Source organism: Nocardia sp. NPDC019395 (assembly GCF_040632335.1).
GTDB lineage: Bacteria > Actinomycetota > Actinomycetes > Mycobacteriales > Mycobacteriaceae > Nocardia.
This window is the reverse complement of record NZ_JBEYBT010000003.1, coordinates 459,864-502,616: the sequence shown is the minus strand read 5'-3', so window position 1 is coordinate 502,616 and position 42,753 is coordinate 459,864. Positions and strand designations below refer to the sequence as shown.

45 protein-coding genes are annotated in these 42,753 nt (G+C 67.8%); 20 read left to right on the top strand and 25 right to left on the bottom strand.

Annotation, left to right across the window (positions count from 1 at the left end; all coding sequences use genetic code 11):
• Window positions 1–421: 421 nt before the first annotated feature.
• Window positions 422–1,711: a tyrosine--tRNA ligase gene (tyrS, locus tag ABZ827_RS13330; RefSeq protein WP_357236611.1), complete on the bottom strand. Its 1,290-nt coding sequence runs from the start codon at window positions 1,709–1,711 to the stop codon at window positions 422–424.
• Between the two features lie 110 nt (window positions 1,712–1,821).
• A complete protein-coding gene (locus ABZ827_RS13325; protein ID WP_357236610.1) occupies window positions 1,822–2,442 on the bottom strand; it encodes a DNA-3-methyladenine glycosylase in 621 nt (206 codons plus the stop codon).
• A gap of 183 nt (window positions 2,443–2,625) precedes the next feature.
• On the opposite strand from ABZ827_RS13325, the gene ABZ827_RS13320 reads away from it, so the two are divergent.
• Genes ABZ827_RS13320 through ABZ827_RS13310 form a run of 3 tightly spaced genes read left to right on the top strand, consistent with a single transcriptional unit; the run spans window position 2,626 to window position 4,825 of the window.
• Entirely contained in the window at window positions 2,626–3,357 is a 732-nt protein-coding gene (locus tag ABZ827_RS13320; protein WP_357236674.1) for an ABC transporter ATP-binding protein, read from the top strand.
• Window positions 3,354–4,190 carry an ABC transporter permease gene (locus tag ABZ827_RS13315; RefSeq protein ID WP_357236608.1) on the top strand — a complete coding sequence of 279 codons (837 nt, stop codon included), beginning with the start codon at window positions 3,354–3,356 and terminating at the stop codon, window positions 4,188–4,190. Before ABZ827_RS13320 ends, ABZ827_RS13315 begins: the two co-directional genes overlap by 4 nt.
• Window positions 4,187–4,825 (top strand): TetR family transcriptional regulator, encoded by a 639-nt coding sequence (locus ABZ827_RS13310; RefSeq protein WP_357236606.1) that lies wholly within the window; start codon window positions 4,187–4,189, stop codon window positions 4,823–4,825. Before ABZ827_RS13315 ends, ABZ827_RS13310 begins: the two co-directional genes overlap by 4 nt.
• A 7-nt stretch (window positions 4,826–4,832) precedes the next feature.
• Here the strand turns inward: ABZ827_RS13310 and ABZ827_RS13305 are convergent, their stop codons facing one another.
• Genes ABZ827_RS13305 through ABZ827_RS13295 form a run of 3 tightly spaced genes read right to left on the bottom strand, consistent with a single transcriptional unit; the run spans window position 4,833 to window position 7,830 of the window.
• A complete protein-coding gene (locus ABZ827_RS13305; protein WP_357236604.1) occupies window positions 4,833–5,063 on the bottom strand; it encodes a Trm112 family protein in 231 nt (76 codons plus the stop codon).
• 5 nt (window positions 5,064–5,068) lie between these two features.
• Window positions 5,069–5,626 (bottom strand): GtrA family protein, encoded by a 558-nt coding sequence (locus tag ABZ827_RS13300; protein WP_357236603.1) that lies wholly within the window; start codon window positions 5,624–5,626, stop codon window positions 5,069–5,071.
• Window positions 5,623–7,830, bottom strand: coding sequence for a hypothetical protein (locus ABZ827_RS13295; protein ID WP_357236672.1), 2,208 nt, complete (start codon window positions 7,828–7,830; stop codon window positions 5,623–5,625). Before ABZ827_RS13295 ends, ABZ827_RS13300 begins: the two co-directional genes overlap by 4 nt.
• Before the next feature lie 339 nt (window positions 7,831–8,169).
• Between ABZ827_RS13295 and ABZ827_RS13290 the strand changes: the two genes are divergently transcribed.
• Both ABZ827_RS13290 and rffA read left to right on the top strand, forming a co-directional pair.
• Window positions 8,170–9,183: a glycosyltransferase gene (locus ABZ827_RS13290; RefSeq protein ID WP_357236670.1), complete on the top strand. Its 1,014-nt coding sequence runs from the start codon at window positions 8,170–8,172 to the stop codon at window positions 9,181–9,183.
• Complete coding sequence (gene rffA, locus ABZ827_RS13285) at window positions 9,180–10,343, top strand: dTDP-4-amino-4,6-dideoxygalactose transaminase (protein ID WP_357236601.1); 1,164 nt, start codon at window positions 9,180–9,182, stop codon at window positions 10,341–10,343. The genes ABZ827_RS13290 and rffA overlap by 4 nt, the downstream gene beginning before the upstream one ends.
• A gap of 38 nt (window positions 10,344–10,381) precedes the next feature.
• Here rffA and ABZ827_RS13280 read toward each other — a convergent pair whose 3' ends face one another.
• The gene (locus tag ABZ827_RS13280) at window positions 10,382–13,324 is read right to left on the bottom strand and encodes an AMP-binding protein (protein ID WP_357236600.1); all 2,943 of its coding nucleotides are present in this window, start codon (window positions 13,322–13,324) and stop codon (window positions 10,382–10,384) included.
• Window positions 13,325–13,486: 162 nt separating this feature from the next.
• On the opposite strand from ABZ827_RS13280, the gene idi reads away from it, so the two are divergent.
• A complete protein-coding gene (gene idi, locus ABZ827_RS13275) occupies window positions 13,487–14,071 on the top strand; it encodes an isopentenyl-diphosphate Delta-isomerase (RefSeq protein ID WP_357236599.1) in 585 nt (194 codons plus the stop codon).
• Between the two features lie 177 nt (window positions 14,072–14,248).
• Here idi and argH read toward each other — a convergent pair whose 3' ends face one another.
• Together argH and ABZ827_RS13265 are read right to left on the bottom strand one after the other, a co-directional pair.
• Window positions 14,249–15,670: an argininosuccinate lyase gene (gene argH, locus ABZ827_RS13270; protein WP_357236598.1), complete on the bottom strand. Its 1,422-nt coding sequence runs from the start codon at window positions 15,668–15,670 to the stop codon at window positions 14,249–14,251.
• Between the two features lie 293 nt (window positions 15,671–15,963).
• The gene (locus tag ABZ827_RS13265) at window positions 15,964–17,166 is read right to left on the bottom strand and encodes an argininosuccinate synthase (protein ID WP_357236597.1); all 1,203 of its coding nucleotides are present in this window, start codon (window positions 17,164–17,166) and stop codon (window positions 15,964–15,966) included.
• Window positions 17,167–17,439: 273 nt separating this feature from the next.
• On the opposite strand from ABZ827_RS13265, the gene ABZ827_RS13260 reads away from it, so the two are divergent.
• The 3 genes from ABZ827_RS13260 to ABZ827_RS13250 all read left to right on the top strand — a co-directional run bounded on the left by ABZ827_RS13260 (window position 17,440) and on the right by ABZ827_RS13250 (window position 19,468).
• Window positions 17,440–17,610, top strand: a complete 171-nt coding sequence (locus ABZ827_RS13260; protein ID WP_357236595.1) for a hypothetical protein — start codon at window positions 17,440–17,442, stop codon at window positions 17,608–17,610.
• Window positions 17,611–17,717: 107 nt separating this feature from the next.
• On the top strand, window positions 17,718–17,855 hold the full coding sequence (locus ABZ827_RS13255) for a hypothetical protein (RefSeq protein WP_357236593.1): 138 nt from the start codon (window positions 17,718–17,720) through the stop codon (window positions 17,853–17,855).
• On the top strand, window positions 17,852–19,468 hold the full coding sequence (locus tag ABZ827_RS13250; protein ID WP_357236591.1) for an amidase: 1,617 nt from the start codon (window positions 17,852–17,854) through the stop codon (window positions 19,466–19,468). Before ABZ827_RS13255 ends, ABZ827_RS13250 begins: the two co-directional genes overlap by 4 nt.
• Window positions 19,469–19,531: 63 nt before the next feature.
• On the opposite strand, the gene ABZ827_RS13245 is transcribed toward ABZ827_RS13250, so the two are convergent.
• From ABZ827_RS13245 to ABZ827_RS13215, 7 genes are read right to left on the bottom strand one after another with little or no spacing between them, the layout of a single operon-like run.
• The gene (locus ABZ827_RS13245) at window positions 19,532–20,041 is read right to left on the bottom strand and encodes an arginine repressor (protein WP_357236589.1); all 510 of its coding nucleotides are present in this window, start codon (window positions 20,039–20,041) and stop codon (window positions 19,532–19,534) included.
• Window positions 20,038–21,003 carry an ornithine carbamoyltransferase gene (argF, locus tag ABZ827_RS13240; protein WP_357236587.1) on the bottom strand — a complete coding sequence of 322 codons (966 nt, stop codon included), beginning with the start codon at window positions 21,001–21,003 and terminating at the stop codon, window positions 20,038–20,040. Before argF ends, ABZ827_RS13245 begins: the two co-directional genes overlap by 4 nt.
• On the bottom strand, window positions 21,000–22,199 hold the full coding sequence (locus ABZ827_RS13235; protein ID WP_357236586.1) for an acetylornithine transaminase: 1,200 nt from the start codon (window positions 22,197–22,199) through the stop codon (window positions 21,000–21,002). The genes argF and ABZ827_RS13235 overlap by 4 nt, the downstream gene beginning before the upstream one ends.
• Window positions 22,196–23,110, bottom strand: coding sequence for an acetylglutamate kinase (argB, locus tag ABZ827_RS13230; RefSeq protein WP_357236585.1), 915 nt, complete (start codon window positions 23,108–23,110; stop codon window positions 22,196–22,198). The genes ABZ827_RS13235 and argB overlap by 4 nt, the downstream gene beginning before the upstream one ends.
• A complete protein-coding gene (gene argJ, locus ABZ827_RS13225) occupies window positions 23,107–24,312 on the bottom strand; it encodes a bifunctional glutamate N-acetyltransferase/amino-acid acetyltransferase ArgJ (protein WP_357236583.1) in 1,206 nt (401 codons plus the stop codon). The genes argB and argJ overlap by 4 nt, the downstream gene beginning before the upstream one ends.
• On the bottom strand, window positions 24,309–25,361 hold the full coding sequence (gene argC / locus ABZ827_RS13220) for an N-acetyl-gamma-glutamyl-phosphate reductase (protein ID WP_357236668.1): 1,053 nt from the start codon (window positions 25,359–25,361) through the stop codon (window positions 24,309–24,311). The genes argJ and argC overlap by 4 nt, the downstream gene beginning before the upstream one ends.
• A gap of 45 nt (window positions 25,362–25,406) precedes the next feature.
• Window positions 25,407–26,105 (bottom strand): GntR family transcriptional regulator, encoded by a 699-nt coding sequence (locus ABZ827_RS13215; protein ID WP_357236582.1) that lies wholly within the window; start codon window positions 26,103–26,105, stop codon window positions 25,407–25,409.
• Between the two features lie 144 nt (window positions 26,106–26,249).
• Here ABZ827_RS13215 and ABZ827_RS13210 point away from each other — a divergent pair, with 144 nt between their 5' ends.
• A complete protein-coding gene (locus tag ABZ827_RS13210) occupies window positions 26,250–26,762 on the top strand; it encodes an SRPBCC family protein (RefSeq protein WP_357236580.1) in 513 nt (170 codons plus the stop codon).
• Window positions 26,763–27,179: 417 nt separating this feature from the next.
• A complete protein-coding gene (locus tag ABZ827_RS13205) occupies window positions 27,180–27,980 on the top strand; it encodes a crotonase/enoyl-CoA hydratase family protein (protein WP_357236667.1) in 801 nt (266 codons plus the stop codon).
• 132 nt (window positions 27,981–28,112) lie between these two features.
• On the opposite strand, the gene ABZ827_RS13200 is transcribed toward ABZ827_RS13205, so the two are convergent.
• On the bottom strand, window positions 28,113–28,592 hold the full coding sequence (locus tag ABZ827_RS13200; protein WP_357236578.1) for a nuclear transport factor 2 family protein: 480 nt from the start codon (window positions 28,590–28,592) through the stop codon (window positions 28,113–28,115).
• Window positions 28,593–28,694: 102 nt separating this feature from the next.
• Here ABZ827_RS13200 and ABZ827_RS13195 point away from each other — a divergent pair, with 102 nt between their 5' ends.
• Window positions 28,695–29,237 (top strand): helix-turn-helix domain-containing protein, encoded by a 543-nt coding sequence (locus tag ABZ827_RS13195; protein ID WP_357236576.1) that lies wholly within the window; start codon window positions 28,695–28,697, stop codon window positions 29,235–29,237.
• A 155-nt stretch (window positions 29,238–29,392) separates the two neighbouring features.
• Here ABZ827_RS13195 and ABZ827_RS13190 read toward each other — a convergent pair whose 3' ends face one another.
• The gene (locus ABZ827_RS13190; protein WP_357236574.1) at window positions 29,393–30,148 is read right to left on the bottom strand and encodes a class I SAM-dependent methyltransferase; all 756 of its coding nucleotides are present in this window, start codon (window positions 30,146–30,148) and stop codon (window positions 29,393–29,395) included.
• 167 nt (window positions 30,149–30,315) lie between these two features.
• Between ABZ827_RS13190 and ABZ827_RS13185 the strand changes: the two genes are divergently transcribed.
• On the top strand, window positions 30,316–30,564 hold the full coding sequence (locus tag ABZ827_RS13185; RefSeq protein ID WP_357236572.1) for a DUF1330 domain-containing protein: 249 nt from the start codon (window positions 30,316–30,318) through the stop codon (window positions 30,562–30,564).
• A 127-nt stretch (window positions 30,565–30,691) separates the two neighbouring features.
• Here the strand turns inward: ABZ827_RS13185 and ABZ827_RS13180 are convergent, their stop codons facing one another.
• Window positions 30,692–31,318: a TetR/AcrR family transcriptional regulator gene (locus ABZ827_RS13180; protein ID WP_357236570.1), complete on the bottom strand. Its 627-nt coding sequence runs from the start codon at window positions 31,316–31,318 to the stop codon at window positions 30,692–30,694.
• A gap of 52 nt (window positions 31,319–31,370) precedes the next feature.
• Here ABZ827_RS13180 and ABZ827_RS13175 point away from each other — a divergent pair, with 52 nt between their 5' ends.
• Window positions 31,371–32,282 (top strand): alpha/beta hydrolase, encoded by a 912-nt coding sequence (locus ABZ827_RS13175; protein WP_357236568.1) that lies wholly within the window; start codon window positions 31,371–31,373, stop codon window positions 32,280–32,282.
• 87 nt (window positions 32,283–32,369) lie between these two features.
• Here ABZ827_RS13175 and ABZ827_RS13170 read toward each other — a convergent pair whose 3' ends face one another.
• Together ABZ827_RS13170 and ABZ827_RS13165 are read right to left on the bottom strand one after the other, a co-directional pair.
• On the bottom strand, window positions 32,370–32,573 hold the full coding sequence (locus tag ABZ827_RS13170) for a DUF397 domain-containing protein (protein ID WP_357236566.1): 204 nt from the start codon (window positions 32,571–32,573) through the stop codon (window positions 32,370–32,372).
• A 2-nt stretch (window positions 32,574–32,575) separates the two neighbouring features.
• Window positions 32,576–33,457: a helix-turn-helix transcriptional regulator gene (locus tag ABZ827_RS13165; RefSeq protein ID WP_357236564.1), complete on the bottom strand. Its 882-nt coding sequence runs from the start codon at window positions 33,455–33,457 to the stop codon at window positions 32,576–32,578.
• Window positions 33,458–33,786: 329 nt separating this feature from the next.
• On the opposite strand from ABZ827_RS13165, the gene ABZ827_RS13160 reads away from it, so the two are divergent.
• The 3 genes from ABZ827_RS13160 to ABZ827_RS13150 all read left to right on the top strand — a co-directional run bounded on the left by ABZ827_RS13160 (window position 33,787) and on the right by ABZ827_RS13150 (window position 34,390).
• Window positions 33,787–33,933, top strand: coding sequence for a hypothetical protein (locus ABZ827_RS13160; RefSeq protein ID WP_357236562.1), 147 nt, complete (start codon window positions 33,787–33,789; stop codon window positions 33,931–33,933).
• Window positions 33,926–34,168, top strand: coding sequence for a hypothetical protein (locus ABZ827_RS13155; protein WP_357236560.1), 243 nt, complete (start codon window positions 33,926–33,928; stop codon window positions 34,166–34,168). The genes ABZ827_RS13160 and ABZ827_RS13155 overlap by 8 nt, the downstream gene beginning before the upstream one ends.
• Window positions 34,169–34,234: 66 nt before the next feature.
• Window positions 34,235–34,390: a hypothetical protein gene (locus ABZ827_RS13150; RefSeq protein WP_357236559.1), complete on the top strand. Its 156-nt coding sequence runs from the start codon at window positions 34,235–34,237 to the stop codon at window positions 34,388–34,390.
• A gap of 312 nt (window positions 34,391–34,702) precedes the next feature.
• Here the strand turns inward: ABZ827_RS13150 and ABZ827_RS13145 are convergent, their stop codons facing one another.
• The gene (locus tag ABZ827_RS13145; RefSeq protein ID WP_357236665.1) at window positions 34,703–35,284 is read right to left on the bottom strand and encodes an XRE family transcriptional regulator; all 582 of its coding nucleotides are present in this window, start codon (window positions 35,282–35,284) and stop codon (window positions 34,703–34,705) included.
• Between the two features lie 67 nt (window positions 35,285–35,351).
• Here ABZ827_RS13145 and ABZ827_RS13140 point away from each other — a divergent pair, with 67 nt between their 5' ends.
• The 3 genes from ABZ827_RS13140 to ABZ827_RS13130 are packed head-to-tail and all read left to right on the top strand — an operon-like array spanning window position 35,352 to window position 37,476.
• Entirely contained in the window at window positions 35,352–36,032 is a 681-nt protein-coding gene (locus tag ABZ827_RS13140) for an AzlC family ABC transporter permease (protein WP_357236557.1), read from the top strand.
• Between the two features lie 11 nt (window positions 36,033–36,043).
• A complete protein-coding gene (locus ABZ827_RS13135; protein ID WP_357236663.1) occupies window positions 36,044–36,367 on the top strand; it encodes an AzlD domain-containing protein in 324 nt (107 codons plus the stop codon).
• A 44-nt stretch (window positions 36,368–36,411) separates the two neighbouring features.
• Window positions 36,412–37,476, top strand: a complete 1,065-nt coding sequence (locus ABZ827_RS13130; RefSeq protein WP_357236555.1) for a DMT family transporter — start codon at window positions 36,412–36,414, stop codon at window positions 37,474–37,476.
• 46 nt (window positions 37,477–37,522) lie between these two features.
• On the opposite strand, the gene ABZ827_RS13125 is transcribed toward ABZ827_RS13130, so the two are convergent.
• The 4 genes from ABZ827_RS13125 to ABZ827_RS13110 all read right to left on the bottom strand — a co-directional run bounded on the left by ABZ827_RS13125 (window position 37,523) and on the right by ABZ827_RS13110 (window position 42,560).
• The gene (locus ABZ827_RS13125; protein WP_357236553.1) at window positions 37,523–38,014 is read right to left on the bottom strand and encodes a pyridoxamine 5'-phosphate oxidase family protein; all 492 of its coding nucleotides are present in this window, start codon (window positions 38,012–38,014) and stop codon (window positions 37,523–37,525) included.
• 114 nt (window positions 38,015–38,128) lie between these two features.
• On the bottom strand, window positions 38,129–40,996 hold the full coding sequence (ppc, locus tag ABZ827_RS13120) for a phosphoenolpyruvate carboxylase (protein ID WP_357236551.1): 2,868 nt from the start codon (window positions 40,994–40,996) through the stop codon (window positions 38,129–38,131).
• 130 nt (window positions 40,997–41,126) lie between these two features.
• A complete protein-coding gene (locus tag ABZ827_RS13115) occupies window positions 41,127–41,807 on the bottom strand; it encodes a hypothetical protein (RefSeq protein ID WP_357236549.1) in 681 nt (226 codons plus the stop codon).
• 171 nt (window positions 41,808–41,978) lie between these two features.
• The gene (locus ABZ827_RS13110) at window positions 41,979–42,560 is read right to left on the bottom strand and encodes a GNAT family N-acetyltransferase (protein ID WP_357236547.1); all 582 of its coding nucleotides are present in this window, start codon (window positions 42,558–42,560) and stop codon (window positions 41,979–41,981) included.
• Between the last annotated feature and the right edge of the window lie 193 nt (window positions 42,561–42,753).

The following is a 42,753-nucleotide window of genomic DNA, read 5'->3' as shown; positions in this document are numbered from 1 at the left end:
CCACACGGGGGTATGAAGAACCGAAACCAAATAAAATATTTGGCACTGACATTCATCAACACACTATTGAGTTCTCAAAGAACACACGCACACACTTCAGTGTCTGGTCAAAACCAGATCTTCAGTGGGGCAGGTTTTCCAGCTTAACCGGCCAGTGGCTCAGAGTCAAACTCCGCATCTTCGGCCGGTCGCGCCAGGCGCTCCCCGTACAACCTCGTTGTCCCTGGTCCCTCCGGCTCGGCGTTTCCGCCTCGCTCCGGGCCCCTGGTCGGTGTCCGTGTCGCTCTGACGTTGAATAAGTTACGCGGCGGGGAACGCTACGTCAAATCGCCGCTTCGGCACCATATATCCGCTGGTCAGAGGCCCGGAAATGGGTGATTCAGGGGGCCGGGCCGAACAACTGTGACCCAGCCCACCAAGATCAATTTCCTGATCCCCGCCGGACGCCGGCGAAATTGCGTTTGCCGCGACGCAGGACGAGCCACTCACCGTGCAGGTAGTCGCGGGTTTCCGGGGTCCACTCCAGGTCTTTGACGCGTTCGTTGTTCACCGATGCGCCACCTTCGTTCACCGTCCGGCGCGCTGCGCCGCGGCTTTCGCACAACCCGGCTGCGACCAGCAGGTCCACGATCGTGTCCCGGCCGGGCACCGCCTCGGCGATCTCGCCCTCGCCGGCCGCTTCACGCAAGGCGGCGGCAAGCGTCGGCTCGTCGAGATCCTGTAGTTCGCCGCGCCCGAACAGGGCCTGACTGGCGAGCTGCACGGCGTGTGTGTTTCCCGCGCCGTGCACCAGGGTCGTCATCTCGGCCGCCAGCCGGCGCTGTGCCTCACGGGCATGCGGGCGTTCCTCCGTGGCAACCTCCAGTTCCGCAAGTTCCTCGCGGTCGAGGAAGGTGAACCAGCGCAGGTACCGGACGACATCGGCGTCGGCGGTATTCACGAAGTACTGGTACCAGGCGTACGGACTGGTGAGTTCCGGGTCGAGCCAGAGGCTGCCACCGCCGGTGGATTTACCGAATTTCTTGCCGTCGGCGGCGGTGACCAGGGGAACCGTCAGAGCGTGGACGGCGGCGCCGTCCACGCGCCGGTTGAGCTCGACGCCCGCGATGATGTTTCCCCACTGATCGGAGCCGCCGACCTGGAGCACGCAGTCGTGCTTGCGTCGCAGCTGCAGGTAGTCGTTGGCCTGCAGGAGCATGTAGCTGAACTCGGTGTAGGAGATTCCCTCCCCTTCCAGCCGCCGTTTGACGGTGTCCCGGGCGAGCATCACATTCACCGAGAAGTGCTTGCCTATATCGCGTAGGAAGTCGACCGTGCTGAGCCGGCCGGTCCAGTCCATGTTGTTCACGATGAGGGCGCCGGTCGGAGAATCGTCCAGGTCCACGAACCGCTCGAGCTGGGAGCGGATCCGCTCGGCCCAGGCGGCGACGGTGTCGGTGGAGTTCATCGTGCGCTCCCCGACCTCGCGTGGATCGCCGATCAACCCGGTGGCGCCCCCGGCCAGCACGATCGGGCGGTGCCCGGCCCGCTGGAACCGTTTCAGCGCCAGCAGCGGCACCAGATGACCGGCGTGCAGACTGGCCGCGGTCGGGTCGAATCCGGCATACAGATTGCGCGGGCCCTGGGCCAGCGCCTTCCGGAGCGCGTCGAGGTCGGTGGACTGCGCGATGAGACCGCGCCAGGTCAATTCGTCGATGATGTCGCTGCTCACGGGTTTCATCTTCGCGTACCGCCGCAAGCGGATATCGGGCGGTGCGGCGGTTGACGGAGGCGCGGGTGATCGGCGCCGATCCAGGCAACCGTGAACGTGGGGGCGGGCAGTCAGGCCGATTTCTCGGTACGCGGTGCCCGCGGGCTGCGGCGGTAAGCGGAAACGGACCGGGAGTCCCGCAGCCAGAGTCGCCATGGGCGGTCGGCCTCGGCGCTCACACCGACGCGCGGGCCGGCGGCGATACGGGAGGGATCGGCGGGCGGGCCGAGTTCCAACCGGATCCCGGAAGCCTGATCGAAGAGGTCGGTGCCGTAGTCGTCGAGGCCGATTCCGAGGGCGCTGCCCAGGTTGCCCGGTCCTCTGGCCAGATCCTCGTCACCGCGCGCGGCCGGCCGGCGAGCGCGCGCGACCTCGTGACCGGCCACGATCTCCGCGGACCGCAGGAGCACACCGGAGGCCACTCCGTCCGGGCCGCTGATGATATTCGCGCAGGTGTGCATTCCGTAGCTGAGGTAGACGTAGAGCCTGCCCGGCGGACCGAACATCGCGGCGTTGCGTGGGGTGCGGCCCCGGCCGGAATGTGCCGCCGGATCGTGCCACGGTCCAGCGGGATCGCCGCCGTACGCCTCGACCTCGACTATGTAGGCGGCCACCGGGCCCGACCGGAGGGTCGCACCGAGCAGGCGCTGGGCGGCGGTCAGGGGGTCGACAGCCAGTTCCTCGGCACTCACCCGTGGATTGTCGCAACCGGTGCGGCGGGCGGGCAGCGGGGTGGGTCCGGACGAGGAACCGGCCGCCGAGTCCCGGACAACTCCGGTTGACAGAAATTTCCGGTCGACGGGTTGCGGTACGCATACCGGCGACGGAGAATTCACCATACGATGAATTCACCACCGGATGAACAGGGGCGGATCATGTCCGTTACCGGCACACCGGACGCGGTGGAGGTACGAGGCCTCACTGTGCGTCGCGGCAAACGGGAAGTACTGCACGATATTTCGCTGAACATTCCCCGTGGATCGATCACCGGGCTACTGGGGCCGTCGGGATGTGGAAAGACCACCCTGATGCGCAGCATCGTCGGCACCCAGGTGGTGGCCGCCGGGGAGATCACAGCGCTGGGGTCGCCGGCGGGTAGCGCGCGACTGCGCAGGCGCATCGGTTACGTGACGCAGGCGCCGAGCATCTACGCCGATATCAGCGTCCGCGACAACATCGCGTATTTCGCCGCGCTCTACGGCGGCGACCGCGATGCCGTCGACACGGCACTCGGCGCTGTCGGCCTACTCGATCACCAGGGCCAGCGCGGTGACGAACTGTCCGGTGGGCAGCTGACGCGCGCATCTCTGGCCTGTGCCCTGGTCGCGGCACCGGAACTGCTGGTACTCGACGAACCGACGGTCGGCCTGGACCCGGTCCTGCGGGTCGAACTGTGGAAGCAGTTCCGGGAACTCGCCGCGGCCGGCACAACCCTGCTCGTATCGAGTCATGTGATGGACGAGGCGGAACACTGCGACCGGCTGCTGCTCATGCGGGAAGGCCGGCTGCTGGCCCAGCTGAGCCCCGACGAACTGCGCGAACGCACCGGCGAGCGGAACCTCGAACAGGCATTCCTCGCCCTCATCACGATGGGAGCCCCGGCATGAGCACCCCACCTGCCCAGCCCGCCGCTCCGGGCCACCCCGCACCGGCGCGCACAGTATCCGCGACCAGCGGACCGCGTCCGCTCGTGCCCTATCTGGCGACCACCGGCCGGATCCTGCGCCAGCTGCGCAACGATCGCCGCACGGTGGCGATGATCCTGGTGGTGCCGGCACTGCTGATGACCCTGCTGTACTTCATCTATCAGGACGTACCTGTCGCGCCGCACCAACCGGTCAGCCTGTTCGACCGGGTCGGGATGAGCATGCTCGGGATACTGCCGTTCATCGTGATGTTCCTGATCACGGCGATCGCCATGCAACGTGAACGCACCTCCGGAACCCTCGAACGGCTGCTCACCACTCCCCTGAGCAAACTCGATCTGCTCGGTGGATACGGGACCGCGTTCTCCCTCGCGGCCGCCGCGCAGGCGGCGGTGGCCTGTCTGGTCTCGTTCGGCCTGCTCGACCTGGACGCGGCCGGCAGCCCGCTGTGGGTGGTCATCATCGCCATCGTCGACGCGGTACTCGGGGTCGCGCTGGGACTGTTGTGCAGCGCCTTCGCCCGGACCGAGTTCCAGGCGGTGCAGTTCATGCCGGTGGTGGTGGCACCGCAGATCTTCCTGTGTGGGCTGCTGGTTCCACGGGAACAACTGCCCGACTGGCTGCAGGTGATCAGCAATGTGATGCCGCTGAGTTACGCGGTGGACGCATTGCACGAAGTCTCGGTATCCGCCGAACCCACCGGGCTGATGTGGCGGGATCTGGGGATCGTAGCCGGATTCGCGGCGGTGGCCTTGTGCCTGGGGGCGGCGACGCTGCGGCGCCGGACCGTATGAATACGCCGGACGACGCGCGCCCGTCCCGGCCGGGCCGCCGGCCCGGATCCTCCGGGACACGGGACGCGATCCTCACCGCTGCCCGGGAGCGTTTCGCTCGGGCCGGCTTCGACAAGACCTCGATCCGGGCGGTGGCGGCGGACGCGGGCGTCGATCCCGCGCTGGTACATCACTATTTCGGGACGAAGCAGCAACTGTTCGCCGCTGTGGTGGAGCTGCCGATCGATCCGGAGATCGTGCTCCAGCAGGTCGACGCGACACCGCTGGACGAACTGGGCGAAACCATGGTGCGCGCGGTGGTGAGTCTCTGGGATTCCCCGGAAGGCGCCGGGGCGGTTGCTCTGCTGCGCAGCCTGGTCGCCGGGGGCGAGGTCTCGCTGGTGCGAGACTTCCTGCTTTCGGTGGTGTTCGAGCGGATCCGGAGCCGGATCGCCACCGATGCCGACGACGGCCGGCTCCGGGTGGCTCTCGCTGCCTCCCAGATGGCGGGAGTGGCCGTGACCCGCAAGATCCTGCGGGTGGGACCGATTACCGATCTACCGGTGGACCAGCTCGCCGCCGCCGTGGGACCGACGCTGCAGCGCTACCTCACCGGTGACATAGGAAAGGGCTCACCGGACCACAGCGAGCCCTGACCGGGAACTACTCGCCGAACTGACGCGCGAAATCAGCGTGTTCGGCATCCCCGACCGCGCGGGCCTCATCGGCGAGCAACACCGGGATACCGTTGTCGATCGGGTAGGCCAGGCGCAGTCGTGGGTTGTACAGCACCTCCGCGCCGTCGCCGGTGCGGACCAGGTGCAGCTGCCCCTTGTCCTGCGGGCAGGCCAGCAACCGCAGCAGGGTGGGATCCAGGATTGTTTCCTCCGACATGGGGATCAAACTACCGGGCGGTGAAACGAGATATACCGGTGGCCGAAGTAGGTGCCGGCGGCGACGGCGCCCATAACAACCAGCGCCGCCGGTACCCGGGGGAACCCGAGCACGGTCACCGCGAGTTCGAGCAGCAGAGCGTTGGCGACCAGGCCACCGCAGTTCACCATCGCGAACCCCAGAAAATCCCGGACGACCCGGCCCCGGACCCGGAACACCAGATTCCGGTGCAGGAGGAAAGCGATGCCGATGCCGGTCGCGTATGCCGCCGCGACCCCGGCCGACGGCGGCACCGAATCACCCAGCGCGGCGAGCCAGGCGACGGTCAGTCCGATCCCCATCACGGTGTTGACCACGCCGACCACCGCGAAGGCGAATTCCTGCCGGCGCACCAGCCGAAGCAGCAACCGCGCCGCTCTCCCACCGGTGTCCGGGCCGCCACCGCACTCGATGAGATCCCGAGTGTCGCCGGGGCTCGGATCCGCGTTCGCCGGCCGGTGGTCCCGGGCACTGTGGAACACGGCTGTCACGCGGTCCTGGGGTTCGGTGGAATCGCTTGTCACGGCCGGACCGCCACCAGATCCGGTTTCCCGGCATCGGGTTCGATGACCGGCACAGCGGACGGCACGCCAGGTCGGCGACGACCGCGCAGGTAGACGACCTCGAGCACGACGAGGCCGAGCAACCCCGCACCGGCCGCCGCGCCGCCGATTTTCCAGCCCGGCGGGCGCCAGGTGAGTTCGAGTTCGGCGCCGTGAACGCCGGGCGGTATATCGACCGTGACGAAACTGTTCGCCACCACGTCGATGGGGAGCGGCCGGCCGTCGAGATTCGCTCGGTAACCCGGCCAGCCCAGCCGGGCGAAGACGATCCGGCCGCCGGTATCCGAGTCGACCCGGACGCGGCTGGTCGTCTCGGACTCCACGAACCGGTCGACTGCGACCCCTTCGGCGTGCGAAATTCTCCCGGTCCGGCCGGATACCGGACCGGTTTCCCGTTCGAGGACCGAGATGTAGTCCTCGTGACCGGGATAGTCGACCCACTTCCAGCCCACGGGCGCCGGCTGTGCCCGGGCGTCGGGGTAGAGGGCGCGCTGCAGGACCACTCGATCGACGAGCATCAAGTCCACCGGCGGACGGCCCGTCTCGGGTTCGGGGGCGAAGGCTCGGCGGTAGGCGTCCGGGCAGACGCTGGTATCCCAGCGCATACAGAGCAGATGACCGAAGTGGAAATGGCCGTTGGGGGTGTATCCGCCGACGTAGTCGAGTTCCAGACTCTTGGCGTAGTTGCCGAAGGCCAGCGAGCCGTAGGCACCGTCGAGATTGTGTTCGCCGGCGCCGATCAGCGCCCGGTCGCCCAATTGGAGTGTGGTGCCGTCGAAATCGGGGAAGGCGGCCTTCATCTCCGAACGTTTCGCGGGCAGACCCCAGCTCATGGGTGTCGGCCCGGCGGCGCTCACCTGGAGGTAGGCGATGGGCGCGATCGACGCCAGCGCCAGGACACAGGCCGCGGCAGCGCCCCGGACCCGGGCCAGCCGGACCACGCCCGCGCCGAGCAGCGCGATACCCGCCGCCGCGAGCATATGCCGCGACGCGACCTCCGGAGCCGCGGCCAGCGAGCGCGCCAGCAGCAGGGCGATCAGCAACCCGGCCGCGATCCCGCGCCGGCGGATCCCCGCGACCGTCCCGTACCGGCCGAGCAGAACACACACGAGCACCAGAACGCCCAGCGCGAGCATCGGCAGCACCCGAGCCGGCCAGCGCAGCGGCCCCATCGTTCCGGGGCCGGCCGTCCACAACAGCATCAGCACCGCGAACAGGGCGGGTCCGCTCAATTCCCGGGCGGCACCCGCGGCACGCTTCCAGTCCACGAAGGCCAGCGCGGGGATCACGAACCACGCGATATAGACCATCGGCAGCGGTTGTACATATCCCCACCAAGATGTGAAGGCCGGGAGGGTGCTTGGCAGGGCGGCGTTCAGCGATTCCGACCACGGGACAGTCAGGAATTGATCGTTGCGGATCTCCGAGGCACCGCGCCAGGTGACATCCGCGGTCAGCAGGCTCGGTAGATAGGTGGCCAGCCCGGCCAGCCCGGCACATCCCGACGCCAGCGCCAGCCGCACCGACGGGAGCCACTGTCTCTGGTAAACGATTTCGCCGACCAGTACCGCGGCGATCAGCACGGCTGCCTCGACGGCGGGAAAGACGTACTGCACCGAGATGGTCAGGTAGAGGAACACGAAAACCGGTACCGGCCCGCCGCGGCCGCGCGCGTAGCACACCCCGGAGGCCCAGGCGTGCACGAGCCAGGCGGTCCCGGTGAACGCCGTCATCCAGCTGGCAGCGTCGAAGAACAGCAGGAATCCGCTGAACGGCATGGCCACCCCGGCCACCGCCGACCACGCCGGCCGGCCACCGTAGGCCAGGCAGACCCGGTAGACGCCGAGCCCGAGAATCAGCGCGAACACGAGTTTGACGATCGTGGCGTACAGCGCCAGATCGTCGACCACGGCGGCACCCAGATCGATCAGCAGCTGGGGCGGGTTGAGCAGCCCGGTTTCCTCGATCGCGTAGTTACCGGCCAGCCAGTTCTCGGGGACCAGTACCGGGAATTTCCCTTCCCACAGGTGGCGCCCGGTCATCACCCACAGCGGCGCGTACTGCGCTTCGGTGTCGTCGGTGTAGAAATGCCGGGGATTCGCCAGCAGCACCGCGAGGTAGGCGGCCAGCACCCCCGTCGCGCACACCAGTCCCCACCGGAGCACATCCCGCCGATTATCGGCTCGACCATCCGCCACGGGTCCCAGACCCTACCGCCCGCGACCCGGCCGGCGGATGTAACGACGCATATCGGATCTACCCGCGCGGCGGCCAGTACACCTGCTAGAGTTCGCATTTCTCGGGCTCACCAGCGTCATCGAGACCCGGCACGCGTTATCCTCCGTCGAAAGTCGATCTCGCCAATGCCGTTTTCGCCCAGGTATGTTTCCACCCCGGACACCCGCAGGCCCGCGACCGCCGGCCCCGCATCGTTCTCTTCTGCCGCCCCGCCGTGGTGCGATTCCGACGCCGCGCACACCCACCGTGATACCGATTCGCCCGATGTGTGCGGAGTTTCGGTGGTCGTCCCGGTCTACCGCGGCGAACAGACGGTCGCGGGGTTGGTTCGGGAACTGAACGAACTGTCCGCACCGACCACCACGCCGAGCGGATTGCGTTTCCGGGTGGACGAGATCGTGCTGGTCCACGACTGCGGCCCGGACCGGTCCGATGTGGTGCTGCGGCGGCTGGCCCGGGAAAACCCGCTGGTACGGGTGATCTGGTTGAGCCGCAACTATGGTCAGGACGCCGCCACCATCGCCGGAATGGCCGCGGCGCGCGGCGGCTGGATCGTCACGATGGACGAGGACGGCCAGCACGATCCGGCCTGTATCGCCGAATTCCTGGACACCGCTTACCGGCGACGCGCGGATCTGGTGTACTCCCGGCCGGTGAACGCCCGGCCGCACAGCCCGCTGCGCAACCTCACCTCCCGTGGCGCGAAACTCGTACTGGCCACGCTGTTCGCGTTCCCCGATTCCACGCGGTTCGAGAGTTTCCGGCTGATCCGCGGCGATATCGGGCGGCGTCTCGCCGAAGTCGCCGCCAACGGCGCGTATCTCGATGTCGCTCTCACCTGGGTGGTCGGCCGGACCGCGACGGCGCCGGTGCGATTGCGCAGTGAGGGACGGCCCGAATCGGGCTACAACTACCGGCGGCTGTTCTCGCTCTTCTGGAAGATGGTGCTGTGCACCGGAACTCGCGGGCTGCGGCTGGTGAGCCTGCTCGGCGTAACCCTGGCACTGGCCGGGTCGATCATGGCCGCCGTGATCGTCTACACCGCGGTGACCAGCGGCGGAAACAATCCCGAGGGCTGGGCCTCGATTATCGTCGTACTCCTGCTGTGTTCGGGCGCGTTGCTGTTCTCGCTGGGGCTCATCGCCGAATACCTGGGCGTGGTCCTGCACATCCTGGTGGGCAAACCGCTGTATCTGACCATCGAATCGCCTACCCCCAGACCACCGGCCGACTCCGCGCAACCTCTCGCCCGGCAACGAGCCGAGGTGTCGGCCGGATGAGCAAGTCAGGTGCGGAGGCAGGCGCGAGGGAACGGATCATATTCAGCCGGCCCTACCGGTCCACAGCCGAACTGGCCAATGTGGCGGCTGTCCTCGGCTCCGACCACTGTCACGGTGACGGCCCGTTCACCGCCTCCGCGACTGCGAAACTCGCCGAGATCACCGGGGCGCCGCACGTACTGCTCACCACATCGTGCACACACGCGCTCGAACTGGCCGCCCTGCTGCTCGAACTGGGCCCGGGTGACGAGGTGATCGTGCCCAGTTTCGCGTTCACCTCCGCCGCCACCGCCTTCGCCGTCCACGGCGCGACCTGCGTATTCGTCGATATCGACAGCGCGACGGGCAATATCGACCCCGCGGCTGCCGCCGCCGCGATCACCGACCACACCAAAGCGATCGTGGTGATGCACTACGGCGGTGTCGCGGCCGATATGGCCGCACTCGGGGACCTGGCCCGCAGCCACGGGCTCGCCCTGATCGAGGACAATGCGCACGGCCTCGGCGGAACCTGGCGGGGGCAGGCGCTGGGGACGCTCGGAACGCTGGGCACCCAGAGTTTCCACGACACCAAGAACGTGCACTGCGGCGAGGGCGGCGCCCTGCTGCTCTCCGACGAGATCCTGATGGGCCGGGCCGAGATCATCCGGGAGAAAGGCACCGACCGCGCACGCTTCCTGCGCGGCCAGGTGGACAAGTACTCCTGGCAGGATATCGGGTCCAGTTATCTGCCCAGTGAACTGAACGCGGCGGTACTCGACGCGCAACTCGCCGAATTCCATACGATCCAGCGGGCCCGGCACCGCGTATGGAACACCTACGCGTCCGGACTCGCGCCGTGGGCTGCGGAGCAAGGCGTCGTGCCGATGAGCGTTCCGCCGGACCGCGGGCATACCGCCCATTTGTTCTATCTGCGCATGCCCTGCGAGGAAACGCGCGACAGTTTCATCCGGCACCTCGCTGCCCGGAACATTGTGGCGCCGTTCCACTATGTGCCGCTGGATTCCAGTGCCGCCGGACTCAAATACGGTCGGACCCCGGTCCCGTGTACTCGCAGCGCCCGGTTCGCGGCGACCATCGTGCGACTCCCGCTGTGGCCCATGCTCACCGGCACCCAACTCGACCGTATCCTCGAGGCCGTCACCGAATTCCGCTGCTGAACCGGGCAACGCGGCCGCGAGGATCGGCCGGTCCTCGGTCAGGTGAGCAGGCCGAGCGAGCCCGCCTCGGTGAGCTCCTCGTAGCTTTCCGAATCAGGGTTGTAGAACCAGGTGTCCGGACCGGGCCGGGGAGCACAGGTCTCCTGTACCGCGTGCGCCGATGGCCGGAAGGACGCGCTGCGCGGAATACCGTCGACGACGTACACCAGGTCCGGGCGCTGTCCCGGGGGCAGTGACCGCAGGGCCTCGGTGATATCGGCAGGTCCGAGGTCGAAGCCGGGGCGCACGCACACCGCGGCCACCGCGAGCACCCGGTCGCGTGCGGGCAACCCGTAGGCGACCTCCATATCGACGGCGGCGATATCGTTGAGCACATCCACGATCGGCTGGGTGAACACCGGGCCCCGGCGGGTCCGGATCACCGTATCGATGCGGTCGACCAGCCAGAAGTCGCCGTCGCTGTCCCGGCGGAACAGATTCTCGGTGGGCAGCCAGGAATCCTCGGCGTCGAATACGCCGCGCAAACCGCCGCTGGACAGGTCGACCCCCGCGCCCGCCGAACCGATCAGCAGGCCCACTTCGTTGTCGGCGCAGCGCCGGGCGAATCCGTTGTCGTCCACCAGCACCTGCCCGGCCACCGGGTCGTATGCCACCAGTTCGACACGCGCCGTGCCGGGTACGGGGCGGCCCTTGCAACCGAGTTTCACACCGGGCACGTTCGCCAGCACCACATCGCCCTCGATGGAGGCGTAGAACTCGAGAACCCGGGCCGGCGCGAATTGTTCGAGCGTCCGCCGCCACAACCCCGCGGGCATACCGGAACCGATGAACAACCGGATCGGATGCGGATATCCGGCGGGGAAAACTTCGGCGTCGAGGATATCGCGCAGCATCGTCCAGGTGTAGGTCACGACCGTGACCCCGTAGCGGTGCACTTCCTCGGCGAACTGCGCCGGATCCAGCGATCTGGCCAGGGCGATCCGGCTCCCGCCGGCGAGGGCCCCGCCCAGGCTCACCAGCAGACCGGACGAATGATGCAGCGGCGCCAGGCAGTACACCGTGTCCTTGTTGTCCAGATCGGCGGCCGAGGCAGTTCCGAAGGCCGATAGCGCCCAGCGGTGGTTGGTGATGTATTTGATGTCCAGCCGTTCGGCGGTCCCGGACACCAGGATGAACGCGAGCTCACGTGCGCGGCCCGGGTCCGGCCGGTACCAGCCCGGTATGCGCACCAGTTCGGGATCGATCTGTTCCAGATCGACGAGATCGGTACCCGCGGGCACCGCGAGGCCGCGCGCCTCCCCACCACCGAGGACGAGTACGCGGGCCCCGGTCGCTACGGCATGACGCACATTCTCCGGGTCCGATACGACAACCGACGTTCCGGTCTGCTCGAGTGCGCTGATCAGGTCGCTCTCGGGTGCCAGCAGTACCGCGACCGCACCGATCCGGGAGAGCGCGGCGACGGTGGCCAGCGCGCTGGGCCGCGTCTCCATCACCACACCTACCCGAGTCGCGGGCCGGATCCCGACCGAGAGCAGCCCGCGCACCACATTGTCGATCCGGGCGTCGACCGCCGCATTGTTGTGCACCCGGTCGTCGAACAGGAAGCATTCCCCGTTCGGCGAGCGGCGGGCCTGTTCGGCCATCAGCCGGCTGAGCGAGATCCGGGTATCGGCCTGGATCATGCCGAGCCGGGTCAGCCGCGGCAGTGTTCGCGCCGCGCCCTCGACTATGCCGACCGAACCGCGCAGGGTATTGGTGGCAACTTGTTCCAGGGTCCGGCTCACCCCGGCCCCGGCCTCGGCCAGCGCCGCGGCGGTGTGCACCGCCCGGCGCAGCGCGGTACGCGGGGCGCTCTCGGGTAGCTGGTCGGCCATGGGCACGATCTCCTCCGGCAACGCGTTGGCGCCGTCTACCCAGCCCACCCATTCCCGGACCCGGGGCCAGGTATTCCTCGTCGCCATCGAGCCCGCGACCAGGCCGAAATGCCCCGACACCACGGTTGATTCATACACCTCCGCCCGGGGTGCCGCCCGGACGATACCCCGCACAGCGGCCGGCTGTCCGATTTCGTCGACCTCCCCGACGAACGCCAGGATGGGGCATTTCAGATCGTTCAGTGAGATCGGCTGATCACGGATGACGAACCCGCCGACCATCATCCGGTTGTGGACGACGAACTGTTTGAGCAGATCGGCCGCCGCGGGCCCCGCGTACCCGATCCATCCCTCGCTGCTCAGGAACCGCCGCTGGCGTTCCTTGGGCAGCAGCGCCTCCCGATCGTGCAACTGACGCAGGAAATCGATACGGGCTTTCGCGGTTTTCACCGGGTCCAGCATCTGGAACCCGATCCGGACCATCCGATCGGTGATCGGCAATCGGGGCACCACGTGATCGGCGGCGAAATCCACCAGATCGGTGACCGCGGCGTGCGGCAGCCCGAGCGGCATCCCGGCGACGATATCGACCGGACTGCCGAAGGTCACGATGCTCGCGATACCTTTCCCCGAACGGAACGCCGCGGTCTGATAGGCGAACATCCCACCCTGCGAGTACCCCATGAGATGCACCGTGCGGCCCGTCGCCGCGCTGACGGTATCGATGGCGCTGTTCACGGCCAGCACATGATCGGCCAGATCCCGTTGCCAGCCCCCCTCCTCGGTGGACGGAGACCCGAAATCGATCACCCAGCAGTCGATTCCGCCACGGTGCAGAATCCCCACGGCGCCGTCGTCGCCGTTGACGTCCCAGATATCGGCGTTCACCATCAGCGGAGGCACCAGCAGCACCACCGGTCCGCCCCCGGCCGCGGTGGGGAAATAGTGCCGCAACCGGTACATGGGCCGGCGCTCGGCGATCTCGAACGGCGAGGAGTCGGTATCGCGTCCGAGACCACCGAAACGGATGACCTCAAGACCGTTCTGCGCGGTGGCCAGCACCCGATGCGCCGATCCCGCCAAACCTCGCACACTCAACTTCACGTTCCACTCCCAGCCCTACCAGTGGCATGGCGTACCTCGACCACGAGACATGCGCCGATGCCTGCCGTATCGCACTCCGGACCGGCCGTCCGTTGTGACCTCTCCATCATGTACCCCTCACCTCGGGGAAACCGCGCGCCCGCGCCGATTAGGGTGGGGATCGTGACCGATGCGACCCCCACGCCGATCCCCGCGCGCCCACCGGGCGCGGCCGACCGGGAAACGCTCCCCGTGGAACTCGTCGACGCCGCCGGCAACACGATCGGGTCGTGCCCGGTCGCCGAGGCCCACCGCGCCCCGGGCGCCCTGCACCGGGCCTTCTCGGTGCTGATCTTCGACAGCGCCGGGCGAACGCTCCTGCAGCAGCGCGCGCCGGCCAAGACCCGGTTTCCCGCGCGCTGGTCCAACACCTGCTGCGGTCATCCGGCGCCGGGCCTGCCGGTCGACGAGGCGGCGGGTATCCGGTTGGGTGAGGAAATGGGGTTGGTGGTCCCACTGACCGAGGTCGGGGTGTACAGCTACCGGGCCGAGGACCCTCGCACCGGCTATGTCGAGCACGAATGGGACCACGTCCTGGTGGGTTCGATCGGCGAGTTCGAACCGGCGCCCGATCCCGCCGAGGTCGCCGCGTTCCGCTGGGTGCGCCCGGACGATGTGCGCCTGCGACTGCGGGACGAACCCGATATGTTCAGCCCTTGGTTCGCCGGTGTCCTGGAGGTCGCGACCGCGCACCTGCCCAACCGCTGACAGCTTCGGCTCCATTCCCCGTCGTCCTTGTTGTTCAGATTTTGGTTGGCGATAGATCGAATGGTTAGATGCGCATATCTATGTAGGTACAAGCTTTGGATCGGAAACAACCGAGGTGCACCCGCGAAGGGAGCACCTCGGTTGTCGGATCCTGTACGTAGCGCCGTTCCGGGTCCGTCAGCGCAGCCAGGTCCGGATATCGTCGGCCGCCTGCCGGACCTCGGCGAGCTGCTCGCGTACCCGCTCCCCCGCGGTCCCGCCGCGGGCGTTGCGCGAGGCCACCGAACCGGCCACCGTCAGCACCTCGCGCACTTCCGGAGTGAGGGCGGGATCGACCGCCGCGAACTCCGCGTCGGTCAGTTCGTCCAGACCGGCCCCCCGTGCCTCGGCGGCCCGGACACAGGCGCCGGCCGCTTCGTGCGCGACCCGGAACGGCACACCGCGGCGCACCATCCACTCCGCGATATCGGTCGCGAGGGTGTATCCGGCCGGGGCGAGTTCGGCCATCCGGCCGGTGTGAAAGGTCAGCGTGGAGACCAGTCCGGCGATGGCGGGCAGCAGCAGTTCCAGCTGGGCGACCGAATCGAACAGGGGTTCCTTGTCTTCCTGCAGATCCCGGTTGTAGGCCAGCGGCTGTGCCTTCAGGGTGGCGAGCAAACCGGTGAGGTTGCCGATCAACCGGCCGGCCTTACCGCGGGTCAGTTCCGACACATCCGGGTTCTTCTTCTGCGGCATGATCGAGGACCCGGTCGACCAGGCATCGGCCAGCGTGATGTAGCCGAACTCCGGAGTGCTCCAGAGGATGACCTCCTCGGCCATCCGGCTCAGGTCGACTCCGATCATCGCCAGCACGAACGCCGCCTCGGCCGCGAAATCGCGGGACGATGTCGCGTCGATGGAATTCGCGGCGGAGGCGGTGAAATCCAGGTCCGCGGCGATCGCTTCGGGGTCGAGGCCGAGCGAGGAACCGGCCAGCGCACCCGAACCGTAGGGGGAGACGGCCGCGCGTTTGTCGAAATCACGCAACCGGTCGATATCGCGCAGCAGCGGGTGGGCGTGCGCGAGCAGATGATGGGCCAGCAGAACGGGCTGGGCAGCCTGGAGATGTGTTTTACCGGGCATCACCGCATCGGGGTGCGCCGCGGCCTGATCGGTGAGCGCATCCACCACGGTGACCAGACCGGCGGCAATCCGCCGGATCGCGTCACGCAGCCACATCCGGAACAGTGTGGCGACCTGGTCGTTGCGGGAACGTCCGGCCCGTAACCGGCCACCGAGTTCGGTGCCGACGCGTTCGATGAGTCCGCGCTCCAGCGCGCCGTGCACGTCTTCGTCCGATTCGGCAGCGATGAAGGCGCCCGATTCGACATCCGCGGCCAGCTGGTCGAGGCCGGCGAGCATATCGGCCAGATCCGTCTCCGACAGCAACCCGGCCTTGTTCAGCACCCGGGCATGCGCCTTGGACGCCCGGATGTCGTAGGGCGCCAGCGCCCAGTCGAACTGGGTCGATTTGCTCAGCGCCGCCATCGCCTCGGCAGGGCCGGAGGCGAACCGCCCGCCCCATAACGCGCCCTCGTTGGTGCCCACTGTCTCTCCCACGTCTCGATATGCCGGTCGGGCTTGCCGCCCCTACGTTATTGGACCTGTGTGCCGTCGCTCGTCGGGCCCGGCCCGTCGAGTTGCCGACGGCACGGCGTATGCGGTCGGCGCCCATCACCGGACAGCCATTCACTTCACCGGCGCCGGGAGCTGCCGGGTCCGCAAGCCATCGTTGCGCGCCGGACTCGCAGTGCGCACAAGGGGCGACAGCTGCCCGGCGCCTCGGCCGGTGTATCCGTGCCGATCGCGACGACCACCTGGGCGCGGTTCCAGGCGACCGGCCGTGACAACTCCTACTTCTGGTTCAGATCGCGCTTGGCGGCGACCTTCGAGGACAGGCCGTGGATCTGCACGAATCCCTTCGCCAGCGATTGGTCGAACGTATCGCCTTCGTCATAGGTCGCCAGATTGAAGTCGTAGAGCGACTGTTCGCTGCGGCGGCCGTTGACCACCACATTGCCGCCGTGCAGCACCATGCGGATATCGCCCGTGACGTGCTGCTGGGTCTCGGCGACGAACGCGTCCAGGGCGCGCTTGAGCGGAGAGAACCACAGGCCGTCGTAGGCCAGCTCGCCCCAGCGCTGTTCGACCTGCCGCTTGTACCGGCCCAGTTCCCGCTCGAGGGTGACGCCCTCCAGGGCCCGGTGCGCGGTGATGAGCGCGATGGCGCCGGGTGCCTCGTAGATCTCGCGACTCTTGATGCCGACGAGCCGGTCCTCGACCATATCCAGCCGGCCGACACCCTGGCGGCCCGCGCGCTTGTTCAGTTCGACGATCGCCTCCAGCACGCTCACCGGGCGGCCGTCGATGGCCACCGGGATACCGCGATCGAAGGTGACGATGAGTTCGTCGGGCGCCTCGAAGTTGACGGTGGGGTCGGTGGTGTAGTCGTAGACATCCTTGGTGGGCGCGTTCCAGAGATCCTCGAGGAACCCGGTCTCGACGGCCCTGCCCCAGACGTTCTGATCGATGGAGAAGGGGGACTTCTTGGTGACGTTGATCGGGAGCTTGTTCTCCTCGGCGAAGGCGATGGCCTTCTCCCGGGTCCACGCGTAGTCGCGGACCGGGGCGATCACGTTCAGGTCGGGGGCCAGGGCGCCGATACCGACCTCGAACCGGACCTGATCGTTGCCCTTGCCGGTGCAGCCGTGGGCAACGGTGGAGGCGCCGTGGAATTTCGCGGCCTCGACCAGGTGCTTGACGATGAGCGGGCGGCTGATCGCCGACACCAGCGGGTACTCGTCCTGGTAGAGGGCATTGGCCTGGATGGTGGGCAGGCAGTACTCGTCGGCGAACTCGTCCCGGGCATCGACCACCACCGCTTCGACGGCACCGCAGTCCAGGGCACGCTGACGCACCACGTTCATATCCTCGCCGCCCTGCCCCAGATCGATGGCCACGGCCACGACCTCGGCGCCGGTCTCCTTGCCGATCCAGCTGATGGCCACGGAGGTGTCCAGCCCACCGGAGTAGGCGAGTACGACGCGATCGGACATGTTCTGGTGCTCCCTCGGATGTTTTTCGTAGGTCTGCTGATGTTCGGGGTTCCGCGGTGTTCGGGGACCGTTACCCAGCAGTATGCTGGCCCGTTGCCGGTCCGGCGCACACCGCCGTTGCAAATGATTATGCACGATGGTGCAATCTCATTCATAACTGGGGGTCCTACCCACGGTTACCTGCGTCGATATCACCACGTTCGGCCACTCAGCTCGATAACGACCCCTTGGCCACCCACCCCAGCCGTGAGACGCTGATCACATCAGCCGCGTATGACGAGCAGGGAGGAGGAGACCGTGCAGACACTGCAGCAGTGGGCGCAGGACAACTACGAGACGATCGGCTTCATCGTCGTCACGCTGGGGAATACCGCCCTGAAATTGGGCGTGATGGGTATCGAACTCGCCACACCGTTCCTGCAGGAACTGGTGAACAACCACTGACCCCCCTCCGTTGCCGATTCCCGGCGACACCGAAGGATTCGCCGGCCCGGAAACTCGAATACCGCGCAGATATAGCCGGATTCGCCCGGCGCCACTACGGTGGCCAGATGCGAGCACTGCGAGACACGACCCATCCCGTGGCCTCGGGCCGCTACTCCCGCGCCGGTAACCGGATCCGCCCCGTTCCCGCCCACGATGCGGTCGGCGAGCACGACGAACTCAGATACCGGCAGATCCTCGGGTGACACCCTCCATCGCTCGTCGAACGCTTCTCCGTTCGGCCGGCGCCGGCTTGGCGGCGGCCCTGGCCGGTACCTCCGTGGGATTCGCCGGCACATACCTCTTCTCCGGCCCGGCACGGGCAGCTGTCACTGATCCGGCACTGCTGTCCGCCCTCGAAGCCGTTGTCCTACTGCAAGCCAAGGAGTTGCATCCGCGGGAACTGCTGGAGGCCTGCCTGCGACGCAGCGCCGAGTTCGACGGACCCATCAATTCCTGGGTGCGCACCTATCCGGAATCGGCCTATCAGCAGGCGGAAGGGGCTGCGCAACGCCTGGCCGGCGGGAGCGCCCCGCTACTGTGCGGTCTGCCGATCGCACTGAAAGACATGTTCGCGGTGCGGGGTCTGCCGGTCACGGCGTCCAGCCGGGTGCTGGCGGGCAATATCGCCTCGGGAGACGCCACCGCCTGGCGGCGCCTACGCGACCACGGCACGGTCCTGCTCGGGCACACCCACACCGATGAATTCGCGTTCGGAACCGTCACCCCACAGGTCGGCAACCCGTGGGACACGACGATGGTCGCCGGCGGATCCTCGGGCGGTAGCGCCGCGGCGGTCGCCGCCCGCTTCGTTCCCCTGGCCCTGGGCACGGATACCGGGGGTTCGCTGCGGATCCCCGCGTCCCGTACCGGAGTGAGCACGATCAAGCCGACTTTCGGTCAGGTCAGCCGGTACGGCGTGATCCCGAGTTCGCCGTCCCGCGACCATATCGGCAGCATGGGCCGAAGTCTCGCCGATGCCGCGCTGATGCTTTCGGCAATCGCCGGGCCGGACCCCTACGACCCCGCCACCGCGGCAGCGGTGGCGGGATTCGATTACCCCACATCCGCCACCGGCGGGGAAAAACCACTCGCCGGCAAGATCTTCGGTGTCGACCGGGCGACGACGAACCAGCTTCCCCCTGCACTCGGCGCCCTGATGTCGGACTTCCTCGACCTGATCACCCGTCTCGGCGGGCAGCTGCGCGATATCGTCATGCCGCCGTTGCCCGCCCATCCCACGGACGGTCCGGAACCGGGCCGGTATCACCGGCAGTTCGTGGACCGTCTCGCGCTCTACCAGCCGGCGACGGCGGCCGCGGCCGCCCAAGCGGTGGCCGCCGCGACCGCGCCGATCGATACCTTCCTCGCCTACGGCGACGACCGCACCCGGTACCAGTACGACTACAACCGGCTGCTGACCGAGTACGCACTCGACGCCGTCGTCCTGCCCGGCGCGGTAAAGGACCGGCAGACTCGCATCACCGCGCCACTCGCCCGGCTCGAGCCCGACGCACCGATGACCTGGGCCAACTATTCGGGCGCCCCCGCGATCGGGCTGCCGGCGGGCCGCTCCGCCGAAACCGGCCTCCCGTTCGGGGTGCAGCTCGGTGGTATGCCCTGGTCGGATGCCGAACTCATCAGCATCGGACTGGCACTGCAGGCCGCCGAACCGGCCTGGCAGGAGATGCCCGCGCTACCGCCCGGCCCACGGGAACTGCCGCATACCGGTCTCGCGGCGCCCGGCCCGGGGCCCGATCCCACCAATACCGTGATCCCTGCGCCTGTCCCCTTCGTTCCCACCACCGCGGTCGGCTGAACGGGTGGCGCCTGCCCGAAGTGTCCGGCTAGGTCTCGGCGCGATGCCTGGAATCGAGCCTGGTCAAGCCAGGTTTTCGATTTTCGCGGCGAGTTCGGCTCCGGTGAGGGGTTCGCGGGCGATCACCGCGATCGTGTCGTCACCGGCGATGGTGCCGACGATATAGGGCAGGGATGCCCGGTCGAGGGCGCTGGCCAGGAAATGCGCCGCGCCCGGGGGCGTGCGCAGGACCGCGATATTGCCGCTGCAATCGGTGGAGACCAGCAGGTCACCCAGCAGTTTCGCCAACCGGCCGGTACCGCCGGTGACGCCCCGCACCGGACTGCCGTCCTCGGGTACCACGTACACACCGGCTCCGCCGTCGGCCGCCCGGAGTTTGACCGCGCCCAGTTCGTCCAGGTCGCGCGAGAGCGTGGCCTGAGTGGTTTCGATGCCCTCGGCGGCGAGCAGGTTGGCGAGTTCGGTCTGGCTGCGAACCGGATGCGCGGCGAGCAGCGCGATGATCCGCGACTGCCGGCCGGCCCGGGTCGGGGCCGTGACCGGGCCGGTGGAATGCGTGCGAGTCTCACTCATCGTCGCGGGGTGCCCGCCCGGTCCAGGAGCCAGGCCAGCAGGGCCTTCTGCGCGTGCAGCCGGTTCTCCGCCTCGTCCCAGACCACGCTCTGTTTCCCGTCGAGAACCTCGTCGGTGATCTCCTCGCCGCGATGTGCGGGCAGGCAGTGCAGCACGATGGCATCGGGCGCGGCGCCGGCGAGCAGTCCGGCGTTCACCTGGTAGGGACGGAACGGTGCGACCCGGTCCAGGCCGTCACCTTCCTGCCCCATGGAGGTCCAGGTATCGGTGACCAGTACGTCGGCGCGCGATGCCCCGGTGTACGGGTCGTCGGTGACGGTCACACTGCCACCGGTTTCCGTAGCGCGGGCCTGCGCGGCGGCGAGCACCGCCCGCGAGGGCTGGAACCCCGCGGGCGCGACGATCCGCACATGCATTCCGGCGGTCACACCGCCGAGCAGCAACGACTGCGCCATATTGTTGGCGCCGTCCCCGAAATAGGACAGCACCAGGCCTTTCGGGTCGCCTTTGTGCTCGGTGATCGTCTGCAGATCCGCCAGCACCTGGCAGGGGTGGAAATCGTCGGACAGCGCGTTGACCACCGGGACGGTCGCGGTGCCGGCCATCTCCTCCAGCCGCTGCTGGCCGAACGTCCGCCAGACGATCGCTTCGACGTAGCGGGAGAGCACCCGGCCGGTATCGGCGAGCGTTTCGTCGCGGCCGAGCTGGGTGGTCTGGCCGTCGACCACCACCGCGTGCCCGCCCAGCTGGGCGATACCGAGTTCGAAGGAGAACCGGGTGCGGGTGGAGTTCTTGTCGAAGATCACGCCCACCCCGCGCGGACCCTCCAGCGGGCGGCGCGCGAACGGGTTCTTCTTGAGTTCGGCGGCCAAGGTCAGCACCTCGGCCTGTTCGGCGGGGGTCAGATCGTCGTCACGGAGGAAATGCCGGACGGCGACAGCCGGCCGGGTCGGGGCGCTCATGCCCGGGCTCCTTTCGTCTCGGCCAGTACCTCATCGAGGATTTCCGGCAGATCCAGCACCAGATTGTCGGCCTGGGTTTCGGTGAGTACCAGCGGCGGCGCCAACCGGATCACATCGGGTTTGGCGGGGTTCACCAGATACCCGGCCGCCCGCGCACGGGCCTCGACCTGCGGCGCCACCGGATGGGTGAGGCCGATACCGAGGAGCAGTCCGGCGCCGCGGACATCGGCGATCAGCGGATGTTCGAGTACCGCGATCCCGTCGCTGAGCCGTTTGCCAATCGATTCGACATGTTCCAGCAGGCCCTCGTCCGCGATGGTGCGCAGCACCGCCAGTGCCGCGGCCGCGCTGACCGGGTTACCGCCGAAGGTGGTGCCGTGCATACCGGGGGTGAACAGGTCGGCCGCCTGCCCGGTGGCCAGTACCGCGCCGATCGGCAGGCCCGCGCCCAGCCCCTTCGCCAGGGTCATCACATCGGGGGTGATACCGAATGCCTGGTGGGCGTACATCTTTCCGGTCCGGCCGATCCCGGTCTGCACCTCGTCCAGGATCAGCAGCGCGCCGTGCCGGGCGGTGATCTCCCGGGCGCGCACCAGATAGTCCATCGGCGGAACCACCACGCCGCTTTCGCCGAGCATCGGTTCCAGGAATACCGCGGCGGTATCGGAATCCACCGCCCGCTCGAGGATCTGCACATCGCCGTACGGCACATGCACCACCCCCGGTGGCATGGGCTCGAACGGTGCGCGTTTGGAAGGCTGGCCGGTGAGCGCGAGCGCGCCCATGGTCCGGCCGTGGAACGCCTCGTCACACGCGATGATCTTGCGCCGGCCGGTGAGCCGGGCCAATTTGAACGCGGCCTCGTTGGCCTCGGTGCCGGAGTTGCAGAAGAACGCGCGGCCGCCGCCGTCACCGAAATGCCCCAGCAGCGATTCGGCGAGTTCGATCACCGGTTCGCTGCCGTACAGGTTGGATACATGACCGAGCGTCCCGAGCTGATCCATCACCGCGCTCAGCACCGCCTGGTGCGCGTGGCCGAGACTGTTGACCGCGATCCCGCCCACGAAATCGATATAGCGGTTGCCGTCCGCGTCGTACACCACCGCGCCGCTGCCCCGGGTCAGCACGACCTCCGGCGTGGCGTAGTTGCGCATCATCACATTCGACCACCGTTGCCGCAGTTGCGCAGTGTTCATGCTCTGACTCCGTTTTCCTCGTCCGCCGCCGGTGTGACCATCGTGCCGATACCTTCCCCCGTGAACAGCTCCAGCAATACCGAATGGGGTACGCGCCCGTCGATGACATGCGCGCCCGGAACCCCGCCCCGGACCGCGCGCAGGCATGCCTCCATTTTGGGGACCATCCCCGAATCCAGTGACGGCAGCAGCTCGGCCAGCGCGTCGGTATCGATAACACTGGTCAGCGAGGACCGGTCGGGCCAGTCGGTGTAGAGGCCTTCGACATCGGTGAGCACCACCAGTTTTTCCGCGCCGATACCTTCTGCCAGGGCGGCCGCGGCGGTATCGGCGTTGATGTTGTGCACCACGCCGTCGGCGTCGGGTGCGATGGTCGAGACGACCGGGATCCGGCCCGCGCCGATGAGATCGAGTACGGCGCCCGGGTGGACGTCGGTGACGTCACCGACCAGGCCGATATCGGTGGCCGCGCCGTCGATATCGACGGTGCGGCGGGTCGCGGTGAACAGCCGGGCGTCCTCACCGGAGATACCGACGGCGTACGGTCCGTGCGCGTTGATCAACCCGACCAGTTCCCGGCCGACCTGACCGAACAGCACCATCCGCACCACATCCATCACCTCGGGTGTGGTGACCCGGAAACCGCCGCGGAACTCCCCCGCCAACCCGAGCCTTTTCAGCATGGCCGAGATCTGCGGACCGCCACCGTGCACGACCACCGGATGCACCCCGACGGTGCGCAGGAAGGCCATATCGGCGGCGAACGCGCGCTTCAGACCGTCGTCGATCATGGCGTTACCGCCGTATTTGACCACGACGACCTTATCGCGGAACTTCTGCAGCCAGGGCAGGGCACCGGCCAGGATATGCGCTTTGTCCAGCGCGGACAGATCGTGGAGGGCTTCGGTCATGAGCTGTAGGCCGAGTTCTCTTCGACGTAACCGTGGGACAGGTCGGTGGTGCGGACGGTGGCGGTCCCGTCGCCGAGCCGCAGGTCCACGACCACCTCGATATCGGGACCGGACAGGTCGACGTCGCGCGCGCCCGGAGCGCCGGTGCCGTCGATACAGACCGGGGCGCCGTTGAACGAGACCGAGATCAGGTCGGGGTCGAGGTCGATGGGCGCGGTGCCGACCGCGGCCAGCACGCGGCCCCAGTTCGGATCGGACCCGAACATCGCGGTTTTGACCAGACTGTCCCGGGCGATGATCCTGGCCGCGGTGAGCGCGTCGTCCTCGCTGTGCGCGCCCTTGACAGTGACCAGCACCCGCTTGGTGACGCCTTCCGCATCGGCCATCAACTGGGCGGCCAGGTCGTCACAGACCGCCAGGACCGCCGCGTCCAGTTCGTCCTGGGCGGGCGCGACCTCGCTGGCGCCGTTGGCCAGCAGCAGCACGGTGTCGTTGGTCGACATGGACCCGTCCACATCGAGACGGTCGAAAGTGAGCCGGGTGGCTTTGCGCAGGGCACTGTCGAGCTGTTCGGCGGTGGCGACAGCATCGGTGGTGAGGACCACCAGCATGGTCGCCAGGGACGGAGCGAGCATCCCTGCGCCCTTGGCCATACCGCCCACGTTCCATTTACCGGGGTGGTGCAGCGACGCTTCTTTCGGCACGGTATCGGTGGTCATGATGGCATGCGCGGCATCGGTACCGCCGGACATTCCACCACCCATCTCGTGCACGATCTCGGTGACCCCGGGCAGCAGTTTGTCCATCGGCAGCCGGTCCCCGATCAGGCCGGTGGAACACACCGCGATCTCACCGGCGCCGGTTTCGGTACCCCAGTTGCTCAACGCGGTGGCGAGTTCCTCCGCGGTGCGATGGGTGTCCTGGAAACCCTCCGGCCCGGTGCAGGCGTTGGCGCCTCCGGAGTTGAGGATCACGGCGCGCAGCCGGCCGGATTTCAGAACCTGCTGCGACCACAGCACCGGTGCGGCTTTCACCTTGTTCCCGGTGAACACCCCGGCCGCGGCGTAATCGGGACCTTCGTTTAGAACGAGGGCCAGATCTGGTTTACCGCTGGCTTTGAGGCCGGCGGCGATCCCGGCGGCCCGGAATCCGAGCGGCGCCGTCACACCCTGATTGTGGACAAGGTTGGCATCGGTGGTCACGGGGCCACTCCTACGGTGGACAGCCCGGCGGTCTCGTCGAGGCCGAGCGCGAGGTTCATGGACTGCACCGCGGCGCCCGCGGTGCCTTTGGTCAGGTTGTCGATCGCGCCGATCACCACCAGCTGACCGGCGTCGGTATCCACGGTCACCTGCAGGGTGACGGTGTTCGCGCCGAGCACGGCACCGGTCTGCGGCAGTACGCCTTCCGGTAGCAGATGCACGAAAGGTTCGTCCGCGTAGGCCTTCTCGTAGACCGCACGCGCCTGCGCGGCGTCCACCCGCACCGGGGCGGTGCAGGTGGCGAGGATGCCGCGCGGCATGGGCGCGAGGACGGGTGTGAAGGAGACCCGCACCGGGGCGCCCGCGACGGCCGACAGGTTCTGCGCGATCTCGGGGGTGTGCCGATGCGCGCCGGCCACACCGTAGGCACGGGCCGAGCCCATGACCTCCGAGCCGAGCAGGCTCACATCCAGCTTCCGGCCCGCTCCCGACGCCCCGCTGACGGCCACGACGTTCACCGCCGGGTCGACGATTCCCGCCGCGATCGCGGGAGCGAGCGCGAGACTGGCGACGGTCGGATAGCACCCGGGTACCGCGATGCGGGTCGCGCCGCGCAATACCTCCCGGGCACCTGGCAGCTCCGGCAGCCCGTAGGGCCAGCTACCCGCGTGCGGGCCACCGTAGTAGCGGTCCCAGGCGGCGGGATCGGTGAGCCGGAAATCGGCGCCGCAGTCGATGATCACGGTCGATTCGGGCAGTTCGGCGGCCAGTTCGGCCGATTGACCGTGGGGCAGACCGAGGAAGACGATATCGTGTCCGGCCAGCTCGGCCGCGGTGGTCGGGGCGAGAATCCGGTCGGCCAGCGGCAGCAGCTGCGGCTGCAGTGCGCCCAGCGCGGTACCCGCGTTGTTACCGGCGGTGAGCGCCCCGATTTCGAGGCGCCCGGCTCGGTACTCCGGATGCCCCAGCAACAGACGCAGTACTTCCCCGCCCGCGTAACCACTGGCACCGGCGACGGCCACGCGCAGCGGGCCGTTCCGGTCGGGCATATCCGTGTGATCAGCCATGTGATGATTATGCATGACTATGCAAGCTCATTCATAGACGGGGTTGGGCTCACCACCGGCCAGCCCGGCCGCGGTCAGGGTGACGTGCCGGGTCCATGCCTCGACGGCGGCGTCGGCGTCGCGGGCCAGCGCCGCCGCCTCCAACCGGCGGTGTTCCTCCGCCCCGTCCCGGCCGGGGTTACGATGCGACGACCAGCGACGGGCGAGCTCACTCGCGGTCCACAACCGATCGAAAGCTTCCAGCAGGACGCGATTGCCGCAGCCCTCCAACAGGGTGCGATGGAATACTCGATGAGCCTCCGACCACGCGTCGCTGTAGTACTCACCCTCTTGCGGTACAAACGCCGGAGTACGGGCCAGACGATGATGTGCGGCCCGGACCCGGGTCTCCCATTCGATATCGCCGCGCTCGATCGACATCCGTAACAGGACCGGTTCGATCGTCCGGCGCGCCTCCGCGATCTCCTGCCAGCGACCGTCGGAAAAGGCCGCGACGGCGAAGCCGCGGTTGGGCAGGCGATCCGCGATCCCTTCACCGACCACCCGGACAAGCGCCTCTCGGACGATGGCCAGGCTCACACCCTGTTCCTTGGCGAGATCCTGCGGTTTCAGCGGGGCGCCTGGGGCGTAGTCGCCGCGCATGATCGCCTCCCGCAGGCGTGCATAAACCTGCTCGGAGAGCATCTGCTTCCCGGCCGATACCGGAGCCCGGTCTGTCCCGATCATGATCCCAGGGTAGACGATCTCGACAATAATCGATTATTAGTACTATTATCGATACTGTTGGACAGTCGCCGTGCGAATGCCGTCACGACCCGACCCACCGCCGGCCACAGCACCGTCCACACGCACGCCCCGAAAGGACTCTCGATGACCGTCAACGACCACACCCCCGCGGAGAAGACCAGCCGGGATACCGAGCGAACGGAGGTCTCCCGACTCGTTCCCGCCCCGGCCGCCGCCATCTTCGCGGTCCTCACCGACCCCCAGGGGCATGTCGACATCGATGCTTCGGGAATGCTCATCGACGCCGAGGGAGAGCCGGTCGAACGGCCCGGCGACCGGTTCCTGGTCCATATGGACCGAGAGGCCCTCGGGGACGTCCCTCTCGGCAAGTACGACGTCGAGGTCGTCATCACCGAACTCGACCCGGACCGGGAGATCGCCTGGACCGTCGAAGCCCGCGGCCGTCGGTTCGGCCATATCTACGGCTACCGGCTGGAGCCGGCCGAGGCCGGCACACTCGTCACCTCTTACTACGACTGGTCGGCAGCCGATGAGGAGTGGAAGCAGCGGGTCACCTTCCCGGTAATCCCCGAGACTTCCCTGAAGGCAACCCTCGGAATCCTCGAGCGCACCGTCCGCCGGAGAGCTGCCGCCTGACCGGGAGCCGTATTCGACGACAGCGGCACGAGTCCTTCGATCAGCCGCGGGCCTATCGGCTAGTATTAGAACATGTGTTCGAACAGCGCTCTCCGGCACCAGATCAGCGCTCTGGAACACGCCGTCGACGCGCTACTCGGGATCGATCTCGATACCGTGTCCGATATCGAACTCGCCGATACGCTCACCCGGGTCGCGGCACGCGCCCGCAATCTGACGGGGTTCACCGCCAAGGTCACCCATCGGCACGAAAACCGGCGGACCGGACGCACGGCCGCACGAACCGCGGGGGACCTTCCCTTCCCGGCCGGCGACAATGCCGCCGCCCGAGTTGCGGCCACCGCGGCCGGGCGTCGCCGGCGCCGATCGGGCATTGTTTCCGGAGACAACCACAGCATCGTGTCCCGAGGAGCTACCGTGACCGCACCCCTGCGCGTGGAGCGCACCGGCGATATCGTCGTCTGGACCATCGACAACCCCGGCCAGCGCAATCCGATCTCCGACGAAGCGACCATCGACGCGCTGGAGACCGCGGTGGGCGAGGCCAACCGCGATCATTCGCTGCGGGTCGCCATCCTGACCGGTGCCGGTTCAGCGTTCAGTGCGGGCGGAAACGTCAAGCACATGCGCGATAAGGCGGGGATGTTCGGCGGAACCCCGGCCGATCTGCGCCAGGGTTACCGGCACGGTATCCAGCGAATCCCGAAAGCGCTGTACCACTGCGAGATTCCCACCATCGCCGCGGTCAACGGTCCCGCGATCGGCGCCGGCTGCGATCTGGCCCTCATGTGCGATATGCGGATCGCCGCGACCACCGCGACCTTCGCCGAGAGTTTCGTCCGCCTCGGCCTCATCCCGGGCGACGGCGGCGCCTGGCTGCTCCCCCGCGCGGTCGGTATGGCCCGCGCCAGCCAATTGGCCTTCACCGGAGCAGCCATCGACGCGGCCACCGCTCTCGACTGGGGCATGGTCAACGAGGTGGTCGAACCCGATCAGCTCCTCGACACCGCCCACCGGCTGGCCGGCGAGATCGCGGTGAACCCGCCGCACGCCCTGCGCATGACCAAACGCCTGCTGCGCGAGGGGCAACACCAGAGCCTGGAAACCCTGCTGGAACTCTCCGCCGCCATGCAGGCGATCACGCACCACACCACGGATCACGACGAAGCGGTCGCGGCCATGCTGGAGCGGCGAGCGCCCAGGTTCACCGGCGACTGAGTATCACCGACGGAGGCGGCGCCGTCAGGCGGCGAAGACGGCGCGGACCACGGCCTCGTCGCCGTCGACCCGCGTTCAGTGAAATCACTTCCCCCACGGCCACCCTCCTCCGCACCTGACGCGATATGGCGATCATGAGCTATCTGCCGCCAGTGCGGTGGTCAGATTGTCGAGTCGGCCGAAGGCGCGGGCAAAGCCCACGTGGTCGCTGTAATCGCGCGATTCGACGATGAGGCCATCGCGTACCCGCACCACGAAGATGCACGGGATCGAGAAGGAGCGCCCGTCCGCCGAACCGACGTAGCTGAATTCGTAGACGACCACCTCCGGATCGGCGGTTTCGTGGACTTGCCCTACCGGCTCGAACCGCTCTACTCCTGTTGTCCGGGCCGGCCCCTCGGCGAAGTGGCTGCGTAACTGGGCACGGGAGTTCAACGGTGTGTCACCGAGTGGGGCGAAGGGGTGCCGGACATCGGTTTGTTCGGCATACAGGCCGGCGAGATGATCCAGTTGCGCCTGTTTCTGCTGCTCGGTGAGGTTGCCGGAGACCAAGCGGTCGACCCCTGCGGCAACGGCGCGGACTACATCGGCTGGTGTGGATGGCTGTGGCATGGCATTCCTGACTTAAACGGAGTCTGGACTTCGGTAACTGTACCGAAGTATAGACTCCGGTTAACGTCGTCTGCCGAGCCCGGAAGTGGAAGGAGGCACTGAATGCGCCAGGACGCGCGGGAGAACCGGGAACGGATCCTGACCGCGGCCGAGGAGGTGTTCGGCGCGCACGGGGGCTCCGGATCGACCGAGGAGGTGGCCCGGCGGGCCGGTGTCGGCATCGCAACGGTCTTTCGCCACTTCCCCACCAAGGAGGAGCTGATCGAGGCGGCACTGCTGCGACATTTCGATCAGCTCACCGAACGCGCCGACGCGCTCGCCGGCGACGCAGACCAGGCCGTAGCCTGGCGCACCCTGGTGCGGGCGATGATCGAAACCGGCGCCACGAAATTGACACTGGCCTCGAAACTGGATGACCAGGGGAGGCTTCCGCGCAGCGCCGCCACCGCATCGAACCGGCTGAAAGTCGCGGTCGGCGCGGTCCTCCTACAAGCGCAGGAGGCCGGCGCGGTGCGCCCTTCGGTCACGGTCGAGGAGGTTTACCTGCTCATCCGCGGGCTGGCCCAAGCGTCAGCCGCGATACCGGTGCAGCCTGCCATCCTGGACCGCGCCATCGACGTCGTGCTCACCGGGCTGTCGCGGTGACTGCGCCACCGAGCAGCCGATCCGCTGGACACCCTGCGCATGATCAAACTCTCTCGACGGAGGGCCGGTGATGAGTACGCACGATCGGATCGCTGACGACTGGGTGCTGGCCGCAAGAGTCCGCGTTCGGTCTCGAGTCGGCTTTGCGGGCGGGGTCAGAGTTTGGTGGCTTCGATGAGCGTGCGGGTGGAGTGAGCGATGAACGGCCCCCGCTGCTGGATCTGATCGTGGAGTTGGCGCAGCCGGTCGCGATATGCGTCGACGGTGAAGCCGGGGACCATCCAGATCACCTTGCGCAGGAAGTAGACCACCGCGCCGATATCGTCGAATTCCATGCGCAAGCGCTCTGTGTGCAGGCCGACGACCTCCAGACCGGCCGCTCGGGCAGCGGCGGATTCGTCGTCCGGATGGCGGCTACGCCGAGCATGCGGTTGTGGACCGAGAAAGTATTCGACCAGTTCGAAGACACTGGCCGGTCCGACATGCTGGGCGAAGTAGATACCGCCCGGCCGCAGAACGCGAGCGATCTCGTCCCACCAGATGGTGGCCGGATGCCGGCTGGTGACGAGGTCGAACGCCGCGTCGGCGAACGGCAGCGGCGGCTCGTCGGGCGTGGCGACGACGACCACGCCGCGCGGGCGCAGCAGCGCGGTGGCCTTGGCGACATTCGGTGGCCACGATTCGGTGGCAACCATGTACGGCGGGAAAACCTCCGCCTCGGCCAGGACTTCACCGCCGCCGGTCTGGATGTCCAATGCCGAAGCGGCGGTTTTCAGACGGGCGCTCATCAGTCTCTGGTAGCCCCACGACGGGCGCGCCTCGGTGGCTCGGCCGTCGAGCCACGAGAAGTCCCAGCCTTCCACGGATACCGACTCTGCTTCGGCCAGCAGATCCTCGAACGTCCGTTTCATATGGGAGTATTCTGCCCGCGCCCCTGGGCGTGATCGACCGATTTTCGGGTTGGTGGAATATCGACAGCGAAGGCCGGAACGCAGGGCCGGCTCGGTGGGCCGATAGCGGGCTTCGAAATCTCGCGGTTACCAGTGTATTCGGAGGTTTCCACTGGGCCTACGCCCCGGTGGCCCAGAAGTCGATCCTCGGTCATGGTGGCCGCTATCTGGTCGCAGGTCCCACGCCCGAACCCATTGAGGGCACCTGGGATTCACCCCGAATCCTCGTCATCGAGTTTCCCGATATGGATCGGATCCGGCAGTGGTACGACTCGCCCGAGTATCGGCAAGCCCGGCAGATACGGGAAGGCAAAGCCCGGGTACAGATGCTGTTCGTCGAGGGCTCGCCGCCCGAAGGGTTTTCGCTCCCGGCCTGACCCCGCCCGACCGACCACGCATTTGCCGGCCGAGACCGAACCGGCGTTGGCGCTGAGTAGCCTGGATCGGATCCCGAAGGCCGGTGGGCGGTCGCTGTGGCGAGCGCTGCACCCCAGAACTGCTCGATTACTCGGGGCCGGTCGTGGTCGCGGGTGCCAGTGATCGAATCCAGAAGTCGATGATGGCCTGGATGCACTGATCCGAGGTCCGGCCCGAAGGCGGATCGAGCACCGCGCCATGAACCTGAGCCTCGACCGCCTGCACGAACAGCAATGCGTTCAGTCCGGGATCGGCCGCGCCGGGAGCGAGGCGACGCAGGTGATATGCGACTTCCTCGGCGAGGCGTTGTTCGAGCTGCCGGAGCTGCCGGACGCCTTCGGCTGTGCGGGGTGCCTGGTCGAATAGCAGCCGGTGCATCCGGGGTTGGGCACGGTGGAACCGCACCACTACGCCGATCAGCCGGTGCACGGTCTCGTCCAGGGGCGGCCGATCGGCGCGCAGCGCCGCGGTCTCGGCGAGCAGTGATTCCCCGGCGTGGCGCAGATGACGTTCGGCGAGTGCGTAGAGCAGAGCGTCCTTGTTCGGGACGTAGTGATAGAGGGTGCCGATGGATACGCCGGCCAGTTCGGCGACCTTGTTGGTGGTTGTCGCGGTGTAGCCGTGCTGTTGGAAAAGCCGAGCAGCCGCATCGAGTATCGCGCCGAAAGTGAACTCCGACCGCTGCTGGCGCGGTGTTTTCCGGGGTGTGGACATGATCTCCCGAAGTCGAGTTGTAAAAACCGAGGATTGCTCGAATCATTATCGCATGCACAGCTCCTACCTCGCGTTTCTTCCCTCGAACCTGCGGCCGGATCCCACGCTGCGGCCGGTGTCGACCTGGTGGCGCTGCGGCGACGCCGATGTGCACATCGAACGCGCATTCCGCCCCGACGCATCGGTGCGCATGCTGCTGGTGCACGGTGCGGGCGGGCACGCGGCGGCGGTGTGGCCGATCGCGGCGCTGGCGGCCGGACAGGGTTTCGAGGTCGCGGTGCCCGATCTTCCCGGCTACGGCCGGACCCGGGTCCGCGCTCCGCGCCGCATCCGCTATCAGGACTGGGTGGACTGCCTCACCGAGCTGATCCGCGTCGAGCACGCGGCCGATCCCCGGCCGCTTGTGGTCTTCGGCGCGAGCATGGGCGGGATGCTCGCCTACAGCGCGGCCGCCCGGACCGGGCTACCCGCCGCGGTCGCGGCCACCTGCCTGCTCGATCCACGGATGTCTCAGGTGCGTGCGGCGATCGCTCGGCGCCCCTGGCTGGGCCGTCACGGTCCCAGCCTGCTGGCCCCGGCCGTCGACGGCGTCCGTATTCCGATGCGGTGGATGGCGAATATGCCTGCCATCTCGAACGACCCCGCGCTTGCCCGCCTCGTCGCGGCCGATCCGCACGGCGGCGGGGTGTCGATGCCGCTGGGCTTCCTGCGGACCTATCTCGGTTCGGCACCTGATGCCGAACCGGAGAGCTTCACCGCCTGCCCCGTGTGGCTCGTCCATCCAGGTGCCGACACCTGGACGCCACTGTCGTTGAGCCAGATGTTCTTCCAGCGCATCGCGGCACCGAAAAGGCTCACGGTGCTCGACAACGCCGGCCACTATCCGGTCGAGACCCCGGGCATCCACCAACTGGTCCGAACACTGGCCGAGCTCCGAGCGGAAGTGAGCTCCGATCGCCCATGACATTTGCTGGATCGCCGACGACCCGGTGTCGGCCGCGTAAATGGCCACCGACGAGTACCGGTGGCTCGGGCGTCGTGATTCACGCGTTCAGGGGCGGCCGAATTCACCATCCTTGGCACCGGCCAGAAACGCATCCCACTCGCCGGGAGTGAAGACCAGCGCCGGACCGGTAGGGTTCTTGCTGTCACGCACGCCTACGAAACCTTCGCCGAGGTGGGCGGCCTCCACACAGTCCTGGTTTCCGCCGGACTTACTGCTCTTGAACCACTTTGCGCCGGTCAGGTCCATCATCGTTACTCCTTCGCATATCGCAGCATCAAGTCTCGGGATGCCGACGCGGACAACGCTACATGGCGGATTCGCGCCGCCTCGTTCGAGAATTTCTCGACCTCATCCGTGCGCTCCACGTACAGGCCGCCGGACAGTCCCTCCATGTAGGCCACCGGAGGCTCTTGGAGCTTGGACGTCGGCAGGGGCGGGAAGCTGAACAGGACGAAGCTACCCGCGTTGAGGCCGATCGGCTGGCCCTCGGTCGACGGCACGATCCGTATCTCGACGCCGGCCTGCTCCGAGCGTTGCAGGAGGTGGTTTATCTGGTCTGTCATCACCCCCGGGCCGCCGACGCTGTATCCCAGGACGGCCTCGGTCAGCAGCGCCTCGAATCGGAAGCCCGGCCGGTCCAGCAACCCTTGTCGCCGAACAACCACATCGAGAATCCGCTCTACCTCGTCGGAAGACCTGTCCGGGAATGTGGCCCAGGTCAGCGCGCGGCGATAGTTCCTGGTCTGGAGCAGGCCCGGCACCAGGGCGGTCTGCCATGAGGTCACCCAGTTCGCGGACTCCTCCAAGGAGAGGTAGTGGTCGAATCCTTTCGCGATAGCGTCGTCGGCGTACCCGCGCCACCATGCCGATCCGGAAGTACCGGCCTCTCGGATCTCACGGGACAACCCGAGAAGTAGCTGCCGCTCGGCGTCGGTCGCTTCGTAGGTGTTCGCCAGCGCATTCAGTGCCAGGTCGGTCACCTTGGTTGGGCGACCGTCCTCCATACGCCCGTAGGACTGGGGCGACACCTCCGCGACCCTGGCCGCGGCGGCTTGCGTCAATTCGGCTCTCTCGCGCAGCTTTCGGAGCTGGCGGCCCAGAGCCCTTCGAGGAAGCGTCGAACCAGTAGCCATTTCATTACCTTCGTTAACCGGTTGAGTGGAATATGGAAGCCCCCACGGGCGAAGGCTCCCCCGATAAAGATTCCCTCGAGAAAGTTCACGAACTCCCCCGCGGATAATCCACGGTCGTACTTCCAAATGCCTTGCGGGAGCGCTCTACTGAGGGAGCGCCCGGTGCAGGCCACCTCGAATCACCGTCGAGGACACCAGTTCGACGCCAGGAGTGCCGATAGCTGGTGGTCTTCACGACACAGCCAGTGGACCTCGAAGAACACTGACGCCACGTGTCGGACCCTGCACCGGGTGCTTACCGAAGACTATGCCAGGAGTGGGGATTCATCATGCGCGCAACCGAATCATTGCCGGTAAGGGTCCGGGGCGAGTCCGGGATTCGCCCGCCCACCGAGTGGGCACTACCCACGCCGGTCCAGCTGGAACTGCTGCTCGCGGCCATGCGGCGATGGGCCGGGGACAGTGAGCATGCCTGACCGCGCCCCCGCCGCGGTCGGCCTGGTCCGGCTGGACATCCCGACACCGGATATCGACCTGTACGCACTCGCCGAACGGAACGGATGCCGGCTGCTCTACACAGTCAAGACGCACGCCCGGCCCCTCGTCGCCGCCTACGCGCTGGCGAAGTACGCCGCCGAATACGACGCGCGGGCGGTGGTGGTCCCGGGGTTTCGCGCACGCCGACGACATCCGCCACATCATCACCGATAACGCCGCGCTCATCACTCCCGTGCAGATCTACCCCCGTGGTTATCGCTGGCCCCGAGAGGACGTGGCATGTGGTGGGCACACATAGCGCTGAGCGCGTTGGTCTTCGGCATGCTCGGCTCGATCGGATACACGATCCTCATCGCCTGGTCGATCGAGCGGGACGACGGCACGGACCGGACGCCACCCACGCTCGAGCGACTGCTCCGGCGGTTACATGAGTAGTCGGTACTTCCGGAGCTCCGGATGCGCGGTGTCGACCGACCGGTAACAGAAGGTTCCGGCCGCCTGGAATTCGATTCCGGAAAGCCGGGACCATGCCGCGCCGACCTGGCGGTGTCGATAGGGATTCAGGATCCCCACCTCGCTCGGAATCTGCTGCGCAGGAACGCTAACGGCGTCGGCACGCCCGCATGATGAAGGACACCCGGGACCGGTTCACGCTCCTGAAAAGCGAGCAGGCCCGACTCCTCAGCCGACGAAGCCGGCCGCGCCGCCCGCGTCCATGAGCGGGCGGCCGCCGTCGGGAGAACGAGGTCAGGTGTGGTCGGAGGCCAGCAGGGCGCGGGTTGCGGGCTCCTGGGCCTGGAAGATATGCGGCTGATCGGCGGGGTAGGTGACGAAGTCGCCGGGAAACAGCTCGACCGGGTCATCGGTGGGGCCGACCAGGGCGCGGCCCGAAGCGAGCAGGACGTGTTCGACGACTCCTGTGGCGTGGGGAGCCGAGTCGCGCGGTGAGCCGGGTTCGGCCTCGATGCGGTAAAGGTCGCGGCGGGCGCCCGGCGGGCAGGCCGACAGCAGGGTGGCGCGGTAATCGGCCTCGGACGAGGCGACAGTGGCGCCCTCGCCTGCCCTGATGACTTGCACAGGAGTCCTGGGCCGGTCGATAAGCTGGGAAAACGGTAGGTCCAGGGTGGTACACAGGGCCCACAGCGTCTCCAGGCTGGGGTTGCCCCGGCCCGACTCCAGCTGGGAGAGGGTTGACTTCGCGATGCCCGCACGCAGGGCGAGCTCGTTCAGGGACAGCCCCGCGAGCTCGCGTGCCCGCCGTAGGGCCACTGCGACGGCGTCCAGCGGAGCCTTCGGGGTGGGGCTTTCGCTCTTGCCTGCCTGTTCCATGGTGTTCGCTCCAGAAGTCAAACGTTCGAGTTGACGAACAGTGGTCGAGGTGTTCACTATATCAGCCATGCGTTCGTTCTGGAGAACACTGGACCGGGCGATGCTGCGGGACGTCGCGCCGGTGTGCCTGGCCGTGGGCGTAATCGGCCTCTCCTACGGAGCGATCGCCGCGGCCGCCGGCTTCCCCCTGTGGTTTCCCGTTGTACTCGGCCTGCTGGTGATGGCCGCCTCGTCGGAGTTCCTATTCATCGGGATCATCGCTGCCGGCGGCAGCCCGGTGGCGGCGGTCCTCGCCGGTCTGCTCGTCAATGCCCGGCATCTGCCTTTCGGGCTCTCCGTGCCTGATGTGCTCGGCCGTGGCCCCTGGCGGTTCCTGGGGATCCACCTCATGAACGATGAGACCATCGCCTTCGCCATGGCCGAGAAGGACGCCACTCGCGGACGTACTGCTTACTGGGCCTGTGGCCTCGGCGTTCTGGTGTGCTGGCCGATCGGTGCGACGGTCGGCGGCGTGGCCGGCACCGTCATCGGGGGCACCGACGCCTTCGGGCTCGACGCCATGTTTCCCGCCGTCCTGCTCGCCCTGATCCTCCCGGCCATGCGTGAGGCCGCCGACAAGCGCCGAGTCGCCCTCACCGGCGCGGTGATCACACTTGCCACCACCTCGTTCCTGCCCGCCGGCCTGCCCGTGCTGCTCGCTCTGGCCGGCCTGGCAGCGACCGCCGTGCCCGGAAAGGCCCTGCGATGAACACGTCCCTGATGCACAGCCCACACGTCCTATTCGCCTCGGCCCTCGTCCTGGCTGCCGGCACTTATGCGTTCCGCCTTGCGGGCCCGATGCTGCGCTCCCGCCTAACCTTTCCGCCTCACATGGAGCGGCTGATGGAAACGTCCGCGATCGTGCTGCTCGCCTCCCTCGTCGCCACCACCGGAATGATGGAGGGCCATGGCCTGGCCGGGGTGGCCAGGCCGGCGGGCGTGGCTATGGCGGGCGTGCTGGCCTGGCGCAAAGCCCCGTTCCTGGTGGTGGTGATCGGGGCCGCTGCGGTCACTGCGCTGTTGCGCCTGATCGGTGCCGACTGAAAACTGCCTGCCCGGGCGCTGCTGCAGCGTCGGGGCACAGAGACATGTCATGCCCTTCCGGTACGCGCTTGAAGTGCGCTGTCGTGTCGGGCAGCTCAAAGTACGAGAGAAAGGCGACCGTGAGTCGGCCGAAGGAATACACAGAGATACCCGGGGCTGCATCGTCCGCACGGGATGCGGCCCCCCGTGTACTCGCTGCGGCAGCCGTCACCGTGGTGTTGTGGGCATCGGCCTTCATTGCCATCCGCAGTTCTGCTTCGTACTTCGGCCCGGGCCCACTGGCCCTGGGGAGATTGCTGGTGGCCGCCGCTGCCCTTGGCGGGGTCCTCCTGGTGCGCCGTGAGGGATTCCCGCCGCGAGCAGCCTGGCCGGGGACCGTCGCTTCCGGCCTTCTGTGGTTCGCTGCATACATGTTCGCGCTGAACTGGGGGGAGCGCGAAGTGGACGCCGGTACGGCCGCAATGATCGTCAACGTTGGGCCGATCCTGATGGCGATCCTTGGGGGGTGGCTTCTCAAAGAGGGTTTTCCAGGCAAGCTGATGGCCGGCCTGGTGGTGTCGTTTGCCGGTGCTGTAGTGGTCGGCATCGCCACGTCCGGTGATGGTGGTTCATCCGCCCCCGGTGTGCTGCTGTGCCTGGCTGCGGCGATCACGTATGCCCTGGGTGTGGTGCTGCAGAAGCCCGCGCTGAACCACGCAAGTCCCCTTCAGGTGACGACGTTCGGTGCGCTCATCGGGGCTGTCGCCTGTCTGCCGTTCGCCGGTCAGTTGGTCTCCGAGGTGAGTCGGGCGCCCGCCTCGGCCACTCTGCAGGTGGTGTACCTGGGGGTATTCCCGACTGCTCTCGCGTTCACCACTTGGGCCTATGCCGTTTCCCGCACAACGGCCGGGAAGATGGGATCCACGACGTATGCGGTACCGGTCATCGTCGTTCTGATGTCCTGGCTCGTCCTCGATGAGGTGCCCGCTCCGCTGGCCCTGATCGGCGGCCTTCTGTGTCTGTGTGGAGTCGCGGTGTCCCGGATACCGGGCCGTTCCCCGCAGCAGCAGGACACCGCGCAGCGTCCGGTTCCCGCGCCTTCTGGCGAACGGGCACGGCCGGACCGCTGAGCAGTCCGGCGAGCCGATGAACTGTCCGCGCCGAGCCCGCCATCGGCTACCGCTTTTCCACTACTCGCTCCCCCTCGCCCGGTTTCCAGATGGTGATCTTCAGGGTGTCGTTGCCGACCTCCACCGAGGAGGCCGAGGTGAGGTCGGCGACGAAGAAGTGATCGAAAGTCTGGTCGCGCAGGTCCATACCGCTGTCCTCGTACAGGTACTGGGCGAAGCGGGAGTGCAGGGCGGTATCCGGATCGTCGACCACTACGCCGAAGAGTTTCGCGTCGCCTTCGGCGACCATTGTGTCGATCGTTGCCGTGTGGAGGCAGAAGCGCGGATCGCGCAGCAGGTCCAGGAATTTGGTCGTGCCCGGCATCCCGGCGATAACCAGCTTCTCCTCGAAAATCATCGGTTCCACCGGGCTGATCCGGGGGAAACCATCCGCGCGCAACGTACCGAGCATGCACAGGTTGCCGGTGGCGATATGGCGGCGGCGAAAGATCTGACTGATATGGGGCGCTTCCGCGGTGAATTCACTCCAGGTCGTCATAGAGCACGACGGTACGACGCGCCACCGACATCACCGGTCGCGACGGGCCGGGCGGTCGGCCTGTTTCCGTGCACGAGCCTTCCGGGCGCGGAGCGATTCCTGCCGCCGCCGCGATCAGCCCGAGTTTCGCAGGGCGGTGGCCAAGCCGTTCATGGTGAGCAGAATCCCGCGTTTGACCAGCTCGGAGTCGTCTCCGCTACGCAGTCGGCGCAGCAATTCCACCTGCATCTGATTAAGTGGCTCCAGATACGGGAACCGGTTCCGGATGGATTCGGCGAGCGACGGGTTGTCGGCCAGCAAGTGGTCGTTACCGGTGATGGCGGCGTGCATCGCCACTGTGCGGGCGTGTTCGGTTTCGATCATTCCGAAGATCCGCTCGCGCAGGTCCACATCTTCGACGAGTTCGGCGTACCGGGCGGCGATCGCGAGATCGCTTTTGGCCATCACCTGAGCGAGGTTCGACATGACGGTGCGGAAGAAAGGCCACCGCCGGTACAGATCCGACAGCCGGGCCAGCCGCTCCGGATCGGCGTCCACCCATTCCTCGAGTGCGGTACCGGTGCCGTACCAGCCGGGCAGCATGACCCGGGCCTGGCTCCACGACATCACCCACGGGATGGCCCGCAGATCCGATACCGAACTGGTGGGTTTGCGGGAGGCGGGGCGGCTGCCGATGTTCAGGTCACCCACCTCGGCGACCGGGGTCGATTGCCGGAAGTAGTCCACGAAACCCGGTGTCTCGTGCACCAACCGCGCGTAGGCGGCGCGGGCACGACCAGCGAGATCGTCCATGAGGGCGTAGGAGGGCTCGGCGTCGGCACCCAGGCCTTCGACGTCGAGCAGCGTCGATTCGAGCGTGCCCGCGATCAGCGATTCCAGGTTGCGATGCGCCGAACCATGTTCCGCGTATTTCGCGGCGATGATCTCGCCCTGTTCGGTGAGACGCAGCGATCCGCGCACCGCACCGGCGGGCTGGGCGAGGATGGCGTCGTAGCTGCGGCCACCACCCCGGCCCACCGTGCCACCGCGACCGTGGAAGAGCCGCAACCGGATTCCGTGTTCGTGGGCGAGTTCCACCAGCTCCAGCTCCGCGCGGTACAGCGCCCAGTTCGCGGCCAGGTATCCGCCGTCCTTGTTCGAATCGGAGTAGCCGAGCATCACTTCCTGCCGCATACCGCGGGACGCCACCAGCGCCCGGTATTCCGGCACCGCGAGCGCCGCAGCGAGGGTGGTGGCGCCGGCCGCGAGATCCTCGATCGTTTCGAACAGGGGCACGATGCCCGCCGGGCAGTAGGGTTCACTGTCGGCCGTGCCGGGATCCAGCAGGCCGCCCTCTTTGAGCAGTAGCGCGGCCTCGAGCAGATCGCTGACCGAGGTGCACATGGAGATGATGTAGTTGGGTACCGCCTCCGGGCCCAGCGCGGCCACCACCTCGGCCGCGGCCCGGATGATCCCCAGCTCTTTCGCGGCGAGTTCGCTCAACCGCGCGTGCGGGCCCAGCAGCGGGCGGCGGGTGCGCAGTTCGCCGGTGAGCAAGCGCACCCGATCCTCCTCGGGCAGGCTCGAATAATCCGGATGCACTCCGGACCAGGCGAGAAGTTCGGCAACGACCTGCTCATGCGTTTCGGAGTTCTGCCGCATATCCAGGCCCTGCAGATGGAACCCGAAGGTCTCCACGGTGTGGCGCAGTACCGCGAGGCGGTCGTCGGCCAGTAACCCGTCACCGCTCGCGCGCAACGAGGCGTCGACCGCGTCCAGATCGTCGAGAAGTTCCTGCGGCGTCGCATACGGCCGGACCCCGGCGGAATCGGTGTCCTCAGCGCCGAGTGCGATGAACTCCCGCATCCGGGAATCGATCGCCGCGACCGGATCCGCGGATACGGTCGCGGCGGATACCTGGCCGCCCTCGGTGTTGCCCGCGCCCAGCGCCGTCAGCGCACCGCGCGCGGTTGCGGTGAGCCGGGCCCGGATCCCGTAGACCGCCCGGCGGTACGGCTCATCGGCGAATGTCGCCGGATCCGGATAGCCGTCGTCGGCGAGCGCACGCAACTCCGGAGTCACCGGGACCAGCCGCGCCGACAACGCCAGCGTCTTCTCCACCTGAACCAGATCCCGCAGATACCGTCCGAACGCGACCCCCGCGGCCTGTCCGGACGCGGTCCGCACCACCTCCGCGGTGACATACGGGTTCCCGTCCCGGTCACCGCCGATCCACGACCCGGTACGCAGAATCGGCTTCGGTAACAAGGACTGCCCGGGCCAGCGCGACCACAGCGCCGCCCGCACATCCGCGTTGATCGCCGGGACGACATCGAGCAGCGTGAGCTCGTAGTACCGCAATCCGACCGCGATCTCGTCCTGGATCCGCAGCCGGGACAACCGGATGAGGGCGGTCCGCCACAGGGTCAGCACCTGGCGGCGGATCTCCAGGTCCAGCCGCGCCTGTTCGGACTCGGGTGCCCGCTGCCGCTGCCGCATCAGATCGGTGATCCGGGTCTGGGTGTCGAATACCGTGCGCCGCCGCGTCTCGGTGGGGTGTGCGGTGATCACCGGCGACACCAGTGCGTCGGACAGCAGATCGGCCACCCGCTCCCCCGGCACTCCCGCCGCGTCCAGCTTCCGGTAGGTCGCGGCCAGCGAGGAATCCTGCGGTGGCTCCCCCGCCGATTCATGGGCGGCGCGGCGGCGGTCGCGCTGGATATCCTCGGCCAGATTCGCCAGCAGCACGAAATAGCTGAACGCCCTGATCAACGGCAGCGCCACGCCGATCTCCACACCGGCCAGCATCTCGCCGACCGCACTGCGCCGGACCTCCTCCCGCCGGACCCGGAACGCTTCGACGCGGACCTTCTCGACGAGGTCGAACACCTCCGCCCCTTCGTGATCACGAATGGTGTCACCGAGGACGCCACCGAGGAACCGGATGTCCTCGCGAAGCGGCCGGGTCGCGTCGTTTCCATTACCGGTCTGCGCATCACCCATGGTCAGACAGTATGGTCGGCCGCCGGGTCCACGGCTGTGACGACGCACACGACCGCGCCGAACCTACGCGTGTCGGTTCCCCGCCGGGCGGCCGGTTCCGTCGTGAAGACCGGCGTGCCGCGCGCACCGCTCACGATTCGGACATCACCGCGGGCGCGGTCACCCGGCCGGCGCCCGACAGCCACACCGCGGTCGCGACCACGCCCCAGGCGAAGACGAGTTCGGCACAGTTGGTCAGCAGCATGGGCGGCATCGCGGCTGACACCGCCGTCATCGTCACCGTGGTCACCGTCCAGAGCCGGTAGCCGCGGACCCGCCACACCGCCGCGGCGGCGACCAGCACCACCACGACGGTGACCACCGGTGACAGCACGCCCGCCGGGGAGGCGTGCTCGGTCGTATAGCGCACGGCCCCGGCCCATTCCGCCGGCCGCAGGGTCAACCGGGTCAGCTCCCCGAACACACCCAGCAGGATCACGCCCAGCGTCGCCGCGCAGACGACCGCCCGCACCCACGCTTGCCGCACCCAGGCGACTCCGGCCAGCCCCGCGGCAGCCCGTGCCCACGGCATCAAGAGCGGAGTGAGAACCAGATGCGCCACGAACCGGAGAACCGACAGCGTCTCCAGGGCGTCGCCGGCGCCGATCCAGCGGCCGGCCGCGAGAATCGCGTTGTCGTACACCAGCGCCGCGCAGACGACAGCGGGCACGATGAGCATCCGGTCCCCGGTTCGCCGGTACCGCAATATGCACCAGCAGACCAGCGCCGATTGTCCGGCGGCGAGCACCGCGAAAAGTATCGAAGCCGGCACGGCGCACCTTCCCGGCCCGCGGCTGTCGCCGGACCGATGACATACCCTACTGCGGCCGCCCGGCACGGCGACGGTTCGGCCGGGCGAACAATCCCGTGACCCGGCCCGCGAATCGAGCGACCACTGAGGCCGGACCGAGCAGCCGCCACAGCACCGCCCTGAGCGCGAGTCCTACGCGAGGTAGACGTCGCGCCGGGCGAACCCGCGCGCGGGATCGGCAGTACCGGGGAAGCATGCGCCGCCGAGCTCCGCGGAGCCGAGGAGTTTCTCGAACCGGTAGCGCCCGCCACCGCGTTCGGCACCGCCCACCTCGATATAACCGGAGGCCCGGTAGAGGCTCCCCGCCTCGGGCTGCCGATCGCCCGTCGTCGCGAACGCCCGGCGATAGCCGAGGCGGATCATCATCGTCTCCAGTTCCGCGAGTACCCGGCTCGCCAGCCCACGACGGCGCTGCTCCCGGGCGGTCCAGACCCGCTTCAGCTCGGCCGTGGTGCGATCGGCCCGGCGGAAACCCCCACCGGCCAGCGGCTCCCCGTGTTCCACCAGCACCACCAGGCCCCCGGCCGGCGGGGTGAAATCGGCGGCCGGCCGGGCGCGCATCTGCTGGTGTATCGCACCGGCGGTGCCGCCGTACCGGGTGCTGTATTCGATGGCGAGTTCCACCGTGACGGCGGCCGCGAGCGGGTGGTCGGGCCGGACATGGTAGAGCCGCGGCCCCTGTGCTCGAAAATCGATTGCCGACGGTGTACTCACGCGCAGTCCTCCATCACCCCTGGCCATTGCGCCACACCACACGGCCACTCCGGATGGTCATTCGAGATTAGCGAACCGGACCTGCAGAAACACCGGTTCGAGTCGAGTGTCACCAAACTCTGGACACCGTTACGTCGCGTTTACACCATTCTGTGTTCACTACTCCGAAACCTGAATCGCGCGAGGCGCACCC

Bases quoted from the DNA above. Each gene is read 5' to 3' on its own strand.
- ABZ827_RS13150 (WP_357236559.1), top strand. From the start codon at position 34,235: ATGTGGTGGGCACACATAGCGCTGAGCGCGTTGGTCTTCGGCATGCTC.
- ABZ827_RS13255 (WP_357236593.1), top strand. From the start codon at position 17,718: ATGCGAGCACTGCGAGACACGACCCATCCCGTGGCCTCGGGCCGCTAC.
- ABZ827_RS13165 (WP_357236564.1), bottom strand. From the start codon at position 33,457: ATGGCTACTGGTTCGACGCTTCCTCGAAGGGCTCTGGGCCGCCAGCTC.
- ppc (WP_357236551.1), bottom strand. From the start codon at position 40,996: ATGGGTGATGCGCAGACCGGTAATGGAAACGACGCGACCCGGCCGCTT.
- ABZ827_RS13210 (WP_357236580.1), top strand. From the start codon at position 26,250: ATGACCGTCAACGACCACACCCCCGCGGAGAAGACCAGCCGGGATACC.
- ABZ827_RS13235 (WP_357236586.1), bottom strand. From the start codon at position 22,199: ATGAACACTGCGCAACTGCGGCAACGGTGGTCGAATGTGATGATGCGC.
- ABZ827_RS13315 (WP_357236608.1), top strand. From the start codon at position 3,354: ATGAGCACCCCACCTGCCCAGCCCGCCGCTCCGGGCCACCCCGCACCG.
- ABZ827_RS13265 (WP_357236597.1), bottom strand. From the start codon at position 17,166: ATGTCCGATCGCGTCGTACTCGCCTACTCCGGTGGGCTGGACACCTCC.
- ABZ827_RS13155 (WP_357236560.1), top strand. From the start codon at position 33,926: ATGCCTGACCGCGCCCCCGCCGCGGTCGGCCTGGTCCGGCTGGACATC.
- ABZ827_RS13245 (WP_357236589.1), bottom strand. From the start codon at position 20,041: ATGAGTGAGACTCGCACGCATTCCACCGGCCCGGTCACGGCCCCGACC.
- ABZ827_RS13260 (WP_357236595.1), top strand. From the start codon at position 17,440: ATGACGAGCAGGGAGGAGGAGACCGTGCAGACACTGCAGCAGTGGGCG.
- ABZ827_RS13195 (WP_357236576.1), top strand. From the start codon at position 28,695: ATGCGCCAGGACGCGCGGGAGAACCGGGAACGGATCCTGACCGCGGCC.
- ABZ827_RS13190 (WP_357236574.1), bottom strand. From the start codon at position 30,148: ATGAAACGGACGTTCGAGGATCTGCTGGCCGAAGCAGAGTCGGTATCC.
- ABZ827_RS13140 (WP_357236557.1), top strand. From the start codon at position 35,352: ATGCGTTCGTTCTGGAGAACACTGGACCGGGCGATGCTGCGGGACGTC.
- rffA (WP_357236601.1), top strand. From the start codon at position 9,180: ATGAGCAAGTCAGGTGCGGAGGCAGGCGCGAGGGAACGGATCATATTC.
- ABZ827_RS13125 (WP_357236553.1), bottom strand. From the start codon at position 38,014: ATGACGACCTGGAGTGAATTCACCGCGGAAGCGCCCCATATCAGTCAG.
- ABZ827_RS13200 (WP_357236578.1), bottom strand. From the start codon at position 28,592: ATGCCACAGCCATCCACACCAGCCGATGTAGTCCGCGCCGTTGCCGCA.
- ABZ827_RS13130 (WP_357236555.1), top strand. From the start codon at position 36,412: ATGTCATGCCCTTCCGGTACGCGCTTGAAGTGCGCTGTCGTGTCGGGC.
- ABZ827_RS13160 (WP_357236562.1), top strand. From the start codon at position 33,787: ATGCGCGCAACCGAATCATTGCCGGTAAGGGTCCGGGGCGAGTCCGGG.
- ABZ827_RS13310 (WP_357236606.1), top strand. From the start codon at position 4,187: ATGAATACGCCGGACGACGCGCGCCCGTCCCGGCCGGGCCGCCGGCCC.
- ABZ827_RS13305 (WP_357236604.1), bottom strand. From the start codon at position 5,063: ATGTCGGAGGAAACAATCCTGGATCCCACCCTGCTGCGGTTGCTGGCC.
- ABZ827_RS13145 (WP_357236665.1), bottom strand. From the start codon at position 35,284: ATGGAACAGGCAGGCAAGAGCGAAAGCCCCACCCCGAAGGCTCCGCTG.
- ABZ827_RS13175 (WP_357236568.1), top strand. From the start codon at position 31,371: ATGCACAGCTCCTACCTCGCGTTTCTTCCCTCGAACCTGCGGCCGGAT.
- ABZ827_RS13180 (WP_357236570.1), bottom strand. From the start codon at position 31,318: ATGTCCACACCCCGGAAAACACCGCGCCAGCAGCGGTCGGAGTTCACT.
- ABZ827_RS13135 (WP_357236663.1), top strand. From the start codon at position 36,044: ATGCACAGCCCACACGTCCTATTCGCCTCGGCCCTCGTCCTGGCTGCC.
- argC (WP_357236668.1), bottom strand. From the start codon at position 25,361: ATGCCCGACCGGAACGGCCCGCTGCGCGTGGCCGTCGCCGGTGCCAGT.
- ABZ827_RS13170 (WP_357236566.1), bottom strand. From the start codon at position 32,573: ATGATGGACCTGACCGGCGCAAAGTGGTTCAAGAGCAGTAAGTCCGGC.
- argB (WP_357236585.1), bottom strand. From the start codon at position 23,110: ATGACCGAAGCCCTCCACGATCTGTCCGCGCTGGACAAAGCGCATATC.
- ABZ827_RS13215 (WP_357236582.1), bottom strand. From the start codon at position 26,105: ATGATCGGGACAGACCGGGCTCCGGTATCGGCCGGGAAGCAGATGCTC.
- argF (WP_357236587.1), bottom strand. From the start codon at position 21,003: ATGAGCGCCCCGACCCGGCCGGCTGTCGCCGTCCGGCATTTCCTCCGT.
- ABZ827_RS13320 (WP_357236674.1), top strand. From the start codon at position 2,626: ATGTCCGTTACCGGCACACCGGACGCGGTGGAGGTACGAGGCCTCACT.